Origin of the sequence: Streptomyces sp. NPDC087859 (genome assembly GCF_044742595.1) — a bacterium.
GTDB classification, from domain to species: Bacteria; Actinomycetota; Actinomycetes; order Streptomycetales; family Streptomycetaceae; genus Streptomyces; species Streptomyces canus_F.
Genome location: NZ_JBIUUU010000022.1, coordinates 113,067 through 167,810, shown reverse-complemented (window position 1 = coordinate 167,810; position 54,744 = coordinate 113,067). Strand labels below are relative to the sequence as shown.

The window sequence follows — 54,744 nt, the reverse complement described above, 5'->3', positions numbered from 1 at the left end:
CCTCGGGGATGTCGATGGCGACCGGGCACACCTCGTAGCAGGCCCCGCACAGCGAGGACGCGTACGGCAGCGAGGCGTCGATCTCGCTCTGTGTGCCCCTCAGCTGAGGGCTGAGGATGGCGCCGATCGGGCCCGGGTAGACCGAGCCGTAGGCGTGCCCGCCGGCCCGCTCGTAGACCGGGCAGACGTTCAGGCACGCCGAGCAGCGGATGCAGCGCAGCGCCTGGCGGCCGACCTCGTCGGCGAGGGTGTCGGTGCGGCCGTTGTCGATCAGGACCAGGTGGAAGGCGCGCGGACCGTCCTCGTCCGACGTGCCGGTCCACATCGAGGTGTACGGGTTCATGCGCTCGGCCGTCGACGAACGGGGGAGTGTCTGCAGGAAGACCTCCAGGTCCTGCCAGGTCGGCAGGATCTTCTCGATGCCGACGACCGAGATCAGCGTCTCGGGCAGGGTCAGACACATCCGTCCGTTGCCCTCGGACTCCACGACCACCAGCGTGCCGGTCTCGGCGATCATGAAGTTGGCGCCGGAGACACCGACCTTGGCACGCAGGAACTTCTCGCGGAGGTGGAGGCGGGCGGCTTCGGCGAGTTCGGCGGGCGTGTCGGTGAGGCCCTCGGGCGCCGGACGCCCCCACTCGCTCATCTCGCGCGTGAAGATGTCCCGGATCTCGCCCCGGTTGCGGTGGATCGCCGGAACGAGGATGTGCGAGGGCCGGTCCTTGCCCAACTGCACGATGAGCTCGGCGAGATCGGTCTCGTAGGCGCGGATCCCCTCCTCCTCCAGGGCCTCGTTGAGCCCGATCTCCTGCGTGGCCATCGACTTGACCTTGACCACCTCCGACTCCCCGGTCTCCTTGACCAGCCGGGTCACGATCCGGTTGGCCTCGTCGGCGTCGGCGGCCCAGTGGACGATGCCGCCCGCGGCCGTCACCGACTCCTCCAACTGCACGAGGTACCGGTCGAGATGACGGAGCGTATGGTCCTTGATGCGCTTGCCCGCCTCGCGCAGCTCCGCCCAGTCGGAGACCTCCGCGACGGCCTTCTCGCGCTTGCCGCGGATGGTGTGCGTGGCGTGCCGCAGATTGCCGCGCAGGGTCTGGTTGCCGACGGCCTCGTGCGCGGCCACGGGGAAGGCCGGCATCCCTACGAACGTTCCGCTCATGCCGCCGACTCCTCCTCTGTGCCCGCCAGGATCTCCGCGATGTGCACCGGCCGCATGTCCGTGCTCAGCCGGGCCATGGTGCCGCCGATGTGCATCAGACAGGAGTTGTCGGCCGCGCACAGCACGTCGGCGCCGGTCGACTCGGCGTTGCGCACCTTGTCGGCGCCCATCGCCGCCGAGACATCGGCGTTCTTCAGTGCGAAGGTGCCGCCGAACCCACAGCACTCGTCCGCACCCGGCAGCTCCACCAGCTCCAGACCCTTCACGGCCTGGAGCAGCCGCCGGGGCCGGTCGCCCAGCCCCAGGCTGCGCAGCCCGTGGCAGGTCGGGTGGTAGGTCACCTTGTGCGGGTAGTAGGCGCCGACGTCCGTGACCCCGAGGACGTCCACCAGGAACTCCGTGAGCTCGTACGTCTTCGGGACCACGGGGGCCAGCGTGGTCGCGAGGCCGTCCCCGCGCCCCTCGGCCCGGGCCCGCTCACCCATCCGCGGATACAACTCGCGCACCATCGCCCCGCACGATCCGGACGGCGTCACGATCGCCTCGTACTCCCCGAAGACATCGGAGAAATGCCGGGCCATCGGCTCCGCCTCATGGCGGTAGCCGGTGTTGTAGTGCGCCTGTCCGCAGCAGGTCTGGGCCATCGGGAAGTCGACCTCGACGCCCAGCCTGGTCAGCAGTTTCACCACGGCGCGCCCGGTGTCCGGATAGAGCGTGTCGTTGACACAGGTCAGGAACAGGGCGACACGCATCGCGGCTCCTTGGGGTTGATCATCGGATGAGTGAAGCGTAGTGCGGCTGGGGGGTTCGGGGGAGACCCCCGCTCACCGGTCGGCGAGCCGGGCTTCCGCCTTGCGCCACGGTGCGGTGTCCCCCTGGGGCTCGTACCGGGTCAATGGCTGCGTACGGGTGAGCAGCCGCCGTCCCTCCGCGAGGTCCCCGACGAGCCTGTGGGCCCGGGCCTGGACCAGGACGTTCCCGAGGGCCGCCGCCTCCGTCGGGCCCGCGACCACCGGCAGCCCGCAGGCGTCGGCGGTCAGCTGGCACAGCAGCGCGTTGCGGGTACCGCCGCCCACGACGTGCACGACGTCGACCGGATGCCCGGCGAGCCGCTGTGCGTCGGCGATCGCCCTGCGGTGGGCGAGGGCCAGCGAGTCGAGGATGCAGCGCGTGATCTCGGCGGGGGAGGCGGGCACTGGCTGCCCCGAGGCGCGGCACGCCTCGGCGATCCGCTCCGGCATCCGCCCCGGCGCCAGGAACGCCGCGTCCCCCGCGTCCACGACCGACCGCAGCGCCGGCACCTTCGCCGCGTCGAGGAGCAGCGCCCCCAACTCCGGCTCGCCCCAGGCCCGTACGCACTCCTGGAGCAGCCACAGCCCCATGATGTTCCGCAGATACCGGACCGTGCCGTCCAGCCCCAGCTCGTTGGTGAAGTTGGCGGCCCGGCTCTCCTCGGTCAGTACGGGCGCGTCCAGTTCGAGGCCCGCCAGCGACCAGGTGCCGGTGCAGATGTAGGCGAACCGCTCGCCCCCGGCCGGTACGGCGGCCACCGCGGACGCGGTGTCGTGCGAACCGACAGCCGTCACCGGCACGGGCCCGGTGAGCCCGGTCTCCTCCAGCACCTCGGGCCGCAGCACACCGGCCGGATCGCCGGGCTGCCGCAGCGGCGCGAAGAGGTCCAGGTCGATCCCGAGCCGTGCGGCGATGTCGTACGACCACGCGCGCGTCCGGGGATCGATCAGCTGGGTCGTCGAGGCGTTGGTGAGCTCGGTGCCCTGCTCGCCGGTCAGCCAGTACGTGAGGAGGTCCGGGATGAGCAACAGCCGCTCGGCCTGCGTCAGTTGAGCCGACGAGCGGGCCGCCGTGAGCTGGTACAGCGTGTTGAAGGGCGCGTACTGCAACCCGGTGGCCGCGTACAACTCCTCGGCCGGCACGGTCGCCCAGACCTTCTCGGCGACGCCGTCGGTCCGGGAGTCCCGGTAGTGCACGGGGTTGCCGAGCAGCGCCCCGTCCGTGTCGAGGAGCCCGTAGTCCACGGCCCAGCTGTCGATACCGACGGAGTCGACCTGCCCCGCCGTCCGGAGTCCGTCCAGGACACCGCCGTACAGCGAGAGAATGTCCCAGCGCAGCCCTTCCGGGGTGCGCACGGGCCGGTTCGGGAAGCGGTGCGCCTCGGCCAGCTCCAGGCTGTCCGGCCCGACGCGGCCGACCATGACACGTCCGCTGGACGCGCCGAGGTCGACCGCGGCGTACGACTTCACGCCCGTCACCGCAGGAAGGCGGCCGCGACGCCGGCGTCGACCGGGATGTGCAGACCGGTGGTGTGGGTCAACTCCCCGCCGGTGAGGGCGAAGACGGCGTTGGCGACATGCTCGGGCAGCACCTCGCGCTTGAGGATGGTCCGCTGCGCGTAGAACTCGCCCAGCTTCTCCTCCTCCACGCCGTACACGGCGGCGCGCTGCGCACCCCAGCCGGCGGCGAAGATCCCGGAACCACGCACCACACCGTCCGGGTTGATCCCGTTGACCCGGATGCCGTGCTCGCCCAGCTCGGCGGCGAGGAGCCGCACCTGGTGGGCCTGGTCGGCCTTGGTGGCGGAGTAGGCGATGTTGTTGGGGCCGGCGAAGACGGCGTTCTTGGAGGCGATGTAGACGATGTCGCCGCCCAGCTCCTGCGCGATCATCACCCGGGCGGCCTCGCGCGAGACGAGGAACGAACCCCGGGCCATGATGTCGTGCTGGAGGTCCCAGTCCTTGGCCGACGTCTCCAGGAGCGGCTTGGAGATGGAGATCCCGGCGTTGTTGACGACGAGATCCACCCCGCCGAAGGCGAGCGCGGCGGCCTTGAAGGCCTCGGCGATCTGCTCCTCGGAGGTCACGTCCACGGTCACGGCGACGGCCTTGTCGGGGCCACCGAGCTCCTCGGCGACCGCGGCGGCGTTGTCACCGTTGAGGTCGGCGATGACCACACAGGCGCCTTCGGAGACGAGCCGATGCGCGATCGCCTTGCCGATCCCGCTGCCCGCACCCGTCACCAGCGCGACCCGCGTCGCGAGCGGCTTGGGCTTCGGCATCCGCTGAAGCTTGGCCTCCTCCAGCGCCCAGTACTCGATACGGAACTTCTCGGACTCCTCGATGGGCGCGTACGTAGAAACGGCCTCCGCGCCGCGCATCACGTTGATGGCGTTGACGTAGAACTCTCCGGCCACCCGCGCGGTCTGCTTGTCCTTGCCGAAGGAGAACATGCCCACGCCCGGGATCAGCACGATCGCCGGGTCCGCGCCGCGCATCGCGGGGGAGTCGGGCAGGGCGTTCCGCTCGTAATAGGCGGCGTACTCCTCGCGGTAGGTGGCGTGCAGCTCCTTCAGCCGGGCGACGGCCTCGTCCAGCGGCGCGGCCGGCGGCAGGTCGAGCACGAGCGGCGCCACCTTGGTCCGCAGGAAGTGGTCCGGGCAGGACGTTCCGAGCGCGGCGAGCCGGGGGTGCTCGGCGGAGGCCAGGAAGTCGAGCACCACGTCGGAGTCGGTGAAGTGCCCGACCTGCGGCTTGTCCTGAGAGGCGAGGGCACGCACATACGGCGCCAGGGCGGCGGCCCGCTCGCGCCGCGCCGAAGCCTCCAGCGCGCCGTAGCCCTCGATCACCGGACCGAAGGGCTCGGCCTTGCCACGCTCCTCCAGGAACGCCTCAGCGGTCCGGATGATGTGCAGCGAGTTCCGCTCGCACTCCTCGGAGGTGTCCCCCCAGGCGGTGATCCCGTGCCCGCCGAGAATGCACCCGATCGCCTGCGGATTGGCCTCCTTGACCGCGGCGATGTCCAGCCCGAGCTGGAACCCGGGCCGGCGCCACGGCACCCACACCACGGTGTCCCCGAAACACTCGGCGGTCAGCTTCTCCCCGTCGGCGGCACAGGCGAGCGCGATCCCGGAGTCGGGATGCAGATGATCGACATGCGCGGCCTCCACGAGTCCGTGCATGGCGGTGTCGATGGACGGAGCCGCCCCGCCCTTGCCGTGCAGGCAGTAGTCGAACGCGGCGACCATCTCGTCCTCGCGCTCGACGCCGGGATACACATCCACCAGCGCCCGCATCCGGTCCAGCCGCAGCACGGCCAGCCCGCCCTCGGTCAGCGTCCCGAGGTCCCCACCGGATCCCTTGACCCACATCAGCTCCACATCACCCCCGGTGACGGGATCGGTGTCGGTGCCCTTCGCGGACGCGTTGCCCCCGGCGTAGTTGGTGTTGCGGGGATCAGCACCGAGCCGGTGGGACCGGGCCAGCAGGGCGGCAGCTTCGGGATGGGTTGCCATGACTTTCAGTCCTTCTGAAGAAAGGGGAAGTGGAGACACCTAGGGGCGCGGGGAACTGCGCGACCAGCCACACCCGGCCCGCACCCCGCAGACGACAGAACCCGCCAGACGCTTACGCGCCCCAACCGGCCTGCTCCCCACCGACACGCTCAGCAACGATCTTCTCGGCCCACCCGGACCGGGCGTACGCGGCGATGGGATCCGCGTCCAACCCCATCTCCTCACGCACCTCACGCAGCAGCGGACGCACGTCCGTGTTGTACGCGTCCATCACCACGGCATTCGCACCGAGGACATCACCAGAGGCCTGCGCATCGGCCAGAGCGACGCGGTCGACCAGCAGCGCCTTGGCCGTTGCTTCCTGCACATTCATCACCGAACGGATGATCGCCGGAATCTTCGCCTCGATGTTGTGGCACTGATCGAGCATGAACGCCACGTCCGGCGTGAACCCGCCGCCACGGATCACCTCGTACATGATCCGGAACAGCTGGAACGGATCAGCCGCACCCACCATGAGGTCGTCATCCGCGTAGAACCGGGAATTGAAGTCGAACGCGCCGAGCTTCCCCTCCCTGAGCAGCGTCGCGACGATGAACTCGATGTTGGTCCCGGGAGCGTGGTGCCCGGTGTCGACCACGACCTGCGCCTGGGGCCCCAGCTTCAGGCAGTGGGCGTACGCCGTCCCCCAGTCCGGCACGTCGGTGGTGTAGAAGGCCGGCTCGAAGAACTTGTACTCCAGCAGCATCCGCTGCCCGTCCCCGAGCCGCTCGTACACCTCGGCGAGGCCCTCGGCCAGCCGGTCCTGGCGGGCCCGGATGTCGTCCTGCCCGGGATAGTTCGTACCGTCGGCGAACCACAGCTTCAGATCGGCGGAGCCGGTGGCGTCCATGATGTCGACGCACTCCAGCAGGTGATCCACCGCCTTGCGCCGCACCGCGGCCTCGGGGTGGCAGATGCTGCCGAGCTTGTAGTCGTCGTCCTGGAAGGTGTTGGAGTTGATCGCGCCGAGCTGCACGCCGCGGTCCTCCGCGTGCTTGGCCAGCGCCGCGTAGTCGTCGACCTTGTCCCACGGAATGTGCAGGGCGACGGTGGGTGCGACGCCCGTGAGGGCGTGCACCTGGGCGGCGTCGTCCAGCTTCTCCTGCGGCGTACGCGGAACACCCTGTTGTGCGAACACCTTGAAGCGGGTTCCCGAGTTCCCGTACGCCCACGACGGCGTCTCGACTGCCTGTGTCTTGAGCGCGGCCTTCACCGCGGCGAGCTCGGTCACTTCGGGGCTCCTGTGACGTCGGGTCGGAGCGTTCTTGAAAGGTTCCAAGAAACGTTCCGAGAGAGCTTCTGTATGAAACGATTCAAGAGGGGAAGTTATGAGCCGCCCGCAGAGGTGTCAACCCCTGCGACCAAGGCTGTTGCTCGTGACCCGGCTGTGACCTATGGGCATCGAAAGTTTTTCGACACGAACCCATTGACGTGACATGCACTGCATGCCTAACGTCCCGGCAACCAAGTTGAAACCTTTCACGACGCCGTGAGGCAGGGCCCGGGCGTCGTCGAGGAGCCCCTCATGACCCACCCGTCCGACGCGGGTCCCGCCCCGGTGCTGGCGCTCAAGGACATCTCGAAGTCCTTCGGCGCCGTGCGCGCCCTGCGGGATGTGTCCCTGGAGCTGTTCCCCGGCGAAGTGCACGCACTCGCCGGCGAGAACGGCGCGGGCAAGTCGACCCTCATCAAGACCCTCGCGGGGGTGCACCGACCGGACGCCGGTCAGGTGCTGCTCGACGGCGCGCCCGTCGTCTTCCACGGCCCCGGCGACGCCCGCGACGCCGGCATCGCCGTGATCTACCAGGAGCCCACCCTCTTCCCCGACCTCTCGATCGCCGAGAACATCTTCATGGGCCGCCAGCCCCGGCGCGCTCTCGGCCGCATCGACCACAAGGCCACCCACGCGGCGACAGCCGCCCTCATGCAGCGGCTCGGCGTCGAACTCGACCCCGACCGCCCCGCGCGCGGCCTGTCCATCGCGGACCAGCAGATCGTGGAGATCGCCAAGGCGCTCTCCTTCGACGCCCGCGTCCTGATCATGGACGAACCGACCGCGGCCCTGACCGGCAGCGAGGTCGCCCGGCTCTTCGGCGTCGTCCGCACCCTGCGCGAACAGGGCGCCGCGGTGCTGTTCATCTCCCACCGGCTCGAGGAGATCTTCCAGATCTGCCGGCGGGTCACCACACTCCGCGACGGCGCCTGGATCGCCAGCGAGCCGATCGAAGGCATGACCGAGGACGACCTGGTCCGCCGGATGGTCGGCCGCGACCTCGACGAGCTCTACCCCAAGCAGGACGTCGAGGCGGGCGAGGTGGCGCTCAGCGTGCGCCGGCTGACTCGCGAGGGCGTCTTCACCGACGTCTCCTTCGAGGTGCGGCGCGGTGAGATCGTCGGCCTCGCCGGACTGGTCGGCGCCGGCCGCACCGAGGTCGCCCGGGCCGTCTTCGGCATCGACCGCTGGGACGCGGGGGAGGTCGACGTCGACGGCAAGGCCCTGACGAACGGCGCCCCCTCCACCGCCATGGCCTCCGGGCTCGCGCTCGTCCCCGAGGACCGGCGCGCCCAGGGCCTGGTGATGGACATGTCCATCGAGCGCAACATCGGCCTCACCGGACTCCGTACGACCGTGAAGGCCGGACTGATGGACCGCGGCGCCGAGCGCAGCCGCTCCCTCGACTGGGCGGTCAAGCTCCAGGTGAAGTACGCCCGCATCGCCGACACGGTCAACACCCTGTCCGGCGGCAACCAGCAGAAGGTCGTCCTCGCCAAGTGGCTGGCCACCGGCCCCAAGGTGCTGATCGTCGACGAGCCCACCCGCGGCATCGACGTCGGCACCAAGGCTGAGGTGCACCGGCTGCTCAGCGAGCTCGCCGCCGACGGAGTGGCCGTCCTGATGATCTCCTCCGACCTGCCCGAGATCCTCGGCATGGCCGACCGCGTGCTGGTGATGCACGAGGGCCGGCTCACCGCCGAGATCCCGCGCTCCGAAGCCACCGAGGAAACCGTGATGGCCGCAGCCACGGGGAGGGCCGCCGCATGACGGTGACCACCACCGACAAGACCCCCGTCGCCGAGGTGCCCAAGTCCAGCGGCACCCGACTGGTCGACCGTGTCTTCAAGATGCGCGAACTCGCCATCCTGGTCGTCTTCCTGGTGATGATCGGCGTCACCCAGGCCGGCAACAGCGAGTTCCTGTCCGAGCAGGGCATCAAGGACCTCCTGCTCAACGCGACCATCCTGGTGCTGGTCGCCACCGGACAGTCGCTCGTCGTCATCACCCGCAACGTCGACCTGTCCGTCGGCTCCACCCTCGGCATCAGCGCCTTCGCCGCCGGTACGTATCTCCAGGGCGGCGGCAACTCCGTCGTGGCGATCGCGCTCGCGGTCCTGCTCGGCATCGGCTGCGGACTGGTCAACGGACTGCTCGTCAGCCTCGGTCAGGTGCCCGCGCTCGTCGTCACCCTCGGCACCCTCTACATCATCCGCGGCATCGACTCCATCTGGGTCGGCTCACGTCAGATCACTGCGGCCAATCTTCCGGACGGATTCATCGACTTCGGCTCCGGCGGCATCTCGGCGGTGCCCTACCTGGCGCTCATCGCGCTGGCGGTGCTGGTGGCCACCGCGTACTACCTCAAGCACTTCGGCAGCGGCCGCGAGCTGTACGCCCTCGGCTCCAACCCCGAGGCCGCCCGGCTCGCCGGCATCCCCGTCCGCAAGCGGATCCTCGCCGCCTACACCTTCTGCGGGGCCCTCGCCGGACTCGCCGGCGCGATGTACCTGGCCCGGTTCGGCAACGTCGACTCCGGCACCGGCAACGGTTACGAACTCACCGTCGTCAGCGCGGTCGTGGTCGGCGGCGTCGTCTTCACCGGCGGCTCCGGCAGCGTCTACGGAGCCGCCCTCGGCGCCCTGCTGCTGACCTCCATCAACAGCGTGCTGCCCGCCCTCGGCGTCAGCTCCGTGTGGGTGCTCGCCATCAACGGCATCCTGCTCATCCTCGCCATCGCGGTCGACCGGGTCGTCGCGCTGCGCGTGGCCTCGGCCCTGAAGAAGAGGAACGCCCGCCATGCCTGAGTCCCTCAGCCGCGCGATCCGGTGGGACACGATCGTCGGCGCCGTCCTGATCGTCGTGCTCCTGCTGTCCTTCGGCACGGTCGACGGTTTCGGAAACGCCTTCAACCTGTCGTTCCTGATCGGCAGCACCCTGCCGATCGCCCTGATCGCCCTGCCGATGACCCTCCTGGTCGTCTCGGGCGAGATCGATCTCTCGGTCGCCTCCACCGCCGGTCTCTCCGGCGCCGTGATGGGCGCCCTGTGGAACCAGGGCATGACGATCGAGACGATCATCCCGATCTGCCTCCTGCTCGGCGTGGTCTGCGGCCTCGTCAACGGCCTGCTCGTCACCCGGCTCGGGCTGCCCTCCCTCGCCGTCACCATCGGCACCCTCGCCGCCTACCGGGGCATCGCACAGATCGTGCTCGGCTCCGACGCGGTGACCGACTTCCCCACCCAGTACCTGGACTTCGCGTCCGGACGCATCGGGGACACCTTCATCCCGTACGCCTTCCTGCCCTTCATCGTGTTCCTCGCGATCGCCGTGGTCGTCCTGCACGCCACGCCGTTCGGGCGGTCCACGTTCGCGATCGGTGCGAGCGAGGAGGCCGCGCGGTTCGCCGGCATCCGGGTCAGGCGGCAGAAGCTGATCCTGTTCACGGTGACCGGGCTGATGGCCTCGCTCACCGGGATCTTCTGGGCGTTCCACTACGCGAGCGCCCGCTATGACAACGCGACCGGGCTCGAACTGTCCGTCATCGCGGCGGTGCTGCTCGGCGGCATCGACTTCGACGGCGGGAAGGGGACGCTGGGCGGCGCGATCGGCGGGGTCTTCCTGCTCGGGGCCCTGCAGAACGTGATGAGCCTCCAGGACGTCTCCGCGCAGTCGCAGATCGTCGTCACGGGAGTCCTGCTGGTGCTGTCGGTGCTCGGGCCGCGAGTCGCCAGGCAGATCGCAGTGGCCAGGGCACAAAGGCTCACGTTGTAGGCCGACTTGAAGCTGCCGGCCCGTCGTGGCTGGTCGCGCCCGCGCGGCGGTAGCCGCACATGCAACACAGCCCCGCGCCCCCAAGGGCGTTTCCGCTCACCCTCGTCAAAAGGAAACCGTCATGCGCAAGACTTCCCTCCGCCGTAGCTGTGCGGCCCTCGCCGCCGGAACCTCCCTCGCCCTGGCCCTGACCGCCTGTGGCGGAACCACCAAGAAGGACGTCGCGGACGAGGGTGCCTCGGCCGCCTCCACCGCCAAGGCGGACCCGAACGCGGCCACCAAGAAGGGCCTGACCGTCGGCTTCCTGCCCAAGCAGGTCAACAACCCCTACTTCACCTCCGCCGACAAGGGCGGCGAGGCGGCCCTGAAGGAGCTGGGCTCCAGCTACAAGGAGGTCGGCCCCTCCAACGCCACCGACACCGCCGGGCAGGTGAGCTACGTCAACACGCTCACCCAGCAGCAGGTCGACGCGATGGCCATCTCCGCGCAGGACCCGGGCGCCCTGTGCACCGCGACCAAGCAGGCCATGAAGAACGACATCAAGGTCGTCACCTACGACTCCGACACCAAGGCCGACTGCCGCAACGCCTTCGTCTCGCAGGCCTCCGCCGAGGACCTCGGCCGCACCGAGGTGCAGCTGCTCGCCGAACAGATCGACTACAAGGGCGAGATCGCGATCCTGTCCGCCGCGCAGACGGCGACGAACCAGAACACCTGGATCGACTTCATGAAGGACGAGCTGAAGGACCCCAAGTACAAGGACATCAAGCTCGTCAAGACCGCGTACGGCAACGACGACGCCCAACAGTCCTTCCAGCAGACCCAGGGCCTGCTCCAGGAGTACCCGAACCTGAAGGGGATCATCTCCCCGACCACCGTCGGCATCAAGGCCGCGGCCCAGTACCTCTCGGGCTCCAAGTACAAGGGCAAGGTCAAGCTGACCGGCCTCGGCACCCCCAACGACATGCGCAAGTACGTCAAGAACGGCACCGTCGAGGCGTTCGAGCTGTGGGACCCCTCGAAGCTCGGCGCGCTGGCCGCGCAGACCGCCGTGGCGCTGGTCTCGGGCCAGATCACCGGTAAGGAAGGCGAGACCTTCAAGGCCGGCGGCACCAGCTACACCATCGGCAAGGACGGCGTGATCAACCTCGGCAAGCCGACCGTGTTCAACGCCGAGAACATCGACCAGTTCAACTTCTAGTCCCCTCTGTCCCGCTGGGAGCTGGTACTTCATGCAGCGCGTCTGTTTCCTGCTCAAGGTCCGTCAGGACAAGCTCGCCGAGTACCGCGAACGGCACGCCGCCGTGTGGCCGGACATGCTCGACGCACTCTCGGCCACCGGCTGGCACAACTACTCCCTCTTCCTCAGGGACGACGGCCTGCTGGTCGGCTACCTGGAGACCGAGGACTTCCAGGCCGCCCTCGACGGCATGGCGGCCGCCGAGGTCAACGCCCGCTGGCAGGCGGAGATGGCCCCGTTCTTCGAATCCCTCGACGGATCCCGCCCCGACGAGGCGATGAAACCGCTCACCGAAGTGTTCCACCTCGCCTGATCCCACCCGTGCTTCCCGCTCGCCGACAATGGAGTCCCCCGAGATGAAGAGACGTACGCTGCTGGGCGCCGCCCTCGCCGGTGCCGCGATGACCCCCGCGCTCGGCGCCGGCACCGCCCGCGCCGCCGACCCCGGCCCCTCGGTCACCCGGACCGGCACCACCACGCTCGACAGCCAGGCCGTCTTCTTCGTCTCCTACGACGGCCTGGTCAACAACAACTCGTTCCAGAAGAACGGTCTGTTGACCTACAAGGGCTACCAGTACGCCGTCTGGTACACCGCCGACAAGAACGCCGTCGTCGGACGCCGTGTCCTCGGCGGCAGCACCTGGTCGACGGTCAAGGTCGGTCACACCCTCAAGGCCAGCGACTCCCACAACGTCATCTCCATGGGCGTCTCCAAGATCGACGGCCGCCTCCACCTCAACATGGACTCCCACAGCGACGGCTTCACCTACGTCAAGTCGGTGGCCGGGCTCATGGACAACCCGTCCGGACTGAGCTGGACCGCGAGCCGGTTCGGCGCGCCGCAGTCCACCCTCGACGGCCTCGCCCTCACCTCGCAGTTCACCTACCCGCAGTTCGTCTCCACCCCCGACGGCAAGCTCCAGCTCAGCTACCGCGTCGCCATATCCGGCAACGGCCGCAACGCCCTCGCCGAGTACGACGGTTCGACCTGGACGAACCTCGGCGAGTGGTCCAGCTCCACCGGCACCTACACCAGCGAGCACGGCTCCTCCACGGCCCGCAACATGTACCTGCACGGCATCGACTACGACGTCAACGGCCGACTGCACTCCTTCTTCACCTGGCGCGAGCAGAACGGCGCCGTGATGTGCTCCAGCGGCGGCATCACCAACCACGACACCGGCTACGTCTACTCCGACGACCGCGGCCGCACCTGGCGCAACAACGCCGACACCGTCGTCGGCACCACCGGCGGCTCCGACAAGGTCGCCGTCACCGACTCCGGCCTCGTCATCGACGCGCTCAACCCGGACCACTCCCTGATGAACCAGGAGAGCCAGGCCACCGACTCCGCCGGCCGGCCGCACGCGATCATCAGCTACGTGCCCGGCCGCTTCGGCCAGTGCACCACCAACTACGTGTCCGACCGGACCGCGAACGGCCGGGCGTTCCACGTCCGCAAGAACGCGTCGGGCACCTGGCAGAAGACCGAGATACCGGTGGTGCTGGGCTCCAGCCAGCGCACCAGACTCGTCCTGGACACGTACGACAACGCCTACGCTGTCTTCCCGTTCGGCCGGATCGCCGGAGCCTCCGCGGCCTCCGGACACAGCGACTGGAAGATCCTCTTCGACGGCAGCGGCCTCAACGCGTTCGGCGAGGTCGTGATCGACGAGATGCGGATCAAGGCCGACAACGTCCTGTCCGTCATGTACCAGGAGAAGTCCAGCGGAACCACGCCCTCGGCACTGCACGTCGTCGACTTCGCGCTTCCCGCCTGACCGAAGTCGTCCTGGGGCGGCGTGCCGGTAATGTGAAGGCCTGCCCGCCGCTCCTTGTTCACCTGGAGGTCCCTGCCCGATGGCCCAGTCGGTGGGTATCAAGGACGTCGCCCGTGCCGCCGGAGTCTCGGTGGGCACGGTGTCGAACGTGATCAATCGTCCGGACTCCGTCGCCACCGAGACCCGGGCCCGGGTCCTGTCCGCGATCGACCGGCTCGGTTACGTCCGCAGCGAGTCCGCGCGCCAGCTGCGCGCGGGCCGCAGCCGGATCATGGGGCTGCTCGTCCTCGACATGGGCAACCCGTTCTTCGTGGACGTCGCGCGCGGCGCCGAACGGGCCGCCCGTGACGCCGGGCTCGGCGTGATGGTCTGCAACAGCGCGCAGAGCCCCGGCGAGGAGGCCGAGTACCTCTCGCTCTTCGCCGAACAGCGGGTCCGGGGCGTCCTGCTCACCCCCGCCGACGCGACCGGCCGCAACATCGAGAGCTTCCGGCGCCATGGCATCCCCTTCATCCTCGTCGACCGCGTCGCCGAGGGGACCACGGAGTGCTCCGTCTCCGTCGACGACGTCGCGGGCGGCGCCCTCGCCGTACGCCATCTCATCGACGCCGGACACCGCTCCATCGCGTACGTCAGCGGCCCGCCCGGCTTCAACCAGGTCCGCGACCGTCGCACCGGCGCCCTCAACGCGCTCGCCGAGGCCGGCCTCGCCCCCGGCGTGCTGCGCGAACTGCCCACCGAACGCCTCGACGTCGCGGCCGGCCGGGACGCCGGCGCCCGTCTTCTGGGCCTCGCCGACCGCCCCACCGCCGTCTTCTGCGCCAACGACCTCCTGGCCCTCGGTGTGCTCCAGGCGATGTACGCGGCCGGGATAAACGTCCCCGACGACCTCGCCATCGTCGGCTATGACGACATCGAGTTCGCCGCCGCCGCGGCCGTCCCCCTCACCTCGGTCCGCCAGCCCGCCGTCACCATGGGCGCGCTGGCCGCCGAGCTGCTGCTGGAGGAGACGGAGGCGGAGACCGCGCCGCGCCGGCACGAGCACCGACGGGTGGTGCTCCAGCCGGAACTGGTCGTACGGCGATCGAGTCTCTCCGCCCGCTGATCCACGGTTCAGTACGATTTCATGATCCCAGGGATCGGATATCGGACGGACATGTGCTGAACTGGGACGCGCCTGAAGTAGTCCGTCCGTCCCGGGAGCCCTGTTGACCGCGACCTACCGCCAGCCCGGCGTCGTCCTCACCGACCGCCGCTTCACCGTGCCGCTCGACCACGACGACCCTGCCGGGGAGACGATCGAGCTCTACGCCCGTGAGGTGGTCGCCGGGGACAAGGCACAGCAGAACCTGCCGTGGCTGGTCTACCTCCAGGGCGGACCCGGCTTCGGCGCGAACCGCTTCGTCGGCAGGCCCGCCTGGCTGGGCCGTGCCCTCAAGGAGTTCCGTGTCCTGCTCCTGGACCAGCGCGGCACCGGCCACTCCACGCCCGCCAACCGCCAGACGCTCCCGCTGCGCGGCGGCCCCGCCGAGCAGGCCGGCTACCTCACGCACTTCCGCGCCGACTCGATCGTCCGCGACTGCGAGGCGATCCGCCCCCGGCTCACCGGCGGCGCCCCCTGGACCGTCCTCGGCCAGAGCTTCGGCGGCTTCTGCGCGGTGAACTACCTCTCCACCGCCCCCGAGGGCCTCAGCGCCGCGGTGATCACCGGTGGTCTGCCCTCCCTCGACGCCCACGCCGACGACGTCTACCGCGCCGCCTTCCCGCGCATCGAGCGCAAGGTCGCCGCGCACTACGCCCGCTACCCCCAGGACATCGAGCGCGCCCGCCGTATCGCCGACCATCTCCTCCACCACGAGGTGACCCTGCCGAACGGCTACCGCCTCACCGTCGAGGCCTTCCAGTCCCTCGGCATCCTCCTCGGCGGCGGCGAGGGCAGCCACCGGCTGCACTTCCTCCTCGAGGAAGCCTTCGTCCGCACCCCGAACGGCCCGGCGCTCTCCGACGCCTTCCAGGAAGAGGTCCAGGGCCTCCTCTCGTACGCGGGCCACCCGCTCTACGCCCTCGTCCACGAGGCGATCTACGGCCAGGACGCCCGGCCCACGAACTGGTCGGCCGAGCGCGTGCGCACCGAGTTCCCGCAGTTCGACGCCGCCAAGACGCTCGCGGGCGACGGACCGCTGCTGTTCACCGGCGAGTCCGTCCACCCCTGGATGTTCGAGACCGACCCGGCGCTGCGCCCGCTGCGCGAGACCGCCGAACTCCTCGCCGCCCGCACCGACTGGACACCGCTGTACGACAGTGCCCGGCTCGCCGCCAACGAGGTCCCGGTCGCCGCGGCCGTCTACCACGACGACATGTACGTCGACACCGCCCACTCCCTGGAGACCGCACGCTCGATCCGTGGCCTGCGCACCTGGGTCACCGACGAGTTCGAGCACGACGGCGTCCGGGCCGGCGGCCCCCGCGTCCTGGACCGGCTGCTGGCGCTCGCACGCGACGAGGCGTGATGCCAGGGGGCGCGGATTAGTCTCGGAGCATGACAGAGCCGACGTCCACTCAGCTTCTGCCCATGCCCGAGGACTGGGAGCGCGCCCTCGCGGTCGTGGCCCACCCGGACGACCTGGAGTACGGCTGCTCGGCCGCGATCGCCGCCTGGACCGACGGTGGCCGAGACGTCGCCTACGTCCTCGCGACCCGTGGCGAGGCAGGCATCGACACGATGGAGCCCGACATGTGCGGTCCGCTGCGTGAGCGGGAGCAGCGGGCCAGTGCGGCGGTCGTCGGGGTGTCGACGGTGGAGTTCCTCGACCACAAGGACGGCGTGATCGAGTACGGCCTCGCCCTGCGCCGCGACATCGCCGCCGCGATCCGCCGCCACCGTCCGGAGCTGGTGATCACCCTCAACCACCGCGACACCTGGGGCGGCGTCGCCTGGAACACCCCGGACCATGTCGCGGTGGGCCGCGCGACCCTGGACGCGGCCGGCGACGCCGGCAACCGCTGGATCTTCCCCGAGCAGCTGGAACAGGGCCTGGACCCGTGGAACGGCGTCCGCTGGGTGGCCGTCGCGGGTTCGTCGACCCCCACCCACGCGGCGGACGCGTCGGCCGGCCTGGAACGCGCGGTGCGCTCGCTGCTCGAACACCGCACGTACATCGAGGCGTTGACGGACGAGGACCCGGAGACGTACGCGAGAGGCTTTCTGACCGGGAATGCCACGGCGACGGGGGAGCGGTTCGGCGGGAAGCCGGCCGTGGCGTTCGAACTGTTCGGTCGGTAAGAGGTGCACTCAGGCGGCCACGACCAGCGTCCCGACCGGACGTCGCGGGCTCACCACCCGGCCGTCCGGGAGGAGTTCGCCGGTGTCGTCGAAGACGATCGTGCCGTTGCACAGCAGGTGCCAGCCCTGTTCCGGGTGGGACGACACGATGATCGCGGCATGGTGGTCCGTGCTGTCTGCGGTGGGGCACGCGGGCTGGTGGCTGCACATGGCGTCTCTCCACGGTTTTCGGCTGGGTGGTTCTCCTGGTTCCGTCGGGCTGCTTCTCAGTGGTAGCCGACTTTGTTTTCTCTTGTATGTAGAGACCCCCACAGGGCGAGAAATTCATTGGTGAGGTTCGTTCCGTATGCTGGAAACATGCAAGATCACATAGCCGGCCCCGCCGACCTGCGCGGCGACTGCGCGAGCTGTTTCGGGCTGTGCTGCGTCGCCCTGCCCTTCACGGCGTCGAGGGACTTCGCCGTGGACAAGCCGGCCGGCACGCCCTGCTCGAATCTCCAGGACGACCACCGCTGCGGCATCCACGCCCGGCTGCGGCAGAAGGGCTTCACCGGCTGCACGGTCTACGACTGCTTCGGCGCCGGACAGAAGGTCTCCCAGGTCACCTTCGGCGGCCGGGACTGGCGCACGGCCCCGCGCGAGGACGCGCGCCGCATGTTCGACCTGTTCCCGGTCGTCCGCCAGCTGCACGAGCTGCTCTGGTACCTCACCGAGGCCCTCACCCTGCCCGCCGCCGGCCCGGTCCACGCCGACCTGCGCGGCATGCTGGAGCGGACGGAGCAGCTCACGCGCCAAACCCCCGAGGAACTGGGCGCGTTGGACGTGGCCGCGCACCGCCAGGACGTCAATGTGCTCCTGCTGAGGACGAGCGAGCTGGTCCGCGCGGGCACCCGTGGCAAGAAGAAGGACCGCCGGGGCGCCGACCTGATGGGCGCCCGCCTCAAGGGCGCCGACCTGCGCGGTGCCAACCTCCGCGGCGCCTACCTCATCGCCGCCGACCTCACCGGCGCCGATCTGCGCGGCGCGGACCTGATCGGTGCCGACCTGCGCGACACCGACCTCACGGACGCCGACCTGACCGACGCGTTCTTCCTGACGCAGCCGCAGCTGAACGCGGCCAGGGGCAGCGCGGGCACGAGGCTCCCCGGCTCAGTCACCCGCCCCGTGCACTGGGCAGCGCAGCTCTGAGACCGGCGCCTCCTCGTCGGCCGACGGCGCCGTCGCGGGGCCGTTCGTGGCGGCCCCCTGCCGCCGTTCCAGTCGTAGCCGCAGCCCTTCCGGCATCAACGTCAGCCGCTCCGTCACCCGCAGCCGATAGTCCGGGTCGGCCCCCAGTTCGTACCGTCGCAGCAGCAGGCCCAGCACCAGCGTGGCCTCGTGCAGCGCGAACTGCCGGCCGATGCACGCCCGGGCGCCCGTGCCCCACGGCTTGAAGGCGTGGGGCGCGCGGGTCCGTACGGCCTTGGGGTCGAACCGGTCCGGGTCGAACCGCTCGGCGTCCGCACCCCATACCTCGGGATCGCGATGCAGCATCGGCGTGAGGACCAGCGTCCACGCACCCCGCCGCATCGGATGCCGCCCGGCGAGCACCGTGTCCTCGAGCGCCTCGCGGGCGAAGGCAGGCGCCGTGGGCCACAGCCGCAGCGACTCGTCCAGCACCCTGCGTACGTAGCGCAGCTTGGCCACCTGGTCGTAGCCGGGGACGGCCGTGTCGCCCCAGACCCGGTCCACCTCGGCACGCGCGCGTGCCGCGACGTCCGGGTGCCGGGAGAGGTAGTGCAGGGCGAAGGAGAGCGCACCCGAGGTGGTCTCGTGACCGGCCACCAGGAAGGTGATCACCTGGCGCCGGACGTTCTGCGCGGACAGCCGCTCCCCGGTCTCCGGGTGGGCCGTCTCCAGCATCCGGTCCAGCAGGTCCCCGTCGCCGCCCCCGTTCGCCGTACGGCGCTCCTGGACCAGTTCGTCGACCGTCCGGTTGAGATAGGCGATGTCGGCCTCGTTGCGCCGCGCCGCTTCCCGCAACAGCCCCGGCCAGGGCACCGTGTTGAGGCGCTGCGCGTACGTCAGCGTGCCGACCATCGCCGTGATGAACGGATGCGGCCGGTCCCGCTCGAAGGAACCGAAGTCGTGCCCGAACCCGGTCCGGGCGATCGTCTCCAGCGTCAGCTTGGTCATGTCCCCGGGAACGTCCACCGCGCGGTCCGCCGCGGTCTCCCGGTCCCAGTGGTCGGTCAGCCGCTCGGCCACGGCCAGCATCATCGGGTGGTAGGCCGCCATCGCCTCACGGCTGAAGCCCGGTGCCAGCACGTCGTGTGCCAGCTGCCAGTTCGGCTCGTGGTTGTACGCCGTGAACAGCCCGTCCCCGGCGACCGGCCGCAGATTGGCGATGCCGAGCCCCACGTGCTTGGCGAAGCGCGTCTCGTCGGCGAGGTCGGCCGCGAGTTCGGCGCCCCACACGAACACGAACTCCCGGTTGAAGGCCTTGCGCCGGTAGATCGGTCCCAGCATGCGGCCGTACTTGAGGGAGTCCTGCAGCGGTGTGCGCCGGTTGGCGCCGAGTACGTCGCCGAGGAGGGGGAGGCGGCGCGGCGGGTGCGGGATGCGGTGCAGCTCGGGCCAGCCGTGCTCCGCGCTGCGGAACCCCCGGGGCAGAGCGGTCCCGGTCGTCGTCCTCGCCATGACGCCATCTCCCTTGCAGCATCCGCGGATCGAGCGTGTTGTACGTGAGTTCAATAGCGTCACTCAGTCTGATCCCGTTGTTGAATCGGCGTCAAGTAAAGTGCTGTCATGGCCGCCGAGCAGGGCGCACGCACACGCCGTCGCCTCAGTACCGAGGAGCGCCGTGAGGAGCTCCTCGCCGTCGGCGCGCGACTGTTCTCGGAGAGTCCGTACGACGACGTGTGGATCGAGCGCGTCGCCGAGATCGCCGGGGTCTCGCGCGGGCTGCTCTACCACTACTTCCCGACCAAGCGGGACTTCTTCGCGGCGGTCGTCGAGCGGGAGAGCGTGCGGATGCTGCGGATGACCGCGGCCGTGCCCGGTGTCCCGGTGCGCGAACAACTGACGGCCGGACTCGACACGTTCCTGGAATACGTCGAGGCCCACGCGCACGGTTACCGTGCCTTCCACCGGGCCGACGCGGCCGGGGATCAGGCCGTGCGCAAGGTCTACCAGCGGGCACTCGCCGCGCAGGAGCGGCAGATCCTGGCGGCGCTGGCCGCGGACCCGGAGTTCGGTGCGGTCCTCGAGACGCGGCCCGACACCAGGCTCGCCGTGCGCGGCTGGCTGGCCTTCACCACCGCCGTCTGTCTGGAGTGGCTGAGGGGTTCGGACCTCTCGCGCGAGCAGGTGCGCGACCTGTGCGCACGGGCCCTCTTGGGTGTCGTCGCCCCCTGACCGCGTCCGCGTGCGCGGAAAAGGACCCGCAAAGGATCAGGCCGCCGGTTGGCGTACACCCCACTCTCGGATAGGTTAGGCAAGGCTTACCTAAGAGGAGGTTCCGGGATGGGTGCTGGGATGGGTGAACAAAGCTGGGCGGCCGCGCCCGCCGCGGCGGAGCGGGCGCGCTCGGTGCTCGCCACGGCGTGGTCCTGCACGGTCACCGCGGACGGCGGCCGTGAGGAGTTCGTCGGCGCGCACACGGTGACCGAGGACGGCCGGGTGCGGCTGCGGGTGCCGGAGGACAGTGCCCTGCTCGCGGCCGCGATCTGCGCGCCTCGCGGGGAGCCGTCCGCCGTGCTGGAGTTCGCCGACGTCTCGCCCGTCCCCGTGCGCAACCGCATCCGGGCCCGTCTCTGGCTCGCCGGCTGGTTCGTCCCCGAGGACGGCGAGCTGGCGTTCCGGGCGACGCGGGTGGTGCTGCGCGAGCCGTCCGGTGCCGTGGTCGTCGACCTCGACGAGTTCGCCGCCGCCGCACCCGACCCCCTCGCCACGGCCGAGGCCCGGCTGCTGACCCACCTCGCCGACTGCCACTCCGACGCGGTCGAGCGGCTCACCCGGCTCGTGGAGCCCGACAGTCTGCACGGCGCGGTGAAGGTCCAGCCGATCGCCGTCGACCGGCACGGGCTGACGCTGCGCATCGAGCGCACCCGCGCCCAGGGCGACGTACGGCTGCCGTTCCACCGTCCCGCCGACGACGTCGCGCAGCTCACCGAGCGGATGCACGTCCTGCTCAGCCAGGCCGCCTCCGCCTCCTGTCCGCGCGCCCTACAGCGGCAGCGCACAGACGGCGACGGGTGACGCGAACGGCTTTCCCGCGAGCCGCAGTTCACCGCTGTCCTCGTCCACCCGGAACACGCTCACCGTGCTGGAGCGCTGGTTCGCCGCGAACAGCAGCGCTCCGTCCGGCGAGAAGGCGATCTGCCGCGGGAAGTCCCCGGACACCGGCACGGTGTCCAGCAGCCTGAGCCGGGAGCCGTCCGCCTCGACCGCGTAGCGCGTGAGGCTGTTGTGGCCCCGGTTGGCGAGATAGGCGTACGACCCGTTCGGCGTCACCAGGAGCTGTGCCGGGTAACTGGTGCCCGGCCCCGTCCCCGTGGACTGTGCCGCGCCGACGGTCAGGCGGCCGGTCTTCGTGTCGTAGGCGCAGACGGCGACCGTGTTGTCGACCTCGTTGGCCAGGTAGGCGTACCGGCCCTCGGGGTGGAAGGTCAGATGGCGCGGTCCGGCGCCCGGCCGGGTGTGCGCCCGCGCGACCTCGGTGAGTTTCCCGGTCCGCTCGTCGAGCCGATAGGTGTAGACGGTGTCCGTGCCCAGGTCGACGGCGAGGACATGGCCGCCGTCGGGGCTCGTGACGATCTGATGGGCATGCGGGCCGTCCTGGCCGGGTCCGGGTTCCGGGGTGGAGTGGGTGACGAGGTCGGCGCGTTCGCCGATCGCCCCCGAGGCGTCGATGGGATGCACCGCCACGCTGCCCGAGCCGTAGTTGGCGCTCAGCAGCCAGCGCCCGTCCGGATGCACCGACACATGACAGGGCGCACCGCCGCCCGTGCTCCGGCTGCCCAGCACCGCGCGGTCGGACAGTCGTACGGCGGTCACGGCCCCCTGCTCCCGCTCGTTCACCGCGTAGAGCGTGCGGCCGTCGGGATGCGCGGCGAGATACGACGGGTCGCCGACACCGGTGAGCGGCCTGCCGACGGTCACCTCGCCCGTCGCCGGGTCGTAGGTGGCGAAGCCGATGCCGGTGCCGCCGCCCTCGACGGAGGTGTACGTGCCGAGGTGGAGGGGGCGGGGGCCGGTGGGCGTCGGTGAGGCGCTGGGGGCGGCTGCCTCGGCAGTCCCTCGCGCCTCGGACGACGGGGCCGTGGCGGACGTCGTAGGCGCCGACGCCGCGGGGCCCGGCGACTCGCCGCAGCCCGCCACGGCGGCTCCCGTCCCCGCGAGGGCGGCGACGAATCGCCGCCTGCTCCAGTCGCCCCTGCCCATGCACGCACCTCGGATGCTCGGTTGCCTCAGCCGTCACCACCTTGACGTGGACCACCCCGCACGTGCAAACGGCGCTACCAGTCGCCGTCGTCCACCGGTGTGCCCGGCGCGTCCTTGAGCGGCAGCACCTGCGCCGGGTGCGGCTCATGCCAGGGTTCGTGATCGTCGCCGAGCCAGTCGCCGACCGGCTTCACCCCCTCCAGGGTGTCCGTGGGGGCGAGATCCTCCGCGTCCTGGTCGTAGTAGTCGTACCAAGGCAGCCCCGCCTGCGTGTACGCCGAACGGTCCACGGGCGACGGCGGGGGCTCCTCGCCGGTGATGCGACGCCACTGCGGAGGCGTCACCAGGTGCACGAAGACCCGGCCACCGGGACGCTCGGCCCAGTCGGACAGGGGCCGGTCGTCCTTGTAGACCTCCTGGCGCATCGAACCGCCGACGCCGAGACCCATACCGGCCGGGGCGGCCGGGGCGGCGGGGGCCGCGGCGGCCATCATCTGCGGGGCGGCCCCGAACGAGGGCGCGTGCATCGGCGCCCTGGCGCGCCGCTCACGCTCCCGCGACGCGCGCCATCGCGCGAGCGGCTCGTCCTTGAGCGGGAACGACTGCAGCTGTACGCCGCCCCACACCTCCTCGCCCGTGACCTGCCCCTCGACGGTGGCACCCAGGCCGAGCGGCACCGCCACGAACTGCTTGACCGTCCCCGTCCCGGAGTTGATGCCGTCCAGCCACGGCTGCCGGGGCAGTACGACGTAGTTCTGCGGTGTGCGCGAGAGCCGGTCGCTCCACGGCTTGCCCGAGACCGCGCACACCTTGCCCACTCCGACCTGGAGCGCGGCCGGCTCGGTGGTGCCGCCGAAGCTCAGCCACATCGCCTCGCGCAGATACACGGGCAGCATCACCCCGCCGCGCGCCCGCCATGCCTCTGGCACCCGGTCCGCGTGGTCGGCGACCCGGCGCAGCGGGAACTCCCCGAGCCCCGGTGGCAGTGGATGCGTGCCCGTCTCCGGCAGGCGCAGGGTGCGGATGAACCGCACCGCCACCCCGCCGGGCAGCCTCAGCGTGTTCCCGTCGATGCGTACGCCGGTCATCTGCTCGCCCCCTCGGTCAGCCCTGGTGACTCCGTCACCTAGAACGACGGGCGAGGGCGGGACGGTTCCTGCGCAGCCGTTCCTGAAGCCGGGTCAGCCGCGGCATCCGCTCGCGCTGCTCCTGGGAGGTGCGGTCCAGCTCCTCCAGGAGCCGGCGCGAGCGGTGCTCGGTGTCCAGCTCGTCGAGGATGCGGTTCACCTCGGTGAGCACGGCGCCGTGCAGCTGCCACTGCCGGGCGTCGCGCTGGACCTCCTCCAGGAGCAGCTGGGCGAGCTTGTCGCGGGTGGCCGCGGCGTGCCGGAGCTGGGAGGCGAGCCGCTCCTCCGCCGACTCGGCGCTACGGGAGACGTCGGTGGTGACCAGCACCGCGAAGCTCACCACGGCGTCGGCGATCTCCGACAGCAACTGCTCCACGGCGGCGCCCGCCTGCCGTGCGAACAGCCGCTCGGACTCACGTTCCTTGGCGAGGTCGGTCAGCGTGCGCGCGAGCACCCGCAGGACGACCGTGCAGATCTCCAGAGTGTCCAGACCGGTGCGCAGCACCACCCGGTGCAGCAGGCCCTCACGGACGCGCGGATTGAGCCGCAGACTGTCCTCGGCCTGCTGGAGGGCCGCGTCCACCTCGACGATGTCGTGGTCCAGGCGCCGCGCCTCGTGCAGCCGCTCGGTGGCGTGCTCGACCGGCGTACGGCCCGCGGCCTCCTCGCCCATGCTCAGCATCAACTGCCGCACCCGGCGCGCGAGTCCCTCGATCGACTCGCCCGCCTCGTCCACCCACACCGGCGGCGCGAACAGCAGATTGCAGCCGAGCCCGACGGCCGCGCCGATCAGTGTCTCCAGCACCCGCGCCCACGCGGTGTCCCCGACGGTCGTGACCCCGAGGACCAGCATCGCGCTGATCGCCACCTCGGGCACGTACTCGTTGACCTTGACCAGATGCCCGACCCCGAGCGAGGCCAGGATCAGCAGGCCCAGGCTCCACCAGGTGAGTCCCACCAGCAGGCTGAAGGCGATGGCGACGAGGACGCCGGCCACCACGGCGTTCACCCGGCGGACGCCGTTGGTGAGCGTCGCGTAGAGGGTGACCTGGACGACCAGCAGCGCGGTCAGGGGCGCGGTGAGCGGGGCCGCCTCGGGACTCAGGCGCAGCGCGATGACGTAGGCGATCGTCGCCGCGGCCGCCGACCGCAGCGTCTGTACGACCACCGGGTCCCTGCGTCGCTTCACGAAGCCCACGAGGGACGCCATCCACTCACGTACATCTCGCATCCTCAGGCTGTCCCTCTTCCACAATTGCCCGCGTTCACACATTGCGGACCGTAACTGTCCGCAATGACGCCTAGATTGTTCGTACAAACCCGCCGACGGCAAGTGGGGAGAGCAGTGATGACAGACACCCGGGGCCTCGAGGTTCTCACGAATGCGCACGACTATCTGCGCAAGGTGGTCGTGGCGGTGCCGGAAACGGCGTGGGGAGCGCCGACGCCGTGCACCGAGTGGACGGCCCGGCAGGTTCTCAACCACGCCCGCATCGACCAGCAGGGCTATGGCCTCGCGATCACCGGTGGCCGTCCGGACTCCGACCCCTTCGCCCCGGCCGACGCACTCGCCGCGGACCCGTCGGCGGAGCTGGAGGAGGTGCTGCGCCTGGTGGCGGACGCGTACGCCGGGTTGCCCGCCGACGCGGACGAGGTGCCGACCCCGCTCGGACCGATGCCGCTGCCGCAGGCCGCCGCGGCGGCCGCGATGGACGCGGCCGCGCACGCCTGGGACATCGCGGTCGCGACCGGCCAGGACGCGCCGTTGACGGAGGAACTGGCCGAGGGGATCTGGCCGCTCGCGGAACGGCTCGTGGATCATCTCCGCGACTCCTACCGGGTGTTCGCGCCCGCCCTGAAGGTGCCGGACGGCGCCGGCAGGGCCGACGCGCTGCTCGCCTTCCTCGGCCGCGACCCCCAGTGGCGACCGGGGGGTGCGCGCACTGCGTGACGGAAGGGGGGCCGCCTTCACCGAGTGGAGGCGGCCCGGCTGCGGGAGCGGTAACCGGAGACCTTCGCGAGGTTGCCGCAGCGGTCCATCGAGCACCAGCGGCGGCGCCGGGCCTGGGAGTCGTCGAGGAACAGCAGGGAACAGTCCGGGTTCCCGCACTCCTTGACCCGTTCGATCAGAGGCCCGCCCGCCAGCAGGACGGCGTCCCGGGCCACCGTCGCCAGGGCGGCCCGTGCCGGATGCCGGGCCGTCCAGCGCGTCTCGCCCAGCTGGGGTGCCAGATCGGGTTTGGCCGCCGCGTCGTTGACCAGTGCGACGTCGGCCGCCTCCGGCTCCCGCCCGGCCATCGCGGCTCGTACAAGCCGGTTGACGGCCTCGCGCAGCACCCGCGCGTCGGCGAGATCCCGCGCGGTGACGCGCGCCGGCTCCTCGCCCACGGCCAGGTCCGCCTCCGTCAACCAGCGGGCCAGTGCGGCGGGGTCCGGCAGCCGCTCCTTGGGCGTGGCGTGCCGCTTGCCGAGTGTGGCGGCGAAGTCCAGACAGGGGCGGCCGCCGACGAACGGAAAGGCGAGCGCGGGGTCGGTGCTGGTCATGAGGGCGAGCTTACCTGTCGTACCCATCCCTTGACACCACTTGAACCGGTGTCGCAGAGTGACACCGGTTCAAGTGGTGTCAGTCGCGACGAGAGCGGGTGGGGTATGCGCGCGGTGCGGATCGAGGAGTTCGGCGGACCCGAGGTGCTGGTGGAGACCGAGGTGCCGGATCCGGTGGCGGGGCCGGGGGAGGTGCTCGTACGGGTCGCCGCGGCCGGTGTGAACCGGGCGGACGCCCTGCTGAGGGCCGGCGTCTACCACCGGGCCGGGCGGCCCCCGCTGATCCCGGGCGCCGAGGCGGCCGGTGTCGTCGCCGCGGTGGGGGAGGGGGTGAGCGACTTCGCGGTCGGGCAGCGGGTGGTCGCGCTGGACGGCGTGAAGTCCCCTGGCTTCTACGCCGAGTTGGCGGCCGTTCCCGTCACCCAGGTGGTCGCCCTGCCGGACGGAGTGGAGCTGACCGAGGCGGCGACGCTGCCCATCGCCTGGCTCTCCGCCTGGTACTGCGTACGGCATCTCGCCAAGGTCACCAAGGAGGACACCGTGGTGGTGAAGGCCGCCGCGAGCGGGGTGGGCACCGCGGCCGTGCAGATCGCCGCCGAGTCCGGGGCCCGCGTCATCGCGCTCGCCGGGTCGGCGCAGAAGGCGGCCTGGGCGGGGGAGTTCGGCGCCCACACCACCCTCGACACCTCCGCGTACCCCGACGAGGCCGAGGTCGAGGAGGTGCTGCGGCTCACCGACGGGCGCGGCGCCGACGTCGTCCTCGACATCGTCGGCGGCGCCGCCTTCGCACGGAGCCTGCGCCAGGTCGGCCACGGCGGCCGGGTCGTGGCGCTCGCCAACGTCGCCCTGGCGCCCAGCACCGTCGACACCCGCGACTTCTACCCGAAGAACGCGGCGATCCTCGGCTTCCAGCTCACCAACCGTCAGCGCCACGGCTGGGATCCCCGCGCCGACCTGCGTGAACTGGCCGAGCGGGTCGCCGCGGGCGCCTATCGCGTACCGGTGGAGACCGTGCTGCCCCTGGCGCGGGCGCGCGCCGCCCACGAGCAGCTGGAGCGGCGCGGGAACCGGGGCAAGATCGTGCTCGCCGTGGACTGACTCAGGAGTGGACCCGGTCGATGAAGGCGGACAGATTGCCCGTGGTACGGGCGATCTGCTCCTCCAGCGTCAGACTCTCCTCCATCCGCAGGGTGCTCTGCGGGACCTTCCTGCCACGGACGTAGAGGGAGCAGGCCATGTCGGTGCACATGTACAGACCGACGGAGTTGCCCTCTCGCCCGGCCGCACCCGCCTTGCGCGCCGTCATGAGCGAGACGCCGCCGCCCGGATGGGTCGTCAGACACAGCGAACACATGCTGCGGTGCAGGAAGCCCCGGTGCCCGGAGGTCAGGCGCAGCGTCAGACCGACGAGCCGGCCGCCCCGCTCGGTGACCAGATAGCTGCGGTCGGGTGCCCCGGGATCTCGCCAGCCGAGGAAGTCGAGATCGTCCCAGGGGCGTTCGTCGAGATCGCGCGGTACGGCCACGCGTTTGGCCTCCCCCTTGGAACAGTTCACAAAAGAGCCGCGAATGTCCTGCTCGGTCAGTGATCTCATGGGGAGCCTCCTGGGGGCGTCATGTTATTTCCGAAACCTGAGGGTGAAAAAACTAGTACCCCTAGGTTCAGTCAGGATAGACGGCCCCGCCGAGGAGGAGCCAGTGGATTTCGACGACGTCCGCTCAGCACGGGCGAGGGCGGCGCTGCGGCACGTGGCGCAGCGGTCGGCGGGGCCGCCCGTCGCCCCGGACGTACGCATCACGCTCAACTTCCACCCCGACCGGCTGACCGGCGGCGTGGGCATCCTGGAGGCGCTGGCGCGGGACGGCGCCTACCGGTCGCAGTTCGTGACCGGCACCAGCAACGGCGGCCTCACCGCGCACCCCGGCGGCGACCGCCGGCGCTGGGAGAGCCGGATCTTCGGCGGCGCCTACGACGAGGCGGCCGCGGCCGACCGGCCCGTGTACGGCGCGCTGGACTTCCGGCGCCAGCGGGTGGGCGCCGCCCCGCGCTTCGGTTCCTCGCACTTCCGGCTGACCGGCGCGGCCCTGCCCCGGGCCACCTTCTGCTATCCCGACAGCGCCGCCGAGCCGGCCCACTTCGGCGTCGCCGCCGGCATGTCGCTGGTGGCACTGGCGGAGGCGGACGAGCAGGACGCCCTCAACGACTACATCGAGGCACAGGTCCACGGGGGCGTCTCCCTCGCCACGGACGTGGCCGCGCTCGTGCTGGACGCGTGCTACCGCGGCACCCCCGTCGAGGCTGCGGCGCGGCTGCTGCCCTGCCCCGTCGAGTGGCATCCCGGGTACCGGATCACCGTGGAGGGACTGCGCCGGCACGCGGACTACCGCGGTGAGGAGTACGCCGAGCTGGGCGCCCGGATCGCCGAGGACGGGCGGATCGACCCGCGGATCATCGGGGACGCCGCCCGCACGGGACGGTACGGACTCCAGGACCTGAAGATGGTCTGGCACACCCTCGCCCGCTTCGGCGCCCCCAAGGGCGCGGGCACGGCCTACGCGGGCGTCGGCGGCCACGCTCCGGGTGCCAGCACCCCCAGCGCATAGGCCCGGGCGACCAGTTCCGTACGGTTGCCCGCGCCCCACCGCGCGGACAGCCGCCGCAGGTGATACGTGACACCGTCCGAGGTGAGCCCGGTCTCCCGGGCCGCCCTGGCCGTGGTGGCCCCGCCCGCGAGCAGCGCCAGGATCCGGGCCTCCACCGGCGTCACCCGCACCGGTTCCACCGCGGGCCGCTCACGCTCACCCAGCATCCGCAGCATCACCAGCAGCGTCGGTGTCTCGTCCGCGCTGTCGCTCACCGGGTCCGCCGTCAGCTCCCCGAACCGCTCCACGCCGCCGGGTGCCCGCCAGCACACCGACACCTGGTAGCGCGACCGGTGGCGCAGCCGCAGCGCCTCGGCGATCCGCTCCACCTGCGTCGCCTCCTGCGGCCGGAACAACTCCAGCACATCCCGGCCGCGCAGCCGCCCCGGCGTCGTACCGCACTCCGTGGCCATCGCCGGATTGGCGACCAGGACCGCGCCGTACACATCGCACACCGCGACCGGCACCGAGACCCGGTCGAAGAGCATCAGCGCACGGTTGCGCCACACCACCGCCTCCGGGGGCGACCGGTCCACAGCACCTCCCAGCCCCCGCACGCAAGGGCGACCCACCTGCGTGCACTACACAATCATGTAGTCCCGTGGCGCGGACCGCCGGGGCCGGTCGACCAACCTGGAGCGCAGTAGTCCCGTACCGCGAAAGGCAGTTGTCGCGCCATGCCCCCCACCGCGCCGCATCCGCAGTCCCCCGACACCCTCCCCGGCGTCCCCGTCGTCGACATCTCGGCGACCGGTCCCGGACTCACCCCGATCCAGCAGGTCATGGACCTGATGCGCGAGCACGGGCCGGTCCTCGTGCGACGGCTGCACGGACGGGACACACTCTTCGTCTCCGACCCGGACCTGGTGGCCGACCTCGCCGACGAGGACCGGTTCGCCAAGCACATCGGGCCCGCCCTGGACAACGTCCGGGAGTTCGCCGCCGACGGACTGTTCACGGCGTACAACGACGAGCCCAACTGGGCCAAGGCGCACGACATCCTCATGCCCGCCTTCGCGCTCGGCTCGATGCGCGCCTATCACCCCGTGATGCTGAAGGTGGCCCGGCGGCTCGTCGGCGCCTGGGACCGCGGCGCCCGCACCGGGCGGCCGGTGAACGTGCCCGACGACATGACCCGTATGACCCTGGACACCATCGGCCTCGCCGGATTCGACTACGACTTCGGCTCCTTCGAACGCGACGAGCCGCACCCCTTCGTCGAGTCGATGGTCCGCTGCCTGGAATGGAGCATGAAGCGTCTGGCCCGTGTCCCGGGCCAGGACCACTCCGCGGCCGACGCCGCCTTCCGCGAGGACGCCGCCTATCTCGCCCAGGTCGTCGACGACGTCATCGCCTCCCGCGCCGGCACCGACCAGACCGACGCCGAGGACCTCCTGGGCCTCATGCTGACCGCCGCGCATCCGGCCGACGGCACCACCCTGGACACCGCCAACATCCGCAACCAGGTCATCACCTTCCTGATCGCCGGCCACGAGACGACCTCCGGCGCGATGTCCTTCGCCCTGTACTACCTGGCCAAGCACCCGACCGCGCTGGAGCTCGTACGCCGCGAGGTGGACGCCCTCTGGGGCGACGCGGCCGACCCCGAGCCGACGTACGACGAGGTCGGCCGGCTGACGTACACCCGCCAGGTCCTCAACGAGGCGCTGCGGCTGTGGCCCACGGCCGCCGCGTTCAGCCGCCACGCCCTCGAGGACACCATGCTCGGCGGCCGGATCCCGCTGCGCGCCGGACAGTTCGTGACCGTCCTCGCCCCGATGCTGCACCGGCAGTCGGTCTGGGGCGACAACCCCGAGCGGTTCGACCCCTCCCGCTTCACGCCCGAGGCGGAGGCGGCCCGCTCCGTGCACGCCTTCAAACCGTTCGGCACCGGGGAACGCGCCTGTATCGGACGGCAGTTCGCGCTGCACGAGGCGACCATGCTGCTCGCCATGCTGGTCCACCGCTACCGGCTGCACGACCACGCCGACTACCGGCTCAGGGTCAAGGAGACCCTCACCCTCAAGCCCGAGGGATTCACCCTGACCCTGGCCCCGCGCACCCCCGCGGAACGGGTGCACGGGCCGCTGCCGGGGGACATCGGGACGGCTGACGCCGAGAGCACCCCGAGCGCGGAGGCCCTGCCCGCGCGCGTACGGCCCGGCACCGCCGCCCTCTTCCTGCACGGCAGCAACTACGGCACCTGCCGCGACTTCGCCGCCCGACTCGCCGACGAGGCCGCCGCGATCGGGTGCGAGACGGAGGTCGCCGCGCTGGACGCCTACGCGGACGGCCTGCCCACCGACCGCCCCGTCGTCATCGCCGCCGCCTCCTACAACGGACGCCCCACGGACGACGCCACCGCCTTCGCCGCCTGGCTGGACTCCGAGCACGACCTGGCCGACGTCACCTACGCCGTCCTGGGCGTCGGCGACCGCAACTGGGCAGCCACCTACCAGCACGTCCCGACCCGCATCGACGACCGTCTCGCCGACCTCGGCGCCACCCGCCTCATCGACCGCACGGCCGCCGACGCGTCCGGCGATCTCACCGGCGCCGTAAGGGACTTCACGACCCGACTGCGCACCGCCCTCCTGGAGCGCCACGGCGACCCGGACGCCACCGTCCCGGACACCGAGCCGACGGCGGCCTACGAGGTGCGCACCCTGACCGGCGGCCCGCTGGACGCCCTGGCCGAGCGGCACGGGCTGGTCCCGATGAAGGTCACCGAGGCCTACGACCTCACGGCCCCCGGCCACCCGCGCCGCAAGCGGTTCCTCCGCCTCGCCCTGCCGGAGGGCACCCAGTACCGTACGGCCGACCACCTCACCGTCCTGCCGGTCAACGCCCCGGCCCTCGTCGACCGCGCCGCCACGGCCCTCGGCGCCGACCCGGACACCGTCCTGGACATCCGGGCCGCCCGCCCCCGCCGCGACGGCGTCGCCGTGGACCGGCCTGTGACGGTACGTCATCTCCTCACCCATCACGTCGAGTTGCAGGAGCGTCCGAGCGCCGGCCAACTGGCCCTGCTCGCCGCCGCCCACCCCTGCCCGCCCGAGCGCGCCGCCCTGCTGGCGACGGCGGCCGACGACCCGCGCACCCTCGTCGAGGTGATCGAGGACAACCCCGCCCTGCGCGGCGCCCTGGACTGGCCGCGGCTCCTGGAGATCCTCACCCCGCTGCGCCCGCGCCACTACTCCGTCTCCTCCTCGCCCGCGGCCGACGCGCGGCACGCGGACCTGATGGTCTCCCTGCTGGCGGCCCCCGCCCGCTCGGGCAGGGGCGAGTACCGGGGCACCGGATCCGGGTACCTCGCCGCCGTCGAACCCGGCGACACCGTGTACGCCCGCGTCCAGCCCTGCCGCGAGGCCTTCCGTGTCGACGACTGCGCCCCCGTCGTCATGATCGCCGCGGGCACCGGGCTCGCCCCGTTCCGCGGTGCGATCGCCGACCGTACGGCCGCGCTCGCCTCGGGTGCCGAACTCGCCCCCGCGCTGTGCTACTTCGGCTGCGACGCACCCGACGCCGACTTCCTGCACGACGCGGAACTGCGCGCCGCCGAGACCGCCGGAGCCGTCTCCCTGCGCCCCGCCTTCAGCGCCGCCCCGCAGGGCGAGGTGCGCTTCGTGCAGCACCGCATCGCCGCCGAGGCCGAGGAGGTCTGGGGCCTGCTCGGCGCGGGAGCCCGCGTGTACGTCTGCGGCGACGGTTCACGGATGGCGCCGGGTGTCCGGGAGGCGTTCCGTACGCTGTACCGGAAGCACACGGCGGACGCCGGCGAGGCGGCCGCCGGGGAATGGCTCGACGGGCTGATCGCGGACGGGCGCTACGTCGAGGACGTGTACGCGGCGGGCTGACCGAAGCGTGGCGAAGGGGAGAGGCGGGCGCACGGTGGTGGACTCCTGGGCACGGGCTCGGCGCATCCTGGAGGAGGCGGGCCTGCCACCCGGACACCTCGTGCACCTGCGTCCGCTGACCGGCGGCACCTACAACACGGTCGAGGAACTCGTCCTCGCCGACGGCGGCCGCTATGTGCTGAAGGTGCCTCCCGCCGAGACCGTCCCGGGACTGAGCCACGAACGCCGACTCCTCGTGGCGGAGGCCGAGTTCTACCGCGGGGCCGCCGAGGCGGACGTGCCGGCGCCCCGGGTCGTGATCCTCGGACGGGAGGATCTGCTGATGACGGCCGTCCCCGGCGATCCCTGGGACGGCCGGCTCACCGGCGCCGAACAGACAGGCCTGCGTACGGAGTTGGGCCACCAGGTGGCCCGCCTCCACGGTGTGACCGGCCCCGCCTTCGGCTACCCGTCGGGCGCCCTCGGCCCACTCGCCCCCGACTGGCGGACCGCGTTCACGGGCATGCTCGACGCGGTCCTCGAAGACGCCCGCCGCTACGGTGCCGAACTGCCCCGCCCCGCCGACGAGGTGGCGGACGCGCTCCGCCCCGCGTACGGCGCGCTCGACGAGGTGACCGTCCCGCGCCTCGTCCACTTCGACCTGTGGACCGGCAACATCCTGGTGGAGCGTACGGAGGGCGGCGCCCGGATCGGCGGGCTCATCGACGGCGAGCGCATGTTCTGGGGCGACCCCCTCGCCGACTTCGTCTCCCTCGCGCTGCTGGGCGACATCAGGACCGACGAGGCGTTCCTGGCCGGCTACCGGGAGGAGGGCGGCCGCGCCGAGTTCGATGAGGCGGCCCGCCTCCGTTACGCCCTCTACCGGGCCTATCTCCACCTGATCATGCTCGCCGAGACGGTCCCGAGGGAGATGGGCGAGGGCGATCGGCGGTGGCGACAGGAAGCGGTTGCGCCGGAACTGCTCGCCGCATTGGCCGAGATCGCGGAGCTCTCATAGTTCACATCGTGAATTAAGGGGTCGTGGAAAGTGCGTCCGCAGCGGTATGTTGCAGGTCGGACAGGGTTCGAAGGGGGCCATACATGGCAGGGCGGAACGGGCGCACGGTACGCGATCTGAGGCGGGCCAACCGCACGGCCGTGCTGCAAAGGCTCTACTTCGACGGCCCGCTCAGCCGCTTCGAGCTCGGCCCGGCCACGGGCCTGAGCTCCGGCTCGGTGAGCAACGTCGTCGCCGACCTGGTCGCCGACGGCCTGCTGGAGGAGGCCGGCAGCGTCGACTCCGACGGCGGCCGCCCCCGCACCCTGCTGCGGGTGGCGCCCGGCAGCGGCCACATGATCGGCGTCGACGTCGGCGAGACCCGGGTGCGGATCGAGCTGTTCGACCTGACCCTCACCGAACTCGCACGCGCCGAACGCCCGTTGACGCGGCAGGGCTACGACGTCGAGGTCATCGTCGGCCACATCCGCGACGGCGTCGCCGAGGTCCTCGACACCGCCGGCATCGCCCCCGACCACCTCCTCGGCGTCGGCATCGGCGTCCCCGGCATCGTCGAGCACACCCCGGACCGGGGCGCCGTCGTGCACGGGCAGACGATCGGCTGGGACGCGGTCCCGCTGGAGGAACTGCTCCGCTCCACCTCCCGGCTGCCCGACACCGTCCGGTACTTCATCGACAACGGTGCCAAGACGCTGGGCCAGGCCGAGATGTGGTTCGGCGGTGGGCGCGGCGCGCACAACGCGGTCGTCGTCCTCTTCGGCTCCGGCGTCGGCGCGTGTCTCGTCACCCCCGAGGTCGACAACGGGCGGGCGGTCGAATGGGGTCATCTGACGGTACGGGTCAGGGGACGCCGCTGCCGGTGCGGTGCGCTGGGCTGCCTGGAGGCGTACGCGGGCGCCGAGTCGCTGCTCGACCGCTGGCGCGAGGAGGGCGGACGGCCGCCCGAGGGTGCCGACGAGGAGACCGCGCTGACCGCCATGCTGGCCGCCGCGTACCCGGCCGAGGGCGGTGCGCCCGACCCGGTGGCACTGGCCGTGCTGGAGGAGACCGCCGAGTACCTGGGCGCCGGCCTCTCCGACCTCATCAATCTCTTCCAGCCCGAGCGCATCCTCATCGGCGGCTGGGCCGGCCTCCAGCTGGGTACCCGCTTCCTGCCGGCCGTACGCCGTCACGCCTCCTCCTACGCCCTGCGCCACCCGGCCGAGAAGGTCACCATCGAGCTCGGCAGGCTCGGCCCCGACGCGGTCACCGTCGGCGCCGCGATCCTGCCGCTGGCCGACTTCTTCGCCCGCGGCGGCCGCCGTCCCGAGCCCGCGCCCGAAGGGCCGCACCCGGCCTGGCGCACCGCGCTGGAGGAGCGGGCTCCGCACTGAGGTTTCGCCGGTGGGGGGAGAGGTACCCGCGAGTCGCCCGGACCACGCGAAGGGAGGACGCCATGGCCGACTACCACGGCAAACGCCCCGGAGATGAGCCCGTACCGCGGGACATGCCGGACCAGCAGGCGGGCGAGGGCGAGGACCCCTGGGACGCGGATCCCGAGGCGGCCGACACGGGAGAACCCGACGCCGAGGTCCCCGACACCGACGAGGCGGGCACCGGCCGCCAGGGCGCACCGCGCCAGGCGGGCGCCCAGTCCGAGCAACCGGTACCGGAGGAGCCCACCGGCTGACTTCGGCCGTGCGCCGCCTCCTTAACCGCCCGCATATGCGCCTGTGCCGTCCCGGGACGGCACAGGCGCCGGTCTGTCTCAGCCCACCTTCCGCCCCCGCAGCGGTTCCGTGCTCGCTCCCGCGCCCTGCTGGAGGCCCTTGAGGAACTCCTCCAGCACCTCGTTCGCCGTGTGCTCGGGATTCCAGCGCAGTTCCGTACGGGCGCGGGTGCAGTCCATCAGCGGGAGGCGCAGGACCGCGTCGAAGAGGTGCGGGGAGGCCGGGAGGAGGTGGAGCCCCCAGGCGGCGGCGAGTGCCGAGCGGGCCGCGGTGCGGGGCAGCCGGACGCGGCGGGTGCCGAGCATCTCGCCGAGCAGTTCCGCGTCGACCGGCGGCTCGGCCGCCAGGTTGAAGGCGCCGCGCAGATCGCAGTGGACCGCGAGGCGGTACGCCTTGGCCGCGTCGTCCGTGTGCAGGGCCTGGACCCGCAGTCCGGGGATGTCGGGCAGGAACGGCAGGAGCTCCGGACGGGCCAGCGGACCCGGCAGGAAGCGGCCGCCGAAGATCCGGCGCTGTTCGCTCGCCGACTCCCGCTTGAACAGGAACGCCGGCCGCATCCGCACCACCCGCACCTCGGCGTGATCACGCTCGAAGGTGTCCAGGGCCCGCTCCAGATACGCCTTCTCCCGGCAGTACGCGGCATCCGGCCAGCCGTGCGTGGGCCACGACTCGTCCACGGCCTCGTCCTTCGGCCCCGGCGAGTACGCGCCGACCGACGACGCGTGCACCAGCGCGGGCACCCCGGCGGCGGCCACCGCCTCGAAGACCCGGATGGAGCCCAGCACGTTGGTCCGCCAGGTCGCCGCCGGATCGTGCGTCGGCTGGAACGCCCAGGCCAGGTGCACCACCGCGTCCGCGCCCGCGAACTCCTTCTCCAGATCCGCCTGCTGCGACGACAGGTCCACCGCGGACCAGTCCGTCTTCGGCTGCGACCAGTCGGGGATCCGGCGCGCCAGCCCCAGCACGGAGTCGACCTCCGGATCCTCCGACAGCAGACGCACCACACTCGTGCCGACGTTTCCGGTGGCGCCCGTGACAACGATCCTGCTCACGTCCGGCTCCTCTCGGGCTTGCCCAGCGACGGGGCGGACCGAGTACCCGGGCGGAGAGGATGCAACGCCGTACTTGCGCCTCCAGCATGGTTCATACGACTGACGCATGAGGCCGGGTAGGGTTGGCGGGGTGGGACTGTCCTTGGGAGAACGTGTGAGGTCTTCGGTCGCCGCGCTGATGCACGCGACGGGTGAGTCGCAGGCGGAGGTCGCCGTCGCGCTCGGGGTGAGCCAGGCGCAGGTGAGCCGCCGTCAGTCCGGCAGCGCCGCCTGGAGCCTGGCCGACTGCGACGCGCTCGCCGCGCACTTCGGCATCGACGTGCTCGATCTGCTCGCCGGGCCGACCCGGGCCTGCGAGACGCTGCCCGTGCGGCGGCGCCGGGCCGCGGGACCGACGGCGGTGACTCGATGACGGACTTCGAGGCGATCGACGCGCTCCTGGCGGGCGCCCGCCAGGAGGTGCCGCTGCCACCGGCCGACGTGCGGCGTGAGCTGCGGGAGAGCCTCAACCTCTCCCGGTCCCAGGTGGCCCAGGCGCTCGGTGTCAGCCCCTCCACCGTCGGTGGCTGGGAAGCGGGGCGGGACCCGGGCGGGGCCGTGCGCGAGAAGTACGCCTACTTCCTGGAGGGGGCGCAGGCCAAACTGGCGGCGGAGACGGGGGAGGCGGCCGGGACACCGGGCGCCGAGCACGTCGTGGAGCCGGAGACCGAGGCCGACGAGGCCGACGAGTCCCGTGCCGGGACCGGCGAGACGGGTGAGCCGGACGAGGTCGAGGCCCTGTCGGCTCCCCGGCCGTGCGTCCTGTGCGGTATGCCCGCCCGGCACCAGGTCGCGGGCTTCCCCCAGCATCTGGATCCCGCCGACTGCGGTACACCGGCGCCGGATCCCGTGGCGTCGCCGGTCGCTCCGCCCCGGCGCGAGGAGCCGGCCCCGGCCGAGGGCCGCACACCGGCCCCCGCGCGGCGCGACCGCGCCGCCGGTCCGGTCCGCGTCGTCCCCGTCGGACGCCGTATGCAGACCGCCTCGCAGGAACCGGATCTGATCGGCGCCGCGGTGGCCGCCGCCCTGGAGAAGCACGACGGCGACCTGGAGGCGGCGACCGCGGCCCTGGTCAAGCGGGCCATCCCGGACGCCATGGCGCTGCTGGACGAGACCCGCAAGGGCGGTCGCTACGACGTCGTGGCGCACCCCTGGATCCCGGACGTGCTGCGCAAGCAGTCGGCCCGCGGCGCGGACCGGATCTGGGAGGCCCGCCCCAAGTGGGCGCGGACCGAACTCCCCTCCGGTGCCCACGAGGTGACCGCCCTCGACATCAACGGCGCCTACCTGTCGGCGCTCAAGACCCATCTGCCGATCGGACAGTTGGAACACTCCACCGGCTTCGACCACGACCGACGCCGGGCCGGCGTCCATCTGATCACCCCCTCCGAGTGGGACCACGACGCCCACCTGCCCAACCCGATCGGCAACCGCGACGAGCCCGGACCGCTCTGGGTCACCGAACCGACCCTGCGCCTGCTGCTGCGCCTGTCGGGTCCCAAGTACGGGCTGTGCGACCCGCCGGAGATCCACGAGTCGTTCACCTCCGGCGCGACCGAGAGTCTCCTGGAGAAGTTCCGCGTCGCGCTGAAGGACGCCCGGGACCGGGCGATCGCCGAGGACGACGAGGTGACGCTGGAGTACGTGAAGGCGATGTACTCCAAGTTCGTCTCCACCATGGGCGAGTCGAACTACAACCGGGAGCTCTACCGCCCCGACTGGATGCACCTCATCCGCTCCCAGGCCTTCGCCAACCTCTGGATGAAGGCCTACAAGGCCCACGAGGAGGGCCTCATGGTCGTCCGCGCCATGGGCACCGACGAGTTGCACGTCATCGGCGACTGGCGACGGGTCTTCCCGGAGGGCCGCGGGGTCTCCGACGTGAAGGTCAAGGAGACGTACACCGTCGGCGAGGACGTCGACCCCACGGCCGCGGGGGAGGGGGAAGACTGACGGTGAGCACCGTGATCGACTTCTTCGTGGCGCCGGACGACACGTCGGCCGCCATGACGCTGCGGGCCCGGCCGGGGTCCGCCCACGAGTCGCTCCCCCTCGGTAACTTCGACGTCGAGGAGGCCGTGGTCGAGTGGGAGTGCCTCCTCGTCGGCGGCACGTTCGCGGACCTCGTGGAGGCCGGGGAACCCCGTACGGTCGCCGACCGGGTCGAGGACGAGTGCCTCGTGTTCGCGCTCTCGCCCCGGCTGTGCGCCGCACTCGCCGCGGCCGGGGAGTCCCGGCTCCGTGAGGTCGCCGTCTCGTGGGTGGCCTTGCGGGCGCGGGACGGCGAGGTCTTCGACGCGCAGACCGCCCACGGGATCGTGGGCGGTCTGGCGGTTCTCGCCGACAGTGCCCGACGTCGCGAGCAGGGCCTCTACTGTCGGGTCGGGTAGCGCCCGGGTCAGGCCTGGAACGCGTTCACGCCCGTCAGTTCCGCCGACAGCTCCCACAGCCGGGCGGCCTGCTCCGGGTCGGTCGCCCAGGCCTTGACCCCGCCGCTCTGGTCGCCGTCGACAGCGGGCTCGGCGATGTCGCAGTCCTCCAGGTAGACGCCGCCGAGGCCTTCGAGCTGAGGTGAGGTCGCCGCCCACACCTGGGTGGCCGCGCCCTGTTCCGGGGTCTTGAAGCCCTCGGGGTTGAGGAAGGCGCCGTCCTCGTCGATCCAGCCGCGCTCGACCATCTCGGCCTTGGGGATGTGGCGTTGGAGCGGGGTGAAGATGCCGCCGGGGTGCAGCGAGAAGGCGCGGACACCGGATTCACGGCCGAGCCGGTCCAGGTGGACGGCGAACAGGACGTTCGCCGTCTTGGCCTGTCCGTAGGCCTGCCACTTGTCGTAGTTGCGCGTCCACTGGACGTCGTCCCAGCGCATGCCCGAGAAGTGGTGGGCGCGGGACGAGACGGAGACGACCCGGGCGTTGGGCGCGATCGCCGGCCACAACCGGTTGACCAGCGCGAAGTGTCCGAGGTGGTTGGTGGCGAACTGCGCCTCCCAGCCGGGGCCGACCCGCGTCTCCGGGCACGCCATGACGCCGGCGTTGTCGATCATGAAGTCGATACGGCGGCCCGAGGCGAGGAACCGCTCGGCGAAGGCGCGCACGCTGTCCAGGTCGCCGAGGTCCAGCTCGTCCACCTCGACGCCGTCGATGTCCGCCACGGCCTCCCGGGCGGCCGCGGGCCGGCGGGCCGGGACGACCACCCGGGCGCCCGCCTTGGTGAGCGCACGCGTGGTCTCCAGGCCGAGTCCCGAGTAGCCACCGGTGACGACCGCGAGCTTGCCGGTGAGGTCGAGGCCGGCGAGAACGTCGTCGGCGGTGCTGCGGGCGTCGAAGCCCGATCCGATCTTGTGCTGTGCAGTGCTCATGCCGGGAACGCTACGAATTGGAGTGCGCTCGAAGTCAAGCGGAGCCTTCCGGGGAAGGGTCCGGGCAGAGGAAAGCCCCGACCGGACGGGGGAATCACGGTCGGGGCGGCTCTGATGTGGGCGCGGATGGCGGTCGCCTCTCGGCGAAAGGCTCCACAGGGCTTCAGCCGAACGATCGTCCCTGTGGGCAAAAGGTGAGGCCCGGGGACACTGTCCCATCCGCACCCACGTGTGGTTCAACGGGCAACCACCCTTGGGTGTTCCCCGGCCTGTCGCGTTATGACGTGATCTGCGTCACCGCTCGGACGACAGCCGGGCGAACGGGCTGTCCGCGAGGGAAGCGAGCAGCTGGGCGGGGTCGTCGTAGACCGTCTCCGCTCCCGCCTCCACCAGGTCCGCGCGCGGGATGCCGCCGCACAGCACGCCCACGCAGCACACCCCGGCCCGGCTGCCCGCCTTCATGTCCCACACGGTGTCGCCGACGAACAGCGCGCGCTCGGGCGGTACGCCCGCCAGTTCCAGGGCGTGTTCGACGGGCTCCGGTGCCGGCTTGCCCTCGGTGACGTCGTCGGCGCTCGCGGTGGCGGTGATGGCGTCGTCGGCGCCGATGGCGCGGCGCAGCGCGGAGAGTTCCGCACCGCCCGCCGAGGTCGCCAGCACCACCGTCCAGCCCTCGTGCTCGAGGCGCCGCAGCAGCCGCCCCGCGTCGCGCAGCGCGGGCAGCCGGTCGAAGTACTGGCCGTAGAGGGCCTTGTGGGCGGAGCTCAGCGCGTCCGCCTCCCGCTTCGCCCGGTGCTCGCCGATCAGGTGGGCGACGAGGTCCTCGGAGCCGAGGCCCACCGCCCGGTGGATGGCGTGCATGGGCACGTCATGACCCGCTTGGCGGAACGCCTCCCACCAGGTCGCCACATGAAGATGGTTGGTGTCGACCAGTGTTCCGTCGACGTCGAACACCGCCGCGCGTTCCATATTCCGTCCTCCTCGCACCGCATCGCACACCGCGGCGCACGAGTACCACGTCAGGGGCCGGTCACTCCGGCGGGCACCCGGCGTTCCCGGGTCCAGGCCAGCAGCTCCTCCAGGGACCAGGCGGTGACCACACGCTCGTCGGGAACCCCGCACTCCTCGGCCCGGGCGCAGCCGAGGATCTGCCAGTCGAGCTGGCCGGGCGCGTGCGCGTCGGTGTCGACGGAGAACAGCACGCCGGCCGCCACGGCCTGCCGCAGCAGCCGCCGGGGCGGGTCGAGCCGCTCGGGCCGGCTGTTGATCTCCACGGCGGTGCCCGACTCGGCGCACGCCGCGAACACCTCCCCGGCGTCGAACTCCGACTCGGGCCGGCCCTTGCCGGTGACCAGCCGTCCGGTGCAGTGGCCGAGGACGTCCGCGTGCGGATTGCGTACGGCGGCCACCATGCGGCGGGTCATCGAGCGGGCGTCCATGCGCAGCTTGGAGTGCACGGAGACGACCACGACGTCGAGCCGCTGGAGCAGCTCCTCGTCCTGGTCGAGCGAACCGTCGTCGAGGATGTCGCACTCGATGCCGGTGAGCAGCCGGAAGGGCGCCCAGTCGGCGTTCAGTTCCGCGACCACGTCCAGCTGCTCGCGCAGTCGCTCGGGGGACAGGCCGCGGGCCACGGTCAGCCGCGGGGAGTGGTCGGTCAGCACCGCCCACTCGTGCCCGAGCTCGGCCGCCGTCCGGCCCATCTCCTCGATGGGGCTGCCGCCGTCCGACCAGTCGGAGTGCAGATGGCAGTCGCCCCGCAGCAGCGCCCGCAGCCGCTGCCCGCCCCGCACGGCCGGCCCGGCGGGCGCCTCCCGCTCCAGCTGGTCCAGATACCCCGGCACCTGTCCGGCGAGCGCCTCACGTGCCACGTTCGCCGTCTTCGGCCCGACTCCCTTGAGCGACTCCAGCGTCCCGGCCTCCGCCCGCTCGCGCACCTCCCCCTCGGGCAGTGCCGCCAGCACCCGGGCAGCCGTACGGAAGGCGCGTACGCGGTACGTCGGCGCCAGGGACCGCTCCAGCAGGAAGGCGATCCGGTCCAGTGCCTCGACGGGGTCCATCGCCACCTCCTCCTCCAGGGTTCCCCAGCCGTGCGGGGCTCGCACGGCGGACACGGGGGTGCCTTTGCCCTCTCATGTCCCTCTTGCGCAATGCGTTCTACGCTCTATGGCATGACCGAAATCGCGAGCCCGTACATCTCGAATCCGCGCATCCTGGTGCTCGGGGTGCAGCCCGGTACCCCGCCGTTCCGGATCGTGGAGATCGACGGAGAGGTGGTCGGTGAGGCGAAAGCCGTCACCGATGTGCTGGAGGCCGCCGCCGCGTGGGGCATCACGGTCCACGACCTCGACGACCCGGACGTGGTGCGCTGGGTGGGCGGGGACAAGTTCACCTGGACCCGGCACTAGGAACCAGGGCCCGTCAGGGGTGTGCGGGACGTTTCGGTCCTCGCCGAAGCGTTCGGTTTCTAAGCTCCCCTCATGGAAGATCCCGGAGAGCTGCTCGCCGTCCTCGCCGCTGGCCTCGGTGCCGGTGCCGTCAACGCGGCCGTCGGGTCGGGGACGCTGATCAGCTTTCCGGTGCTGCTCGCGGTAGGCCTGCCGCCGGTCACGGCCGCGGTCTCCAACGCGCTCGGCCTGATCCCCGGTTCGATCAGCGCGGCCATCGGATACCGGCGGGAACTGGCGGGCCAGCGCCGGCGCATCCTCACGTGGAGCGCCGGTGCCCTGGTGGGCGGCCTGACGGGTGCCACGCTCCTGCTCGCCCTGCCGGCCTCGGCGTTCGAGCGGATCGTGCCGGTCCTGGTGGGTCTCGCGCTGGTGCTGGTCGTCCTCCAGCCGCTCATCGGCCGGCGGCTGCGCGACCGACGTGCCCGCGAAGGCCGCACCGCGCCCGCCGACGGCGGCCCGCCGCTGATCGTGGGACTGACGCTGGCCAGCGTCTACGGCGGCTACTTCTCCGCCGCCCAGGGAATCATCTACGTCTCCCTGATGGGACTGCGCCTCGACGACGGCCTGCAGCGCCTCAACGCCGTCAAGAACGTCCTCGTCGCCGTCGTCAACACCGTCGCCGCGCTCTTCTTCCTCGTCGTCGCCGACTTCGACTGGACCGCCGTCGCCCTGCTCGCGGTCGGCTCCGCCGTGGGCGGGCAGGCCGGAGCGGCCGCGGGCCGCCGTCTCCACCCGGCGGTCCTGCGCGGACTGATCGTGGTGGTGGGTACGGCGGCCATCGTCCAGTTGTCCGTCCGCTGACGTCAGCGGTGCACCGCCCGGCTCAGCCGCCGCCCCAGCAGGACGTAACCGATCAGTGCCCCGGTGGTGTTGAGGATGACGTCGTCGATGTCGAAGGCCCGCCCGGTGATCATCGCCCCCTGGGCGAACTCCACCAGCAGCATCACGACAGCCGTCAGCAGAAGCACGCGCAGGACACCACGGGTTTGCGGGGCGACCACGGGGACCAGCACGCCGAACGGTATGCCCAGCAACAGGTTGCCGCCGATCTGCTTGCCGGCGTCCCGCAGTTCCGGCTGATCGAGGTAGGCCCGCAGGGAACGGCCCGGGTGCAGATTGGTGTGGGTGAGCGCCTCCGACGCGGGCGAGGGCTCCAGAGTGAGCCGGGCCAGCACGACGGCGAACGCCACCATGAACGCGAACGCGGCCACCATCGCCACGAAGCGGCGGACGAGGGCGAGGAAGCTGCGCTTCTCCTCCGGAGCGGTCGTCTCCTTGGTGGTCCTTTCCTTCGGGGCCCTCTTCTTCGGGGCCCTCTTCTTCGGATCGGTCCCGGACTTGGCGGACTCCGGCTCGGCCGTCCCTGTCTTCGCGGTCCCGGTCTTGCCGGTGCGCAGGCGGAACGCGGAACGCGGACGTAAGGCTGTACGGGCCATGCGGTCCTCCAGTCTTCAACTTCCCTGCGACGTAAGGCGATTACCCGCGATCGAGCCGACAATGCGGCCGCGCCCCGGCGGGTCGGGAGCACCCGCGGTTTCCCGTCGTGCGGGCGGGGCACTCCGGGACGGCGGTCCCGGCGGTACCGCTCGCCGGGGCGCTCGCCGTGGGTGTGGCACCCGGCTTCGCCGACGTGGTGGCCCACGCCGTGAACGAAGCCGGGTCCGGGGGTGTCGTCGTCGCCTCCGTGCACTGGACGCCGGTCGGAGTGCTGCTCGGACTCGTCGCGACGGCGCCGCCCGTGGGCCTCGCCGCCGTGGCGGTCACCCGCCCGAAGCCGCTCGCCGCACCGGGCTGGGCGCTGTCGCCGCGGCGCCTGCGGTCCGGGCACATCGGGGACTACGTGGCCTGGTTGCCGGTCGGCGCCGGACTGCTCGGCGCCCTGGCCCTGCCGGGCATCCTGACCTCCTGATCAGGTCGCGAAGGAGACGGTCAGGTCCCGAACGACACGCGCACCTCCTTGAAGCCGAGGGAGGTCAGCAGGCCTTCGAGCATGTCGGTGGTGTTGGCCTCGGCGCGTTTGGTCAGGCCGCTGTCCTTCGCCGCGTCACCGATGTGCTTCGTCGCCAGCTTCTGCACGGCCTGTTCGCCGTTCGGGTTGTCCGAGAACAGGTCGCCCAGCCGGTCCAGGAGGCCCCGCTGCTTGGACACCGCGTAGGAGCGGTCGGTGTCCAGGGCGGGCTTGCCCAGCTGCGCGTGCGGCAGATGCAGCGTGGCCGTCGTGCGGTCCTCGTTGACCGTCACGTCGTCCTTGGCCACCTTGCCGAGGTCGACATACGCGTCGACGGTGCCCGCCCCGACGTACAGGGTGCGGGTGCCGCGGATCGCGTCGGGCAGGTACTTGGCGTCCTTCTCCAGGTCCACGACCACCTGGAAGTTGCCGGAGGCGGCGTCGTAGCGGCTGAGGTCCTGGATGGACTCCAGCAGTGCGGGGCCCGAACGGTCATGCGTCTCGGTGCCGAACAGGTCCTTGAGGCCCGGGAGCACGCTCAGCCGGATACCGGCGAAGAACACGATGAGTACCAGTACGACGGCGCTCACCAACTTCGCCCAGCCGGGCATGCGCTTGGACATGCGCCTGATGGGAGTCGTCATGTGACGGCCCTCCTTCCTGCTGTTCGAATGCCCTCCAAAACCCTTGTCAGACCGGAGTGTTGGCCGATTGCCACCGCTGACGGAGGCATGGGCGGCGCACTAGCGTGGTAAGCCTTCCCAACCGGCGCTTCTGGAGACCCGGATGAGTCCAGACAGCACGACCCGGCCGCTCTGCCCCATGCACCGCATCAGCCTCCCCGAGCACGGGCCGCCCCGCCTCGGCACCCTCGCGACCGGCACCCCGGTGTGGCTCGTGACCCGGTACGCCGAGGTGCGCCAGGTGCTCATGGACCCGCGGTTCGACCGGAGCTCCCTGCACGCCCCGAACGCCCCGCCCCTGCTCGTCGTCCCCAACCTGCTCGACGACCCCAACGGCCTGATCAACCAGGACGGACCCGCCCACCAGCTGCTGCGCGGCACCGTGCAGCGGGCGTTCACCCCGCGGGCCATCGCCCGCTGGCGGCCCTGGGTGGGCTCGGTGGTCGCCTCGCTCCTCGACGACTTCGCCGCACAGCCGCAACCGGCCGACATCATCGAGGGATTCACCCGGCCGCTGCCCGTGTCGGTGATCTGCCGGCTGATGGGCCTGGACCACGTGGACCGCGAACGGATCCGGCACTGGGCCGACCACGCCCTGTCCGGCGGCGCGCACCAGGCGGGTGAAGTGGTCGAGGCGATGACGGAGTTCGGCATGTTCGCCGCCGGGCTGGTCGCCGAGCGGCGCAAGGAGCCGGGCGACGACCTGGTGAGCGGCCTCGTGGCAGCCGGCGACGAGCTGGGCATCGAGGAGCGGCGGCTGATCACCCTGGTCTGCGGGCTGGTCGTGGCCGGACACGAGACCACCATGACCTCGCTCGGCAACGCCGTCGTCCACCTCCTCACCGACGGACGGGACGGCTGGCCGCTGCTCGCCCGCGACGAGGAGTCCGCGGCGGTCGCCGCCGAACAACTGCTGCGCACCGTCCCGCTCAGCGAGGGAAAGGTGCTGCCGGGCCTGATCCGGCGCGCGGTCGAGGACGTCGAGGTCGGCGGGGTGCTGATCCCCGCGGGCGGTGTGGTCGCCCTCCAGACCAACACCGCGAGCCGCGACCCCGACGTCTTCCCGCCGGGCCCGCCCGACCTCTCCGCCCCCCTGACCGCGCCGAGCATCACCTTCGGCGCCGGCCCCCACCACTGCCTCGGCGCCTGGCTCGCCCGCCTGGAACTCGAGCTCTCCCTGCACCAGTTGGCCGTGCGCTTCCCGGGGCTCCGGGCCGAGTTCACTCCGGAGACGATCGAATGGCGGGTGGGGCAGATGACACGCAGTCCGCTGCATCTCCCCGTGTCGTGGTGAGCCACGATAGAGTTGAACGCGTTCAAATCGTGGCGCGAGGAGGTAATCGTGGGGGCGGGCTTCCTCATCGTCCCGTTGTGGATCTACCTGATGATCGCCGTGCCGTTCTGCGCCCTGGTCGGTTCGAGGTCGTCCTCGAGGGCCGGCTGGCTGATGGCGGTCGCGCTGGTCTTCCTGCCCCTGTCCCTGGTGATCGGCCTCATCCCGGCCTGAGTTCGCGATCGCCCGAGGGTCTGGACCACCACACCCCCTCCCCGTGCGTCAGTCCCGGCAGCCGTAGCTCGACCTCGCGCACCCGCCTGGCCGCGATCTCGCCTGTGATCACCCACGACGTGCTCCCGCCCGTCGTACCGGTGAACTCGGCGCCGAGCGCCGCGAGATGGGCGGTGACCGGGGCCAGCGCGTCCAGCGGGACCTCCGTCTCGAAGGCGTGGTACGGCTCGTACAGCCGGGTCCGCGCCCGCTCCAGGGCCCGGCGCAGCACGTACGGGGTGAGTCCGCGGAAGTCCGCGGCCGTGCTCAGCGGCGCGACGAAGCCGGACCGGACGAGGGTCACCCGGTAGTCCGTCACGGCTGCCCCGAAGAGCCCGGTCCGCATGCTGGTGTGGACCGTCTCCTCGATGGCCGAGTGGAACGCCCGGGGGAGTGCGCCGAGTTCCGTCTCGTACGTGAACACCCCGCCGGAACCACGCGGTCCCGGCTCCACCCGCAGCCCGATCGTCGCCCAGAAGCGGGTGCCGTCGAGCCACGGGCACTCCTCACCGGCCTCGCCGACCCCGCGCGGCCGCTCCAGGAACCGGACCCGCCCGGGTGCGAAGTCGGCCTCGACACCGAAGTCCTGCGCGAGGGTCGCGGCCAGGACCTCCATCTGGACCTCGCCGTACAGCAGGAGCGCGGTGGTGCCGGCGTCCGTCGGGCGGGCGTGGATCAGCGGGTCCTGGTCGGCGAGGGTGAGGAGCGCGGAGCGCAGGCGGGCGGCCTGCTCGGGGCGCCGGGCGCTGACCTCGGTCTCCAGGGTCGGGGGTGCGAACTGCGGCGCTCGGTCCGTGAGTTCGCCGAGCCGGTCGCCGACGCGGACACCCGCGAGACCCGTGAGCGCCGCGATGTTCCCGGCGGTGAGCGGGCCGCTGCCGCCGCCGGTCACGTCGAGGCGTGTCACCCGGCCGGACACCTCACGGGTCCCGCCGTCGGCGTCGCGCCGCCGGAACGTCAGCCGTTGACGTTCCGTCACCTCACCGTCGTAGAGCCGGAGATACGCCGTGCGCTCGCCGCCGGGTCCCGGCCGGACGGCGAACACCGTGCCGCGAGGGGTGGTGCTCCCGGTCGTCGGTGCGGGCGGGATCAGCCGGACCACGCTCTCGACCAGGCCGGACACACCCTGGCCGCCGAGGGCCGAGCCGAACAGGACGGGGTGGAAGGAGCCGTCGGCCGTGTGGGCGGCGAGGGCCTTGTGCAGGTCGTCCGGTGTGGGCGCGGGGCCGTCCACGACGGCCGCGAGGAGGTCCGGGTCGAGGTCGGCGAGGGCTTCGGCCAGTGCGTCGCCGTGGCGCAGGGGTGTCACGCGGGCGTCCGGCGTGCCGATGCCCCGGACCCCGCCGATCGGCGCGACATGCGGGGTCAGCTTGCGGCGGATGTCCTGGAGCAGGCCCTCGGCGCGGGCCCCCGGCCGGTCGATCTTGTTGACGAAGACGAGCGTGGGCAGCCGCAGCCGGCGCAGGGTGCGCATCAGGACGCGGGTCTGCGCCTGGACGCCCTCCACGGCGGACAGCACCAGGACCGCCCCGTCCAGGACCTCCAGGGCGCGCTCGACCTCGGCGATGAAGTCCGAGTGCCCGGGGGTGTCGATGAGATTGATCCGGGTGTCGTCGACGGTGAACGCGGCGACCGCGGAGCGGATGGTGATCCCGCGCCGCCGCTCGATGGCGCCGTCGTCCGTTCGGGTGTCACCGGCGTCGACGCTGCCGAGCCGGTCGATCGTGCCGTGGTCGAACAGCAGCCGCTCGGTGAGGCTGGTCTTACCGGCGTCGACGTGGGCCAGAATTCCGATGTTCAGGGTGTGCATACGGGGTCGCGTCCTCGAGAACCGTGGGCCTGTGGAAGGGCTGGTGGATTCCGAGGAGTCGGCGCATGCGGGTGGTCCTGACGTGAGGGAACACGGACGTCGCCATCATGGCCTGAGCCGGGTGCGGCGCCGCAACCGAATTTCCCGGTCAGTAGCATGGCTCCGGCAGCCCGAAATGATCATGCTAGGAGTGGATCGTGCGAGACATCGCCGTGTTCAGCGGTAGTGCCCACCCCGAGCTGGCGGCGGAGGTCTGCGCACACCTGGGGGTGCCGCTGAGCCCCACGCGGGTCAGCCGGTTCGCCAACGACTGTCTGGAGGTGCAGCTCCAGGCCAACTGCCGGGAGCGGGACGTCTTCCTCATCCAGCCGCTGGTCAAGCCGGTCCAGGAGAACCTCGTCGAGCTGCTGCTGATGTGCGACGCCGCCCGCGGGGCCTCGGCCCGCCGGATCACCGTCGTCATGCCGCACTACTCCTACGCCCGCTCCGACAAGAAGGACGAGCCCCGTATCTCGCTGGGCGGACGGCTCGTCGCCGACCTGCTGGTGTCGGCCGGCGCGAGCCGTGTCCTCGCCATGACGCTGCACTCGCCGCAGGTGCACGGGTTCTTCTCGGTCCCGGTCGACCATCTGCACGCGCTGCGCGAACTGGCCGCGCACTTCCAGCAGTACGACCTCTCCCGCACCACCGTCGTCTCCCCGGACCTCGGCAACGTCAAGGAGGCCGCCGCTTTCGCCCGGCTGATCGGCGCGCAGGTGGCGGCCGGGGCCAAGCAGCGGTTCGCGGACGACCGGGTCAGCATCAACTCCGTCATCGGCGAGGTCACCGACCGGGATGTCATCGTGCTGGACGACGAGATCGCCAAGGGCAGCACCGTACTGGAACTCCTGGAACGGCTGCGGGAGTTGAAGCCGCGCTCGATCCGGATCGCCTGCACGCACGGTCTGTTCGCGGCGGGCGCGCTCAAGCGGATCGGCGAGCAGCCCGACATCCTGGAGATCGTCTGCACCAACACCGTGCCGGTGCCCGAGGAGGAGCGCACGGAGAAGCTGCGGATCCTGTCCATCGCCCCCGCGCTCGCCGAGGCCGTGCGGCGCATTCACAACGGCGAGTCCGTCAGTGCCCTGTTCGACGCGCCGCGGAGCGAATAGACATGGAGGGGTAGCCGGGTGACGCCCGGCATCACTCAGGTGACCTGGAGGCCCCAGTGGCTAAGGCGAAGTTCGAGCGGACCAAGCCGCATGTGAACATCGGCACCATCGGGCACATCGACCACGGCAAGACCACGCTCACCGCGGCCATCACGAAGGTGCTGCACGACAGGTATCCGGACCTGAACCCGTTCACGCCCTTCGACCAGATCGACAAGGCGCCCGAGGAGCGGCAGCGCGGCATCACCATCTCGATCGCGCATGTCGAGTACCAGACCGAGCACCGGCACTACGCGCACGTCGACTGCCCGGGTCACGCCGACTACATCAAGAACATGATCACCGGCGCGGCCCAGATGGACGGTGCGATCCTGGTCGTCGCGGCCACCGACGGGCCGATGCCGCAGACCAAGGAGCACGTCCTGCTCGCCCGGCAGGTCGGTGTGCCGTACATCGTCGTCGCCCTGAACAAGACGGACATGGTGGACGACGAGGAGATCCTCGAGCTCGTCGAGCTGGAGGTGCGCGAGCTGCTCACCGAGTACGAGTTCCCCGGCGACGACGTGCCCGTGATCCAGGTGTCGGCGCTCAGGGCGCTGGAGGGCGACGAGCGGTGGGCCCGGTCGGTGCTCGATCTGCTGGACGCGGTCGACACGGCGGTCCCCGAGCCGCAGCGCGACGTGGACAAGCCGTTCCTGATGCCGATCGAGGACGTCTTCACAATTACCGGGCGCGGCACGGTCGTCACCGGCCGGATCGAGCGCGGGGTGCTGCACGTCAACAAGGAGGTCGAGATCATCGGCATCCACGAGCAGAAGACGAGGACCACCGTCACCGGCATCGAGATGTTCCGCAAGCTCCTCGACGAAGGCCGGGCGGGGGAGAACGTGGGGCTGCTGCTGCGCGGCATCAAACGGGAGGACGTCGAGCGCGGACAGGTCGTGATCCAGCCGGGCACGGTCACCCCGCACAAGGAGTTCGAGGCACGCGCGTACGTTCTGTCCAAGGACGAGGGCGGCCGGCACACGCCGTTCTTCGACAACTACCGCCCGCAGTTCTACTTCCGTACGACGGACGTCACCGGTGTGGTGACCCTGCCCAAGGGCACCGAGATGGTCATGCCGGGCGACAACACGACGATGCTGGTGCAGCTGATCCAGCCCATCGCCATGGAGGAGGGGCTGAAGTTCGCCATCCGTGAGGGCGGGCGGACCGTGGGCGCCGGTCAGGTCACCAAGATCCTCAAGTAGACGCCTTCACAGCGAGCCGGACGTGGCCTCGGACTGCCCCAGGGCCGCGTCCAGCGTCGGGTGGGCGGGCAGCAGCCGGTGCAGGCCGGTGACCCGCATGATGCGCAGGGTGAGGGGATCGGTGCAGACCAGGTGTAACCGGCCGTCGTGGTCGAGGACCCGGGTGCGGGCGCGGTAGAGCAGGCGCAGTCCGGAGCAGTCGAAGAACTCGACCTGCCCGAGGTCGATCACGATCCGGGCGCCGTCGCGTCCGGTGACCCGGTCCAGGTACGGGACGATCTCCAGCGCCGCCGCGATGTCGATCTCGCCGCGGAACTCCAGCACGGTGTGTCCGCGGTCCTGGTGGATACGCAGATGCCGACTCAGCGGTGCAGGTTCCTGCTGCACGACGACATCGCCTCCAACCAGCTCCTCAAGCCGCGGGTTCGCAGGTCACCGGGGGCCGGGGTGACATCGTGCAGCGAGCGTACGAGCGCAGCCGTGTCCCCGGGTCCCGAGTGAGCGCAAATCCTTGCCCCGCACTGCAAGTTACCCTCGATGGAGTGAATTTGAGCATGTTCGATTGACATATGTCTGTGAATTCAGAAGCGGCCTTATGACAAGGCGTGCCAGGCCCTGGTCAGCGACTGACGGAACTGCTCGGTCTGGTGCGTGGTGAGATCGCGGACCATCCGCTCCTCCAGCTCCCGCACGGGCTCCTCGTGCCGGGCGAGCAGCTCGCGGCCGGCGTCGGTGAGCAGGATCAGCAGCTCCCGGCGGTTGCGCGGATTCCGCTCCCGGCGCACCAGTCCGCGGTTCTCCAGCGACCGTACGAGATCGGCGATGGACTGGGCGGTGACGAACGAGTCGCGGGCCAGCTGTGCCGCCGACAGCCCGTCGTGCCGCTCCAGGACCGTCAGGGCGGTGTACTGCAGCGCCGTGATCCCGGACGGCTTGACCAGCTCGTCGAGGTGGGAACGGACGACGAGTTCCACTTGTTTGACCATGTAGAGCAGTGACGGGGTCGCCTTGGTCGCCTGGGTCTCGAGCATGAGTTCAGCCTAGAGCATTGACAGGAATCCTGTGTGTAATGAGACTGCGAACCAACAGGAAACCTGTTTGTTGAAATCTTGGCAATGGAGCTGAGGAGCGGTGATGACCACCTTCGAGATCGAACCCGGGCGGCTGTTCATCGGGGGACAGTGGCGCGAGGCCGCCGACGGAGCGCGCACCGAGGTCCTCGACCCGTCCCGGGGCACTGTCGTCACCACCGTCGCGGAGGCGGGCGCCGCCGACGTGGACGCGGCCGTGCGCGCCGCACGGGAGGCCTTCGACGACGGCTCCTGGTCCGGTCTGAGCGGCCGGGAACGCGGCCGCATCCTGCACCGCGTCGCGGAGCTGATCCGCGAGAACGCCGACGAGATAGCCCACCTGGAGAGCCTCGACGTCGGCAAGCCGATCACGCTGGCGCACGCCGTCGACGTGACGAACGCGGCCAACGACTACGAGCACTTCGCCGCCCTCGCCCACACCCTGCACGGCGCCAACCGCGACACCCCCATGAACGCCCTCGCCTACACCCGGCGCGAGCCGCTCGGTGTGGTCGCCGCGATCACCCCCTTCAACTTCCCGCTGATCCTGGCCGGCTCGAAGATCGCCCCGGCGCTGGCGGCGGGCAACACGGTCGTGCACAAGCCGGCCGACGAGACCCCGCTCAGCGCCCTCTACATGGCCGAACTGTTCCAGCGGGCGGGGGTCCCCGACGGTGTGGTCAACGTCGTGACCGGCGCGGGCCCGGTCGCGGGTGAGGCGCTGCTGCGGCACAGCGGTGTCGACAAGATCGCCTTCACCGGCTCCACCGCGGTCGGCCGGCACGCCGCGAGCGTCGCCGGCGAGGCCCTCAAGCCGGTCACCATGGAGCTGGGCGGCAACGCGGCCCACGTCGTCTTCGAGGACGCCGAGCTGGAGAAGGCCGTCGGCGCGATCATCAAGGGCTTCGTCTTCAACTCCGGCCAGTTCTGCATGGGCGGCCCGCGGCTGCTGGTGGCCCGCTCGGTCTACGCCACCCTGCTGGGCATCCTGGAGCAGGCCGTGCCCGGCGTCCCGCTCGGCGACCCCCGGCTGCCGGAGACCGTCATCGGGCCGATGGCGGGGGAGAAGCACCTCAAGAAGGTCGAGGAGTACGTCGAACTGGCCCGCAAGGAGGGCGCTCGCATCGTCTGCGGCGGCGAACGCCTCGATCTGGACGGCGGCTTCTACTACAAGCCCACCGTCATCGCCGACCTGCCGAACGACTCCCGGGTGATCCAGGAGGAGATCTTCGGCCCGGTCCTCACCGTGCAGCCCTTCGACTCCGAGGAGGAGGCGATCCGGCTCGCCAACTCCACGCCGTACGGCCTGGCTTCGGGCATCCAGACATCCAACCTAGCCCGCGCCCACCGCATCGCCGACAAGCTCCAGGCGGGCATCGTCTGGGTCAACGACTGGGCGATGCTCGACCCCGCGGTCCCCTTCGGCGGCGTCAAGGACTCCGGATTCGGGCGGGAGTACGGCCCCGAGGCCCTCGCCGCCTACACCAGGACCAAGTCCGTCGTCGTCTCGCTCGACTGAACGCGCCTGAAACCAAAGGGAGTTACCGCGATGCCCATCACCACCCGCGCCGCCGTCGTCGAGTCCGGCGGAGCACCGTTCACCCTCACTGACGTCCAGCTGGACGAGCCCGGACCGCACGAGGCGGTCGTCCGCATGGTCGCCACCGGTCTGTGTCACACGGACCTGGGGGTGGCGAGCGGCGGGCTGCCCTTCCCGCTGCCCGGCGTCCTCGGTCACGAAGGCGCCGGTGTCGTCGAGGCCGTCGGCCCGGCCGTCACCGGCATCGAACCCGGCGACCACGTCGTGCTGTCGTTCACGTCCTGCGGCGAGTGCGGCAACTGCAACGGCGGCCACCCGGCGTACTGCGCGACCTGGCTGCCGCTGAACCTCATCGGCGGCCGCCGGGCCGACGGCAGCAGCACCATCAGCCGGGACGGCGAGGCGCTGGGCGGCCACTTCTTCGGCCAGTCCTCCTTCGCCGAGAGAGCACTGGTCGACGAGCGCAGCCTCGTCAAGGTCGACCCCGACGTGCCGCTGGAGTCGATCGCCCCGCTGGGCTGCGGCGTACAGACCGGTGTCGGCGCCGTGTGGAACGTGCTGAAGCCGGTCACGGGCAGCACGATCGTGGTCCTCGGCGCCGGGGCGGTCGGCCTGTCCGCCGTCATGGCCGCCGCCCTCACGCCCGCCACCACGATCGTCGCCGTCGACCGTGTCGGTGAACGCCTCTCCCTGGCAAGGGAGCTGGGCGCCACCCACACCGTCAACGCGGGTGAGGCGGACCTCGTGGAATCTCTGGCCGCGATCACCGGGGGGCGGGGCGCGGACGGTGTCGTGGAGACCACCGGCAACGTCGCCGTGCTGCGGCAGGGCGTCGACGCGCTCGGAGCCCGCGGCACCCTGGTCGTCGTCGGCGCCCCGCCGTTCGGCAGCGAGGTCGCCCTCGACGTCAACGGGCTGCTCGGCGGCAAGCGGATCGTCGGCCTCACCCTCGGCGACGCCGAGACCCAGTCCTTCATCCCCGCCCTGGTCGACCTGGTGAAGGCGGGGCGGCTCCCGCTGGACCGCCTGATCAGCACCTATCCGTTCGCGGACATCGACCAGGCGGTGCGGGACATGGGCGCGGGCAAGGCGATCAAGCCCGTGCTGACGTTCTGACCCCGGTCAGTCCACCGTCAGAACCAGCTTCCCCGTGGTCCGGCCGGTGTCGCCGATCCTGTGTGCCTCGGCGGCCTCGGCCAGCGGGAAGGTGCCGGCGATCGCGGGGCGCAGCTTCCCCGCCTCCACCAGCTCCGCGATCGCCTTCAACCCGGAATGGGAGGCGTCGACCAGCATGCGCAGCGCCCGGACGCCGAGCCGCTCGGCCTCCTCGAAGAACTCCGGCGATCCGACCGGCAGGATCGACACCACGAGCCCGCCCGGGCGCAGGACACGCAGCGAGCGCACGGACGTGTCGCCGCCGATCGTGTCGAGCACGACGTCGATGTCCTTGACGGCCTCGGCGAAGTCCGTCTCCCGGTAGTCGATCGTCTCGTCCGCGCCGAGCCCGCGCAGGAACTCGTGCTTGCCCGCGCTCGCCGTGCCGATCACATACGCGCCCCGCGCCTTGGCGATCTGCACGGCCACATGCCCGACCCCGCCGGCCGCGGCATGGATCAGCACCCGCTGTCCCGGCCGGACGTCGGCGTACTCCACCAGCGCCTGCCAGGCGGTCAGGGAAACCAG

The 54,744-nt window shown here is 71.4% G+C and carries 54 protein-coding genes (2 of these 54 running past the window's edge); 31 read left to right on the top strand and 23 right to left on the bottom strand.

Features of this window, described 5'->3' with window-relative positions:
- From ACIOHP_RS41360 to rhaI, 5 genes are all read right to left on the bottom strand, one after another.
- Positions 1-1,165, bottom strand: partial view of a LutB/LldF family L-lactate oxidation iron-sulfur protein gene (locus tag ACIOHP_RS41360; RefSeq protein ID WP_401895562.1) — the 5' portion only. The gene continues 314 nt to the left of window position 1, outside the view; only the first 1,165 of its 1,479 coding nucleotides appear in the window; it begins with the start codon at positions 1,163-1,165; its stop codon lies off the left edge, out of view.
- A complete protein-coding gene (locus ACIOHP_RS41355) occupies positions 1,162-1,917 on the bottom strand; it encodes a (Fe-S)-binding protein (RefSeq protein ID WP_401895560.1) in 756 nt (251 codons plus the stop codon). Before ACIOHP_RS41355 ends, ACIOHP_RS41360 begins: the two co-directional genes overlap by 4 nt.
- Before the next feature lie 72 nt (positions 1,918-1,989).
- Positions 1,990-3,426, bottom strand: a complete 1,437-nt coding sequence (locus ACIOHP_RS41350) for a rhamnulokinase family protein (RefSeq protein ID WP_401895559.1) — start codon at positions 3,424-3,426, stop codon at positions 1,990-1,992.
- A 5-nt stretch (positions 3,427-3,431) separates the two neighbouring features.
- On the bottom strand, positions 3,432-5,471 hold the full coding sequence (locus tag ACIOHP_RS41345; RefSeq protein WP_401895556.1) for a bifunctional aldolase/short-chain dehydrogenase: 2,040 nt from the start codon (positions 5,469-5,471) through the stop codon (positions 3,432-3,434).
- A gap of 112 nt (positions 5,472-5,583) precedes the next feature.
- Entirely contained in the window at positions 5,584-6,744 is a 1,161-nt protein-coding gene (gene rhaI, locus ACIOHP_RS41340; protein ID WP_401895553.1) for an L-rhamnose isomerase, read from the bottom strand.
- Between the two features lie 294 nt (positions 6,745-7,038).
- On the opposite strand from rhaI, the gene ACIOHP_RS41335 reads away from it, so the two are divergent.
- From ACIOHP_RS41335 to ACIOHP_RS41295, 9 genes are all read left to right on the top strand, one after another.
- Positions 7,039-8,556, top strand: a complete 1,518-nt coding sequence (locus ACIOHP_RS41335; protein WP_361549835.1) for a sugar ABC transporter ATP-binding protein — start codon at positions 7,039-7,041, stop codon at positions 8,554-8,556.
- Complete coding sequence (locus tag ACIOHP_RS41330; RefSeq protein WP_267014140.1) at positions 8,553-9,593, top strand: ABC transporter permease; 1,041 nt, start codon at positions 8,553-8,555, stop codon at positions 9,591-9,593. The genes ACIOHP_RS41335 and ACIOHP_RS41330 overlap by 4 nt, the downstream gene beginning before the upstream one ends.
- The gene (locus tag ACIOHP_RS41325; RefSeq protein WP_401895550.1) at positions 9,586-10,560 is read left to right on the top strand and encodes an ABC transporter permease; all 975 of its coding nucleotides are present in this window, start codon (positions 9,586-9,588) and stop codon (positions 10,558-10,560) included. The genes ACIOHP_RS41330 and ACIOHP_RS41325 overlap by 8 nt, the downstream gene beginning before the upstream one ends.
- Before the next feature lie 121 nt (positions 10,561-10,681).
- Entirely contained in the window at positions 10,682-11,761 is a 1,080-nt protein-coding gene (gene rhaS / locus ACIOHP_RS41320; protein ID WP_401895549.1) for a rhamnose ABC transporter substrate-binding protein, read from the top strand.
- 31 nt (positions 11,762-11,792) lie between these two features.
- Positions 11,793-12,113, top strand: coding sequence for an L-rhamnose mutarotase (locus ACIOHP_RS41315; protein ID WP_401895547.1), 321 nt, complete (start codon positions 11,793-11,795; stop codon positions 12,111-12,113).
- Positions 12,114-12,156: 43 nt separating this feature from the next.
- Positions 12,157-13,581, top strand: coding sequence for a BNR repeat-containing protein (locus tag ACIOHP_RS41310; protein WP_401895545.1), 1,425 nt, complete (start codon positions 12,157-12,159; stop codon positions 13,579-13,581).
- A gap of 79 nt (positions 13,582-13,660) precedes the next feature.
- On the top strand, positions 13,661-14,686 hold the full coding sequence (locus tag ACIOHP_RS41305; RefSeq protein WP_401895542.1) for a LacI family DNA-binding transcriptional regulator: 1,026 nt from the start codon (positions 13,661-13,663) through the stop codon (positions 14,684-14,686).
- Positions 14,687-14,789: 103 nt separating this feature from the next.
- Complete coding sequence (locus ACIOHP_RS41300; protein WP_401895539.1) at positions 14,790-16,091, top strand: alpha/beta fold hydrolase; 1,302 nt, start codon at positions 14,790-14,792, stop codon at positions 16,089-16,091.
- A gap of 29 nt (positions 16,092-16,120) precedes the next feature.
- Positions 16,121-16,864 (top strand): PIG-L deacetylase family protein, encoded by a 744-nt coding sequence (locus tag ACIOHP_RS41295; RefSeq protein WP_401895537.1) that lies wholly within the window; start codon positions 16,121-16,123, stop codon positions 16,862-16,864.
- Positions 16,865-16,873: 9 nt separating this feature from the next.
- Here ACIOHP_RS41295 and ACIOHP_RS41290 read toward each other — a convergent pair whose 3' ends face one another.
- The gene (locus ACIOHP_RS41290) at positions 16,874-17,074 is read right to left on the bottom strand and encodes a DUF5999 family protein (protein WP_361490888.1); all 201 of its coding nucleotides are present in this window, start codon (positions 17,072-17,074) and stop codon (positions 16,874-16,876) included.
- A 147-nt stretch (positions 17,075-17,221) separates the two neighbouring features.
- Here ACIOHP_RS41290 and ACIOHP_RS41285 point away from each other — a divergent pair, with 147 nt between their 5' ends.
- Positions 17,222-18,052 (top strand): pentapeptide repeat-containing protein, encoded by an 831-nt coding sequence (locus ACIOHP_RS41285; protein ID WP_401895535.1) that lies wholly within the window; start codon positions 17,222-17,224, stop codon positions 18,050-18,052.
- Here ACIOHP_RS41285 and ACIOHP_RS41280 read toward each other — a convergent pair.
- Entirely contained in the window at positions 18,014-19,543 is a 1,530-nt protein-coding gene (locus tag ACIOHP_RS41280; protein ID WP_401895533.1) for a cytochrome P450, read from the bottom strand. The genes ACIOHP_RS41285 and ACIOHP_RS41280 overlap by 39 nt on opposite strands.
- Before the next feature lie 108 nt (positions 19,544-19,651).
- On the opposite strand from ACIOHP_RS41280, the gene ACIOHP_RS41275 reads away from it, so the two are divergent.
- Positions 19,652-20,260: a TetR/AcrR family transcriptional regulator gene (locus tag ACIOHP_RS41275; RefSeq protein ID WP_401895532.1), complete on the top strand. Its 609-nt coding sequence runs from the start codon at positions 19,652-19,654 to the stop codon at positions 20,258-20,260.
- Between the two features lie 120 nt (positions 20,261-20,380).
- Entirely contained in the window at positions 20,381-21,103 is a 723-nt protein-coding gene (locus tag ACIOHP_RS41270; protein WP_401895530.1) for a DUF2470 domain-containing protein, read from the top strand.
- Here the strand turns inward: ACIOHP_RS41270 and ACIOHP_RS41265 are convergent.
- The 3 genes from ACIOHP_RS41265 to ACIOHP_RS41255 all read right to left on the bottom strand — a co-directional run bounded on the left by ACIOHP_RS41265 (position 21,071) and on the right by ACIOHP_RS41255 (position 24,646).
- Positions 21,071-22,288, bottom strand: a complete 1,218-nt coding sequence (locus tag ACIOHP_RS41265) for a lactonase family protein (protein WP_401895528.1) — start codon at positions 22,286-22,288, stop codon at positions 21,071-21,073. The two genes, ACIOHP_RS41270 and ACIOHP_RS41265, sit on opposite strands and share 33 nt — an antisense overlap.
- 74 nt (positions 22,289-22,362) lie before the next feature.
- On the bottom strand, positions 22,363-23,376 hold the full coding sequence (locus tag ACIOHP_RS41260) for a hypothetical protein (protein WP_401895527.1): 1,014 nt from the start codon (positions 23,374-23,376) through the stop codon (positions 22,363-22,365).
- Positions 23,377-23,410: 34 nt separating this feature from the next.
- Positions 23,411-24,646: an aromatic acid exporter family protein gene (locus ACIOHP_RS41255; RefSeq protein ID WP_401895525.1), complete on the bottom strand. Its 1,236-nt coding sequence runs from the start codon at positions 24,644-24,646 to the stop codon at positions 23,411-23,413.
- Positions 24,647-24,763: 117 nt separating this feature from the next.
- On the opposite strand from ACIOHP_RS41255, the gene ACIOHP_RS41250 reads away from it, so the two are divergent.
- Positions 24,764-25,366, top strand: a complete 603-nt coding sequence (locus tag ACIOHP_RS41250) for a TIGR03086 family metal-binding protein (protein WP_401895522.1) — start codon at positions 24,764-24,766, stop codon at positions 25,364-25,366.
- 17 nt (positions 25,367-25,383) lie between these two features.
- On the opposite strand, the gene ACIOHP_RS41245 is transcribed toward ACIOHP_RS41250, so the two are convergent.
- Positions 25,384-25,959 carry a CGNR zinc finger domain-containing protein gene (locus ACIOHP_RS41245; RefSeq protein ID WP_401895520.1) on the bottom strand — a complete coding sequence of 192 codons (576 nt, stop codon included), beginning with the start codon at positions 25,957-25,959 and terminating at the stop codon, positions 25,384-25,386.
- 105 nt (positions 25,960-26,064) lie between these two features.
- On the opposite strand from ACIOHP_RS41245, the gene ACIOHP_RS41240 reads away from it, so the two are divergent.
- A complete protein-coding gene (locus ACIOHP_RS41240; RefSeq protein ID WP_361549866.1) occupies positions 26,065-27,057 on the top strand; it encodes a zinc-binding dehydrogenase in 993 nt (330 codons plus the stop codon).
- A gap of 1 nt (position 27,058) precedes the next feature.
- Here the strand turns inward: ACIOHP_RS41240 and ACIOHP_RS41235 are convergent, their stop codons facing one another.
- Positions 27,059-27,553 carry an FBP domain-containing protein gene (locus tag ACIOHP_RS41235; RefSeq protein ID WP_361549868.1) on the bottom strand — a complete coding sequence of 165 codons (495 nt, stop codon included), beginning with the start codon at positions 27,551-27,553 and terminating at the stop codon, positions 27,059-27,061.
- 103 nt (positions 27,554-27,656) lie between these two features.
- Between ACIOHP_RS41235 and ACIOHP_RS41230 the strand changes: the two genes are divergently transcribed.
- On the top strand, positions 27,657-28,562 hold the full coding sequence (locus ACIOHP_RS41230) for a DUF3626 domain-containing protein (RefSeq protein WP_401895519.1): 906 nt from the start codon (positions 27,657-27,659) through the stop codon (positions 28,560-28,562).
- Here ACIOHP_RS41230 and ACIOHP_RS41225 read toward each other — a convergent pair.
- Complete coding sequence (locus ACIOHP_RS41225; protein WP_401895626.1) at positions 28,511-29,089, bottom strand: PAS domain-containing protein; 579 nt, start codon at positions 29,087-29,089, stop codon at positions 28,511-28,513. The two genes, ACIOHP_RS41230 and ACIOHP_RS41225, sit on opposite strands and share 52 nt — an antisense overlap.
- A gap of 189 nt (positions 29,090-29,278) precedes the next feature.
- Between ACIOHP_RS41225 and ACIOHP_RS41220 the strand changes: the two genes are divergently transcribed.
- The 4 genes from ACIOHP_RS41220 (at position 29,279) to ACIOHP_RS41205 (ending at position 35,124) form a co-directional block, all read left to right on the top strand.
- A complete protein-coding gene (locus ACIOHP_RS41220) occupies positions 29,279-32,458 on the top strand; it encodes a cytochrome P450 (protein WP_401895518.1) in 3,180 nt (1,059 codons plus the stop codon).
- A 34-nt stretch (positions 32,459-32,492) separates the two neighbouring features.
- Positions 32,493-33,455 carry a phosphotransferase family protein gene (locus ACIOHP_RS41215; protein ID WP_401895623.1) on the top strand — a complete coding sequence of 321 codons (963 nt, stop codon included), beginning with the start codon at positions 32,493-32,495 and terminating at the stop codon, positions 33,453-33,455.
- Positions 33,456-33,538: 83 nt separating this feature from the next.
- Positions 33,539-34,828, top strand: a complete 1,290-nt coding sequence (locus ACIOHP_RS41210; RefSeq protein ID WP_361549874.1) for an ROK family transcriptional regulator — start codon at positions 33,539-33,541, stop codon at positions 34,826-34,828.
- A 62-nt stretch (positions 34,829-34,890) separates the two neighbouring features.
- Complete coding sequence (locus ACIOHP_RS41205) at positions 34,891-35,124, top strand: hypothetical protein (RefSeq protein ID WP_361549876.1); 234 nt, start codon at positions 34,891-34,893, stop codon at positions 35,122-35,124.
- A 78-nt stretch (positions 35,125-35,202) separates the two neighbouring features.
- Here ACIOHP_RS41205 and ACIOHP_RS41200 read toward each other — a convergent pair whose 3' ends face one another.
- Complete coding sequence (locus ACIOHP_RS41200) at positions 35,203-36,216, bottom strand: SDR family oxidoreductase (RefSeq protein ID WP_401895516.1); 1,014 nt, start codon at positions 36,214-36,216, stop codon at positions 35,203-35,205.
- Between the two features lie 106 nt (positions 36,217-36,322).
- Here ACIOHP_RS41200 and ACIOHP_RS41195 point away from each other — a divergent pair, with 106 nt between their 5' ends.
- From ACIOHP_RS41195 to ACIOHP_RS41185, 3 genes are read left to right on the top strand one after another with little or no spacing between them, the layout of a single operon-like run.
- Positions 36,323-36,628, top strand: a complete 306-nt coding sequence (locus ACIOHP_RS41195) for a helix-turn-helix domain-containing protein (RefSeq protein WP_401895515.1) — start codon at positions 36,323-36,325, stop codon at positions 36,626-36,628.
- A complete protein-coding gene (locus ACIOHP_RS41190; protein ID WP_401895514.1) occupies positions 36,625-38,208 on the top strand; it encodes a helix-turn-helix domain-containing protein in 1,584 nt (527 codons plus the stop codon). Before ACIOHP_RS41195 ends, ACIOHP_RS41190 begins: the two co-directional genes overlap by 4 nt.
- A gap of 2 nt (positions 38,209-38,210) precedes the next feature.
- Positions 38,211-38,645 (top strand): hypothetical protein, encoded by a 435-nt coding sequence (locus ACIOHP_RS41185; protein WP_401895513.1) that lies wholly within the window; start codon positions 38,211-38,213, stop codon positions 38,643-38,645.
- Between the two features lie 8 nt (positions 38,646-38,653).
- Here the strand turns inward: ACIOHP_RS41185 and ACIOHP_RS41180 are convergent, their stop codons facing one another.
- The 3 genes from ACIOHP_RS41180 to ACIOHP_RS41170 all read right to left on the bottom strand — a co-directional run bounded on the left by ACIOHP_RS41180 (position 38,654) and on the right by ACIOHP_RS41170 (position 41,673).
- Entirely contained in the window at positions 38,654-39,613 is a 960-nt protein-coding gene (locus ACIOHP_RS41180; protein ID WP_401895512.1) for an SDR family NAD(P)-dependent oxidoreductase, read from the bottom strand.
- A 294-nt stretch (positions 39,614-39,907) separates the two neighbouring features.
- A complete protein-coding gene (locus ACIOHP_RS41175) occupies positions 39,908-40,582 on the bottom strand; it encodes an HAD family hydrolase (RefSeq protein ID WP_401895511.1) in 675 nt (224 codons plus the stop codon).
- Positions 40,583-40,632: 50 nt separating this feature from the next.
- Positions 40,633-41,673: a PHP domain-containing protein gene (locus ACIOHP_RS41170; protein WP_401895622.1), complete on the bottom strand. Its 1,041-nt coding sequence runs from the start codon at positions 41,671-41,673 to the stop codon at positions 40,633-40,635.
- 111 nt (positions 41,674-41,784) lie between these two features.
- Between ACIOHP_RS41170 and ACIOHP_RS41165 the strand changes: the two genes are divergently transcribed.
- Both ACIOHP_RS41165 and ACIOHP_RS41160 read left to right on the top strand, forming a co-directional pair.
- On the top strand, positions 41,785-42,021 hold the full coding sequence (locus ACIOHP_RS41165; protein WP_046256887.1) for a hypothetical protein: 237 nt from the start codon (positions 41,785-41,787) through the stop codon (positions 42,019-42,021).
- Between the two features lie 72 nt (positions 42,022-42,093).
- Positions 42,094-42,864, top strand: coding sequence for a sulfite exporter TauE/SafE family protein (locus ACIOHP_RS41160; protein WP_361549890.1), 771 nt, complete (start codon positions 42,094-42,096; stop codon positions 42,862-42,864).
- A gap of 2 nt (positions 42,865-42,866) precedes the next feature.
- Here ACIOHP_RS41160 and ACIOHP_RS41155 read toward each other — a convergent pair whose 3' ends face one another.
- On the bottom strand, positions 42,867-43,499 hold the full coding sequence (locus ACIOHP_RS41155; protein ID WP_401895510.1) for a VanZ family protein: 633 nt from the start codon (positions 43,497-43,499) through the stop codon (positions 42,867-42,869).
- 107 nt (positions 43,500-43,606) lie between these two features.
- Here ACIOHP_RS41155 and ACIOHP_RS41150 point away from each other — a divergent pair, with 107 nt between their 5' ends.
- Complete coding sequence (locus ACIOHP_RS41150; RefSeq protein ID WP_401895508.1) at positions 43,607-43,972, top strand: hypothetical protein; 366 nt, start codon at positions 43,607-43,609, stop codon at positions 43,970-43,972.
- A 20-nt stretch (positions 43,973-43,992) separates the two neighbouring features.
- Here the strand turns inward: ACIOHP_RS41150 and ACIOHP_RS41145 are convergent, their stop codons facing one another.
- On the bottom strand, positions 43,993-44,655 hold the full coding sequence (locus tag ACIOHP_RS41145; RefSeq protein ID WP_307022909.1) for a DUF4230 domain-containing protein: 663 nt from the start codon (positions 44,653-44,655) through the stop codon (positions 43,993-43,995).
- A 142-nt stretch (positions 44,656-44,797) separates the two neighbouring features.
- Here ACIOHP_RS41145 and ACIOHP_RS41140 point away from each other — a divergent pair, with 142 nt between their 5' ends.
- Both ACIOHP_RS41140 and ACIOHP_RS41135 read left to right on the top strand, forming a co-directional pair.
- On the top strand, positions 44,798-45,988 hold the full coding sequence (locus ACIOHP_RS41140) for a cytochrome P450 (RefSeq protein ID WP_401895506.1): 1,191 nt from the start codon (positions 44,798-44,800) through the stop codon (positions 45,986-45,988).
- Positions 45,989-46,036: 48 nt separating this feature from the next.
- Positions 46,037-46,201, top strand: coding sequence for a hypothetical protein (locus tag ACIOHP_RS41135; protein WP_351685697.1), 165 nt, complete (start codon positions 46,037-46,039; stop codon positions 46,199-46,201).
- On the opposite strand, the gene otr(A) is transcribed toward ACIOHP_RS41135, so the two are convergent.
- Positions 46,188-48,050 carry a tetracycline resistance ribosomal protection protein Otr(A) gene (otr(A), locus tag ACIOHP_RS41130; protein WP_401895503.1) on the bottom strand — a complete coding sequence of 621 codons (1,863 nt, stop codon included), beginning with the start codon at positions 48,048-48,050 and terminating at the stop codon, positions 46,188-46,190. The two genes, ACIOHP_RS41135 and otr(A), sit on opposite strands and share 14 nt — an antisense overlap.
- A gap of 197 nt (positions 48,051-48,247) precedes the next feature.
- Here otr(A) and ACIOHP_RS41125 point away from each other — a divergent pair, with 197 nt between their 5' ends.
- Positions 48,248-49,201, top strand: coding sequence for a ribose-phosphate diphosphokinase (locus tag ACIOHP_RS41125; protein ID WP_361549900.1), 954 nt, complete (start codon positions 48,248-48,250; stop codon positions 49,199-49,201).
- A 56-nt stretch (positions 49,202-49,257) separates the two neighbouring features.
- Entirely contained in the window at positions 49,258-50,451 is a 1,194-nt protein-coding gene (gene tuf / locus ACIOHP_RS41120) for an elongation factor Tu (protein WP_361549902.1), read from the top strand.
- Positions 50,452-50,457: 6 nt separating this feature from the next.
- Here the strand turns inward: tuf and ACIOHP_RS41115 are convergent, their stop codons facing one another.
- Both ACIOHP_RS41115 and ACIOHP_RS41110 read right to left on the bottom strand, forming a co-directional pair.
- On the bottom strand, positions 50,458-50,838 hold the full coding sequence (locus ACIOHP_RS41115) for an anti-sigma factor antagonist (RefSeq protein WP_361549904.1): 381 nt from the start codon (positions 50,836-50,838) through the stop codon (positions 50,458-50,460).
- A 206-nt stretch (positions 50,839-51,044) separates the two neighbouring features.
- Entirely contained in the window at positions 51,045-51,482 is a 438-nt protein-coding gene (locus ACIOHP_RS41110; protein WP_401895501.1) for a MarR family winged helix-turn-helix transcriptional regulator, read from the bottom strand.
- 103 nt (positions 51,483-51,585) lie between these two features.
- Between ACIOHP_RS41110 and ACIOHP_RS41105 the strand changes: the two genes are divergently transcribed.
- Positions 51,586-53,040 (top strand): aldehyde dehydrogenase family protein, encoded by a 1,455-nt coding sequence (locus ACIOHP_RS41105; RefSeq protein WP_401895499.1) that lies wholly within the window; start codon positions 51,586-51,588, stop codon positions 53,038-53,040.
- A 30-nt stretch (positions 53,041-53,070) separates the two neighbouring features.
- On the top strand, positions 53,071-54,177 hold the full coding sequence (locus tag ACIOHP_RS41100) for an NAD(P)-dependent alcohol dehydrogenase (protein WP_401895497.1): 1,107 nt from the start codon (positions 53,071-53,073) through the stop codon (positions 54,175-54,177).
- 6 nt (positions 54,178-54,183) lie between these two features.
- Here ACIOHP_RS41100 and ACIOHP_RS41095 read toward each other — a convergent pair whose 3' ends face one another.
- On the bottom strand, positions 54,184-54,744 hold the 3' portion of the coding sequence (locus ACIOHP_RS41095; RefSeq protein WP_361549910.1) for an NADP-dependent oxidoreductase. The gene runs 390 nt beyond the window's last position; the window shows 561 of its 951 coding nt (coding positions 391-951); its start codon lies beyond the right edge, outside the window — the gene reads right to left on this strand; the stop codon is at positions 54,184-54,186.

What these genes read in the sequence shown, in the direction of transcription:
- ACIOHP_RS41355 (WP_401895560.1), bottom strand. Translation starts at nt 1,917, where the DNA reads ATGCGTGTCGCCCTGTTCCTGACCTGTGTCAACGACACGCTCTATCCG.
- ACIOHP_RS41345 (WP_401895556.1), bottom strand. Translation starts at nt 5,471, where the DNA reads ATGGCAACCCATCCCGAAGCTGCCGCCCTGCTGGCCCGGTCCCACCGG.
- ACIOHP_RS41335 (WP_361549835.1), top strand. Translation starts at nt 7,039, where the DNA reads ATGACCCACCCGTCCGACGCGGGTCCCGCCCCGGTGCTGGCGCTCAAG.
- ACIOHP_RS41330 (WP_267014140.1), top strand. Translation starts at nt 8,553, where the DNA reads ATGACGGTGACCACCACCGACAAGACCCCCGTCGCCGAGGTGCCCAAG.
- ACIOHP_RS41325 (WP_401895550.1), top strand. Translation starts at nt 9,586, where the DNA reads ATGCCTGAGTCCCTCAGCCGCGCGATCCGGTGGGACACGATCGTCGGC.
- rhaS (WP_401895549.1), top strand. Translation starts at nt 10,682, where the DNA reads ATGCGCAAGACTTCCCTCCGCCGTAGCTGTGCGGCCCTCGCCGCCGGA.
- ACIOHP_RS41315 (WP_401895547.1), top strand. Translation starts at nt 11,793, where the DNA reads ATGCAGCGCGTCTGTTTCCTGCTCAAGGTCCGTCAGGACAAGCTCGCC.
- ACIOHP_RS41310 (WP_401895545.1), top strand. Translation starts at nt 12,157, where the DNA reads ATGAAGAGACGTACGCTGCTGGGCGCCGCCCTCGCCGGTGCCGCGATG.
- ACIOHP_RS41305 (WP_401895542.1), top strand. Translation starts at nt 13,661, where the DNA reads ATGGCCCAGTCGGTGGGTATCAAGGACGTCGCCCGTGCCGCCGGAGTC.
- ACIOHP_RS41295 (WP_401895537.1), top strand. Translation starts at nt 16,121, where the DNA reads ATGACAGAGCCGACGTCCACTCAGCTTCTGCCCATGCCCGAGGACTGG.
- ACIOHP_RS41290 (WP_361490888.1), bottom strand. Translation starts at nt 17,074, where the DNA reads ATGTGCAGCCACCAGCCCGCGTGCCCCACCGCAGACAGCACGGACCAC.
- ACIOHP_RS41285 (WP_401895535.1), top strand. Translation starts at nt 17,222, where the DNA reads ATGCAAGATCACATAGCCGGCCCCGCCGACCTGCGCGGCGACTGCGCG.
- ACIOHP_RS41280 (WP_401895533.1), bottom strand. Translation starts at nt 19,543, where the DNA reads ATGGCGAGGACGACGACCGGGACCGCTCTGCCCCGGGGGTTCCGCAGC.
- ACIOHP_RS41275 (WP_401895532.1), top strand. Translation starts at nt 19,652, where the DNA reads ATGGCCGCCGAGCAGGGCGCACGCACACGCCGTCGCCTCAGTACCGAG.
- ACIOHP_RS41270 (WP_401895530.1), top strand. Translation starts at nt 20,381, where the DNA reads ATGGGTGAACAAAGCTGGGCGGCCGCGCCCGCCGCGGCGGAGCGGGCG.
- ACIOHP_RS41265 (WP_401895528.1), bottom strand. Translation starts at nt 22,288, where the DNA reads ATGGGCAGGGGCGACTGGAGCAGGCGGCGATTCGTCGCCGCCCTCGCG.
- ACIOHP_RS41260 (WP_401895527.1), bottom strand. Translation starts at nt 23,376, where the DNA reads ATGACCGGCGTACGCATCGACGGGAACACGCTGAGGCTGCCCGGCGGG.
- ACIOHP_RS41255 (WP_401895525.1), bottom strand. Translation starts at nt 24,646, where the DNA reads ATGCGAGATGTACGTGAGTGGATGGCGTCCCTCGTGGGCTTCGTGAAG.
- ACIOHP_RS41250 (WP_401895522.1), top strand. Translation starts at nt 24,764, where the DNA reads ATGACAGACACCCGGGGCCTCGAGGTTCTCACGAATGCGCACGACTAT.
- ACIOHP_RS41245 (WP_401895520.1), bottom strand. Translation starts at nt 25,959, where the DNA reads ATGACCAGCACCGACCCCGCGCTCGCCTTTCCGTTCGTCGGCGGCCGC.
- ACIOHP_RS41240 (WP_361549866.1), top strand. Translation starts at nt 26,065, where the DNA reads ATGCGCGCGGTGCGGATCGAGGAGTTCGGCGGACCCGAGGTGCTGGTG.
- ACIOHP_RS41235 (WP_361549868.1), bottom strand. Translation starts at nt 27,553, where the DNA reads ATGAGATCACTGACCGAGCAGGACATTCGCGGCTCTTTTGTGAACTGT.
- ACIOHP_RS41225 (WP_401895626.1), bottom strand. Translation starts at nt 29,089, where the DNA reads ATGCTCTTCGACCGGGTCTCGGTGCCGGTCGCGGTGTGCGATGTGTAC.
- ACIOHP_RS41220 (WP_401895518.1), top strand. Translation starts at nt 29,279, where the DNA reads ATGCCCCCCACCGCGCCGCATCCGCAGTCCCCCGACACCCTCCCCGGC.
- ACIOHP_RS41210 (WP_361549874.1), top strand. Translation starts at nt 33,539, where the DNA reads ATGGCAGGGCGGAACGGGCGCACGGTACGCGATCTGAGGCGGGCCAAC.
- ACIOHP_RS41205 (WP_361549876.1), top strand. Translation starts at nt 34,891, where the DNA reads ATGGCCGACTACCACGGCAAACGCCCCGGAGATGAGCCCGTACCGCGG.
- ACIOHP_RS41195 (WP_401895515.1), top strand. Translation starts at nt 36,323, where the DNA reads ATGAGGCCGGGTAGGGTTGGCGGGGTGGGACTGTCCTTGGGAGAACGT.
- ACIOHP_RS41190 (WP_401895514.1), top strand. Translation starts at nt 36,625, where the DNA reads ATGACGGACTTCGAGGCGATCGACGCGCTCCTGGCGGGCGCCCGCCAG.
- ACIOHP_RS41180 (WP_401895512.1), bottom strand. Translation starts at nt 39,613, where the DNA reads ATGAGCACTGCACAGCACAAGATCGGATCGGGCTTCGACGCCCGCAGC.
- ACIOHP_RS41175 (WP_401895511.1), bottom strand. Translation starts at nt 40,582, where the DNA reads ATGGAACGCGCGGCGGTGTTCGACGTCGACGGAACACTGGTCGACACC.
- ACIOHP_RS41170 (WP_401895622.1), bottom strand. Translation starts at nt 41,673, where the DNA reads ATGGACCCCGTCGAGGCACTGGACCGGATCGCCTTCCTGCTGGAGCGG.
- ACIOHP_RS41165 (WP_046256887.1), top strand. Translation starts at nt 41,785, where the DNA reads ATGACCGAAATCGCGAGCCCGTACATCTCGAATCCGCGCATCCTGGTG.
- ACIOHP_RS41160 (WP_361549890.1), top strand. Translation starts at nt 42,094, where the DNA reads ATGGAAGATCCCGGAGAGCTGCTCGCCGTCCTCGCCGCTGGCCTCGGT.
- ACIOHP_RS41155 (WP_401895510.1), bottom strand. Translation starts at nt 43,499, where the DNA reads ATGGCCCGTACAGCCTTACGTCCGCGTTCCGCGTTCCGCCTGCGCACC.
- ACIOHP_RS41145 (WP_307022909.1), bottom strand. Translation starts at nt 44,655, where the DNA reads ATGACGACTCCCATCAGGCGCATGTCCAAGCGCATGCCCGGCTGGGCG.
- ACIOHP_RS41140 (WP_401895506.1), top strand. Translation starts at nt 44,798, where the DNA reads ATGAGTCCAGACAGCACGACCCGGCCGCTCTGCCCCATGCACCGCATC.
- ACIOHP_RS41110 (WP_401895501.1), bottom strand. Translation starts at nt 51,482, where the DNA reads ATGCTCGAGACCCAGGCGACCAAGGCGACCCCGTCACTGCTCTACATG.
- ACIOHP_RS41105 (WP_401895499.1), top strand. Translation starts at nt 51,586, where the DNA reads ATGACCACCTTCGAGATCGAACCCGGGCGGCTGTTCATCGGGGGACAG.
- ACIOHP_RS41100 (WP_401895497.1), top strand. Translation starts at nt 53,071, where the DNA reads ATGCCCATCACCACCCGCGCCGCCGTCGTCGAGTCCGGCGGAGCACCG.